This is a genomic window from Actinomadura syzygii, assembly GCF_008085905.1.
Classification (GTDB): domain Bacteria; phylum Actinomycetota; class Actinomycetes; order Streptosporangiales; family Streptosporangiaceae; genus Spirillospora; species Spirillospora syzygii.
Genome location: NZ_VSFF01000015.1, coordinates 169438 through 225412 on the forward strand (window position 1 = coordinate 169438; position 55975 = coordinate 225412).

At 72.3% G+C, this 55975-nt stretch carries 54 protein-coding genes (1 of these 54 cut by a window edge); 16 read left to right on the top strand and 38 right to left on the bottom strand.

All coding sequences use genetic code 11. The annotated features are described in order from the left end of the window. The first annotated feature begins 206 nt into the window (after positions 1-206). Positions 207-1568, top strand: a complete 1362-nt coding sequence (locus FXF65_RS36265) for a M28 family peptidase (protein ID WP_148354595.1) — start codon at positions 207-209, stop codon at positions 1566-1568. 64 nt (positions 1569-1632) lie between these two features. On the opposite strand, the gene FXF65_RS36270 is transcribed toward FXF65_RS36265, so the two are convergent. The 27 genes from FXF65_RS36270 to FXF65_RS36390 all read right to left on the bottom strand — a co-directional run bounded on the left by FXF65_RS36270 (position 1633) and on the right by FXF65_RS36390 (position 28799). Next, a complete protein-coding gene (locus tag FXF65_RS36270) occupies positions 1633-2388 on the bottom strand; it encodes an N-acyl homoserine lactonase family protein (protein WP_148354596.1) in 756 nt (251 codons plus the stop codon). Beyond that, complete coding sequence (locus FXF65_RS36275; protein WP_148354597.1) at positions 2385-3437, bottom strand: Ldh family oxidoreductase; 1053 nt, start codon at positions 3435-3437, stop codon at positions 2385-2387. The genes FXF65_RS36270 and FXF65_RS36275 overlap by 4 nt, the downstream gene beginning before the upstream one ends. Beyond that, positions 3434-4873 (bottom strand): aldehyde dehydrogenase family protein, encoded by a 1440-nt coding sequence (locus FXF65_RS36280; protein ID WP_148354598.1) that lies wholly within the window; start codon positions 4871-4873, stop codon positions 3434-3436. The genes FXF65_RS36275 and FXF65_RS36280 overlap by 4 nt, the downstream gene beginning before the upstream one ends. After that, positions 4870-6372, bottom strand: coding sequence for an amidase (locus FXF65_RS36285; RefSeq protein WP_222868921.1), 1503 nt, complete (start codon positions 6370-6372; stop codon positions 4870-4872). The genes FXF65_RS36280 and FXF65_RS36285 overlap by 4 nt, the downstream gene beginning before the upstream one ends. Then, positions 6353-7771, bottom strand: a complete 1419-nt coding sequence (locus tag FXF65_RS36290) for a 3-oxoacid CoA-transferase (protein ID WP_222868922.1) — start codon at positions 7769-7771, stop codon at positions 6353-6355. Before FXF65_RS36290 ends, FXF65_RS36285 begins: the two co-directional genes overlap by 20 nt. A gap of 37 nt (positions 7772-7808) precedes the next feature. Beyond that, entirely contained in the window at positions 7809-8249 is a 441-nt protein-coding gene (locus FXF65_RS36295; RefSeq protein ID WP_148354599.1) for a Zn-ribbon domain-containing OB-fold protein, read from the bottom strand. Beyond that, positions 8246-9421, bottom strand: coding sequence for a thiolase domain-containing protein (locus FXF65_RS36300; RefSeq protein ID WP_148354600.1), 1176 nt, complete (start codon positions 9419-9421; stop codon positions 8246-8248). The genes FXF65_RS36295 and FXF65_RS36300 overlap by 4 nt, the downstream gene beginning before the upstream one ends. After that, the gene (locus FXF65_RS36305) at positions 9418-11751 is read right to left on the bottom strand and encodes a CaiB/BaiF CoA-transferase family protein (RefSeq protein ID WP_148354601.1); all 2334 of its coding nucleotides are present in this window, start codon (positions 11749-11751) and stop codon (positions 9418-9420) included. Before FXF65_RS36305 ends, FXF65_RS36300 begins: the two co-directional genes overlap by 4 nt. Further along, on the bottom strand, positions 11748-12554 hold the full coding sequence (locus FXF65_RS36310; protein ID WP_148354602.1) for an enoyl-CoA hydratase/isomerase family protein: 807 nt from the start codon (positions 12552-12554) through the stop codon (positions 11748-11750). The genes FXF65_RS36305 and FXF65_RS36310 overlap by 4 nt, the downstream gene beginning before the upstream one ends. A gap of 61 nt (positions 12555-12615) precedes the next feature. Further along, a complete protein-coding gene (locus FXF65_RS44160) occupies positions 12616-13038 on the bottom strand; it encodes a Zn-ribbon domain-containing OB-fold protein (RefSeq protein WP_187412697.1) in 423 nt (140 codons plus the stop codon). A 32-nt stretch (positions 13039-13070) separates the two neighbouring features. Next, entirely contained in the window at positions 13071-14201 is a 1131-nt protein-coding gene (locus FXF65_RS44165) for a thiolase family protein (protein ID WP_187412698.1), read from the bottom strand. Between the two features lie 67 nt (positions 14202-14268). Next, positions 14269-14949 (bottom strand): GntR family transcriptional regulator, encoded by a 681-nt coding sequence (locus FXF65_RS36320; RefSeq protein WP_148354604.1) that lies wholly within the window; start codon positions 14947-14949, stop codon positions 14269-14271. Between the two features lie 73 nt (positions 14950-15022). Further along, positions 15023-16078 (bottom strand): ABC transporter ATP-binding protein, encoded by a 1056-nt coding sequence (locus FXF65_RS36325; protein ID WP_148354605.1) that lies wholly within the window; start codon positions 16076-16078, stop codon positions 15023-15025. Then, positions 16075-17073 (bottom strand): ABC transporter ATP-binding protein, encoded by a 999-nt coding sequence (locus FXF65_RS36330; protein WP_148354606.1) that lies wholly within the window; start codon positions 17071-17073, stop codon positions 16075-16077. The genes FXF65_RS36325 and FXF65_RS36330 overlap by 4 nt, the downstream gene beginning before the upstream one ends. 73 nt (positions 17074-17146) lie before the next feature. Then, the gene (locus FXF65_RS36335; protein ID WP_222868923.1) at positions 17147-18076 is read right to left on the bottom strand and encodes an ABC transporter permease; all 930 of its coding nucleotides are present in this window, start codon (positions 18074-18076) and stop codon (positions 17147-17149) included. A 14-nt stretch (positions 18077-18090) separates the two neighbouring features. After that, the gene (locus FXF65_RS36340; protein WP_222868924.1) at positions 18091-19035 is read right to left on the bottom strand and encodes an ABC transporter permease; all 945 of its coding nucleotides are present in this window, start codon (positions 19033-19035) and stop codon (positions 18091-18093) included. A gap of 82 nt (positions 19036-19117) precedes the next feature. Continuing rightward, positions 19118-20704, bottom strand: a complete 1587-nt coding sequence (locus tag FXF65_RS36345; RefSeq protein WP_148354608.1) for an ABC transporter substrate-binding protein — start codon at positions 20702-20704, stop codon at positions 19118-19120. Positions 20705-21077: 373 nt separating this feature from the next. Then, entirely contained in the window at positions 21078-21443 is a 366-nt protein-coding gene (gene crcB / locus FXF65_RS36350; protein WP_148354609.1) for a fluoride efflux transporter CrcB, read from the bottom strand. Beyond that, positions 21440-21799, bottom strand: a complete 360-nt coding sequence (locus FXF65_RS36355) for a DUF190 domain-containing protein (RefSeq protein ID WP_148354610.1) — start codon at positions 21797-21799, stop codon at positions 21440-21442. The genes crcB and FXF65_RS36355 overlap by 4 nt, the downstream gene beginning before the upstream one ends. Next, entirely contained in the window at positions 21796-22344 is a 549-nt protein-coding gene (locus FXF65_RS36360; protein ID WP_148354611.1) for a fluoride efflux transporter FluC, read from the bottom strand. The genes FXF65_RS36355 and FXF65_RS36360 overlap by 4 nt, the downstream gene beginning before the upstream one ends. Before the next feature lie 186 nt (positions 22345-22530). Further along, the gene (locus FXF65_RS36365; RefSeq protein WP_187412699.1) at positions 22531-23037 is read right to left on the bottom strand and encodes a carbohydrate-binding protein; all 507 of its coding nucleotides are present in this window, start codon (positions 23035-23037) and stop codon (positions 22531-22533) included. A 309-nt stretch (positions 23038-23346) separates the two neighbouring features. Beyond that, positions 23347-24540 (bottom strand): acyl-CoA dehydrogenase family protein, encoded by a 1194-nt coding sequence (locus tag FXF65_RS36370; RefSeq protein WP_148354613.1) that lies wholly within the window; start codon positions 24538-24540, stop codon positions 23347-23349. A gap of 3 nt (positions 24541-24543) precedes the next feature. Next, complete coding sequence (locus tag FXF65_RS36375) at positions 24544-25662, bottom strand: acyl-CoA dehydrogenase family protein (protein WP_187412700.1); 1119 nt, start codon at positions 25660-25662, stop codon at positions 24544-24546. Between the two features lie 32 nt (positions 25663-25694). After that, positions 25695-26156, bottom strand: a complete 462-nt coding sequence (locus FXF65_RS36380; protein WP_148354615.1) for a nuclear transport factor 2 family protein — start codon at positions 26154-26156, stop codon at positions 25695-25697. Continuing rightward, positions 26156-26677: a Zn-ribbon domain-containing OB-fold protein gene (locus FXF65_RS44170; RefSeq protein ID WP_187412701.1), complete on the bottom strand. Its 522-nt coding sequence runs from the start codon at positions 26675-26677 to the stop codon at positions 26156-26158. The genes FXF65_RS36380 and FXF65_RS44170 overlap by 1 nt, the downstream gene beginning before the upstream one ends. Before the next feature lie 2 nt (positions 26678-26679). Next, the gene (locus FXF65_RS44175; protein ID WP_187412702.1) at positions 26680-27912 is read right to left on the bottom strand and encodes a thiolase C-terminal domain-containing protein; all 1233 of its coding nucleotides are present in this window, start codon (positions 27910-27912) and stop codon (positions 26680-26682) included. Beyond that, positions 27912-28799, bottom strand: coding sequence for an LLM class F420-dependent oxidoreductase (locus FXF65_RS36390; RefSeq protein ID WP_148354617.1), 888 nt, complete (start codon positions 28797-28799; stop codon positions 27912-27914). Before FXF65_RS36390 ends, FXF65_RS44175 begins: the two co-directional genes overlap by 1 nt. 137 nt (positions 28800-28936) lie before the next feature. Here FXF65_RS36390 and FXF65_RS36395 point away from each other — a divergent pair, with 137 nt between their 5' ends. Then, on the top strand, positions 28937-30661 hold the full coding sequence (locus FXF65_RS36395) for a thiamine pyrophosphate-binding protein (RefSeq protein WP_148354618.1): 1725 nt from the start codon (positions 28937-28939) through the stop codon (positions 30659-30661). 11 nt (positions 30662-30672) lie between these two features. After that, the gene (locus tag FXF65_RS36400; protein WP_148354619.1) at positions 30673-31014 is read left to right on the top strand and encodes a DUF6907 domain-containing protein; all 342 of its coding nucleotides are present in this window, start codon (positions 30673-30675) and stop codon (positions 31012-31014) included. A 73-nt stretch (positions 31015-31087) separates the two neighbouring features. Here FXF65_RS36400 and FXF65_RS36405 read toward each other — a convergent pair whose 3' ends face one another. Genes FXF65_RS36405 through FXF65_RS36415 form a run of 3 tightly spaced genes read right to left on the bottom strand, consistent with a single transcriptional unit; the run spans position 31088 to position 33862 of the window. Next, positions 31088-32023, bottom strand: a complete 936-nt coding sequence (locus tag FXF65_RS36405) for an enoyl-CoA hydratase (RefSeq protein ID WP_222868925.1) — start codon at positions 32021-32023, stop codon at positions 31088-31090. Next, the gene (locus tag FXF65_RS36410; protein WP_148354620.1) at positions 32020-33543 is read right to left on the bottom strand and encodes a class I adenylate-forming enzyme family protein; all 1524 of its coding nucleotides are present in this window, start codon (positions 33541-33543) and stop codon (positions 32020-32022) included. The genes FXF65_RS36405 and FXF65_RS36410 overlap by 4 nt, the downstream gene beginning before the upstream one ends. 10 nt (positions 33544-33553) lie before the next feature. Next, positions 33554-33862 carry a hypothetical protein gene (locus FXF65_RS36415; RefSeq protein ID WP_148354621.1) on the bottom strand — a complete coding sequence of 103 codons (309 nt, stop codon included), beginning with the start codon at positions 33860-33862 and terminating at the stop codon, positions 33554-33556. Positions 33863-34000: 138 nt separating this feature from the next. On the opposite strand from FXF65_RS36415, the gene FXF65_RS36420 reads away from it, so the two are divergent. Next, entirely contained in the window at positions 34001-34885 is an 885-nt protein-coding gene (locus FXF65_RS36420) for a VOC family protein (RefSeq protein WP_187412703.1), read from the top strand. 64 nt (positions 34886-34949) lie between these two features. Here FXF65_RS36420 and FXF65_RS36425 read toward each other — a convergent pair whose 3' ends face one another. The 5 genes from FXF65_RS36425 to FXF65_RS36445 all read right to left on the bottom strand — a co-directional run bounded on the left by FXF65_RS36425 (position 34950) and on the right by FXF65_RS36445 (position 40667). After that, positions 34950-35846 carry an SDR family oxidoreductase gene (locus tag FXF65_RS36425; protein WP_148354623.1) on the bottom strand — a complete coding sequence of 299 codons (897 nt, stop codon included), beginning with the start codon at positions 35844-35846 and terminating at the stop codon, positions 34950-34952. 153 nt (positions 35847-35999) lie between these two features. Continuing rightward, entirely contained in the window at positions 36000-36656 is a 657-nt protein-coding gene (locus tag FXF65_RS36430; protein WP_222868926.1) for a TetR/AcrR family transcriptional regulator, read from the bottom strand. A gap of 251 nt (positions 36657-36907) precedes the next feature. After that, positions 36908-38116 carry a CaiB/BaiF CoA transferase family protein gene (locus FXF65_RS36435; RefSeq protein WP_148354625.1) on the bottom strand — a complete coding sequence of 403 codons (1209 nt, stop codon included), beginning with the start codon at positions 38114-38116 and terminating at the stop codon, positions 36908-36910. A gap of 14 nt (positions 38117-38130) precedes the next feature. Next, a complete protein-coding gene (locus tag FXF65_RS36440) occupies positions 38131-39777 on the bottom strand; it encodes an AMP-binding protein (protein ID WP_148354626.1) in 1647 nt (548 codons plus the stop codon). 17 nt (positions 39778-39794) lie between these two features. Next, entirely contained in the window at positions 39795-40667 is an 873-nt protein-coding gene (locus tag FXF65_RS36445; protein ID WP_148354627.1) for an acyl-CoA thioesterase, read from the bottom strand. A gap of 149 nt (positions 40668-40816) precedes the next feature. Between FXF65_RS36445 and FXF65_RS36450 the strand changes: the two genes are divergently transcribed. Beyond that, positions 40817-42040 carry an amidohydrolase family protein gene (locus FXF65_RS36450; protein ID WP_148354628.1) on the top strand — a complete coding sequence of 408 codons (1224 nt, stop codon included), beginning with the start codon at positions 40817-40819 and terminating at the stop codon, positions 42038-42040. Between the two features lie 90 nt (positions 42041-42130). Next, positions 42131-42649 carry a DoxX family protein gene (locus FXF65_RS36455; protein ID WP_148354629.1) on the top strand — a complete coding sequence of 173 codons (519 nt, stop codon included), beginning with the start codon at positions 42131-42133 and terminating at the stop codon, positions 42647-42649. 22 nt (positions 42650-42671) lie between these two features. On the opposite strand, the gene FXF65_RS36460 is transcribed toward FXF65_RS36455, so the two are convergent. Genes FXF65_RS36460 through FXF65_RS36470 form a run of 3 tightly spaced genes read right to left on the bottom strand, consistent with a single transcriptional unit; the run spans position 42672 to position 45621 of the window. Beyond that, complete coding sequence (locus tag FXF65_RS36460; protein ID WP_187412705.1) at positions 42672-43379, bottom strand: TetR/AcrR family transcriptional regulator; 708 nt, start codon at positions 43377-43379, stop codon at positions 42672-42674. A 26-nt stretch (positions 43380-43405) separates the two neighbouring features. Continuing rightward, on the bottom strand, positions 43406-44557 hold the full coding sequence (locus tag FXF65_RS36465; RefSeq protein ID WP_148354631.1) for an acyl-CoA dehydrogenase family protein: 1152 nt from the start codon (positions 44555-44557) through the stop codon (positions 43406-43408). Positions 44558-44559: 2 nt separating this feature from the next. Then, positions 44560-45621 (bottom strand): acyl-CoA dehydrogenase family protein, encoded by a 1062-nt coding sequence (locus FXF65_RS36470; protein ID WP_148354632.1) that lies wholly within the window; start codon positions 45619-45621, stop codon positions 44560-44562. A 412-nt stretch (positions 45622-46033) separates the two neighbouring features. On the opposite strand from FXF65_RS36470, the gene FXF65_RS36475 reads away from it, so the two are divergent. The 10 genes in view from FXF65_RS36475 to FXF65_RS36520 are tightly spaced (at most 56 nt apart) and all read left to right on the top strand, a layout consistent with a single transcriptional unit that may run on beyond the window. After that, positions 46034-47140, top strand: a complete 1107-nt coding sequence (locus tag FXF65_RS36475; RefSeq protein WP_187412706.1) for an ABC transporter substrate-binding protein — start codon at positions 46034-46036, stop codon at positions 47138-47140. Between the two features lie 12 nt (positions 47141-47152). Then, positions 47153-48019: a branched-chain amino acid ABC transporter permease gene (locus tag FXF65_RS36480; RefSeq protein ID WP_148354634.1), complete on the top strand. Its 867-nt coding sequence runs from the start codon at positions 47153-47155 to the stop codon at positions 48017-48019. An 18-nt stretch (positions 48020-48037) separates the two neighbouring features. Further along, on the top strand, positions 48038-49915 hold the full coding sequence (locus tag FXF65_RS36485) for a branched-chain amino acid ABC transporter ATP-binding protein/permease (protein WP_148354635.1): 1878 nt from the start codon (positions 48038-48040) through the stop codon (positions 49913-49915). Then, on the top strand, positions 49915-50667 hold the full coding sequence (locus FXF65_RS36490; protein WP_148354636.1) for an ABC transporter ATP-binding protein: 753 nt from the start codon (positions 49915-49917) through the stop codon (positions 50665-50667). Before FXF65_RS36485 ends, FXF65_RS36490 begins: the two co-directional genes overlap by 1 nt. A gap of 23 nt (positions 50668-50690) precedes the next feature. Further along, the gene (locus tag FXF65_RS36495; RefSeq protein ID WP_187412707.1) at positions 50691-52817 is read left to right on the top strand and encodes an acetate--CoA ligase family protein; all 2127 of its coding nucleotides are present in this window, start codon (positions 50691-50693) and stop codon (positions 52815-52817) included. A 5-nt stretch (positions 52818-52822) separates the two neighbouring features. Further along, entirely contained in the window at positions 52823-53275 is a 453-nt protein-coding gene (locus FXF65_RS36500; protein WP_148354638.1) for an FAS1-like dehydratase domain-containing protein, read from the top strand. After that, a complete protein-coding gene (locus tag FXF65_RS36505) occupies positions 53272-53694 on the top strand; it encodes a MaoC/PaaZ C-terminal domain-containing protein (RefSeq protein WP_148354639.1) in 423 nt (140 codons plus the stop codon). The genes FXF65_RS36500 and FXF65_RS36505 overlap by 4 nt, the downstream gene beginning before the upstream one ends. Further along, a complete protein-coding gene (locus tag FXF65_RS36510) occupies positions 53691-54116 on the top strand; it encodes a Zn-ribbon domain-containing OB-fold protein (protein WP_148354640.1) in 426 nt (141 codons plus the stop codon). The genes FXF65_RS36505 and FXF65_RS36510 overlap by 4 nt, the downstream gene beginning before the upstream one ends. Continuing rightward, positions 54106-55269 carry an acetyl-CoA acetyltransferase gene (locus tag FXF65_RS36515; protein ID WP_067887991.1) on the top strand — a complete coding sequence of 388 codons (1164 nt, stop codon included), beginning with the start codon at positions 54106-54108 and terminating at the stop codon, positions 55267-55269. Before FXF65_RS36510 ends, FXF65_RS36515 begins: the two co-directional genes overlap by 11 nt. Before the next feature lie 56 nt (positions 55270-55325). Then, a protein-coding gene (locus FXF65_RS36520) for an enoyl-CoA hydratase/isomerase family protein (RefSeq protein WP_148354641.1) crosses the window boundary here: on the top strand, positions 55326-55975 show its 5' portion. Its footprint extends 109 nt past the window's final position; the window shows 650 of its 759 coding nt (coding positions 1-650); it begins with the start codon at positions 55326-55328; its stop codon lies off the right edge, out of view.

Genomic DNA, 55975 nt, shown 5'->3' on the forward strand with positions numbered 1-55975 from the left:
GGCGAGGTCATCCCGAATTGAGGGTCACTGTCTTGATCACGGTTTAGTTGCGGAGGAGTGCGCCATTCTTGTCGATATTGGGCCGACTACGTAGATTCTCCCGAAACGGGGGCCCTGTTCTTTCGCGGCGCCGTCGTCCGTTCGCGCGCGGCCCGGGGACCGGGCCCGGTCGGCGGGCGCGGCCCCTATCTCCTTGAGGAGACGCCATGTCCGAGGTCAACCGCCGCGACCTGCTGGCCGGCGCGGCCGCCTTCGCCGGCTTCGCGACCGTCGGCCTGCTCCCCGGCACCGCCGCCGCCGCGACCCGGCAGCGCCCCGGCGCCCTCCGCCCGCCCTCCCTCGGCGTCGGCGACAAGGCCGTCGTCGCCCGCGTCGACGCCCGCCGCGCGCTGCGGCACCTGAAAGTGCTGAGCGACGAGATCGGCTGGCGCGTCGCCGGGACGCGCGGCGAGCACCGCGCCGCCCGCTACATCGCCGAAGAACTGCGCGACCTCGGGTACGAGGTCGAGTTGCAGCCGTTCCCCGTCGCGGACAAGTACCTCGCGGAGATCGACGCGCGGGGCGAGCGGCCGTGGCAGAGCAGCGCGTCCCCGCAGGGCGCCGTCGGCTCGGTGGACGGCAGGGTCGTCGACCTCGGCCCGGTCACGGAGGTCACCGGCGACGTGCGCGGGAGGCTGGTGCTGTTCGACCGCGTGGCCGGGAAGGAGACCGACCAGGCGAAGGCCGCCGCGGGCGCGGGCGCCGCGGCCGCGCTCATCGCCAACGTGCGCTCGCCCACGTACCCGGAGCGCAAGGCCACCTCGTTCGTGCCCGTCCTGACGGAGCCGGTCGCGATCCCCGTGCTGGGCCTCGCCGAGTACCACGGCGAGCGGATCCGGGCGGGCGCGCGGCGGCTGTCGTTCGAGGTCACCGCCTACACGGGGCTGACGTCCCACAACGTGCTGGCAGAGCGGAAGGCGACGCTGCCGAACCCCGAGGGCAAGGCCGTCATCGTCAGCGCCCACTACGACACGGTGCCCGGGTCGCCGGGCGCCAACGACGACGGCAGCGGGACGGTCCTGTGCCTGGAACTGGCGCGCGTCCTGCGCAGGCTGCCGACGCAGCAGGCGGTCCGCATCTGCCTGTGGGGCGCGGAGGAGTACGGCCTGATCGGCGCCCGGCACTACGTCAAGCAGCTCGACGACGCGGGCGTCAAGCGGATCACCGGATGCTTCCAGAACGACATGGTCGCCACCAGCAGCCCGCCCGCGGGCACGTACTGGCTCCTGTCGGTGGACGGCGCGAACAACACCACCACCGCCGCGGTGAACGCCGCCGCCGTCCGGCTCGGCTACGTCGACCAGACCAAGGGCCCGACCGCGCGCGGCTCCAGCGACCACGAGGCGTTCCACGAGCGCGGCATCGCCGCGGGCAACTTCAGCTGGCGCGGCGGCGAGGCGCCGAGCCAGCTTGAGCCGGTCTACCACACGCCCGAGGACAGGATCGTCCAGAACCTCAGCCTTGAGCGGTTGCAGGTGTCGCTCGAACTGATCGGCTGCGCCGCCTACGACGTGGCCCGCCGCAAATAGCGGCCATGCATGAACGTGGGGACGGGCCGCGGCCCGTCCCCACTTTCGTCAGCTCGGACGGCCATCAGGTCTGAAACAGGCGGCTTTCGGCGATTCGGCCGTCGTGGCTCGGGACCACTTCGCAGTCCAGCCCGGCGACGTACTCGAACGTCTCGTAGCACTCGAACAGATTGGTGTGAATGGTGGGCGCGATGCCCTTTCGCCAATCGCTCGCGTCCCAGTTCTCGTAGACGCCGATCGCGTCGCCCGCGAGGAGATAGCGTCCGCTGTCGGTTTCGACCAGGACGCCCTGCGAGCCGGGCGTGTGCCCCGGCATCGGGACGACGGTCACTCCCGGGCAGATCTTCTGCTCCCCGGTGATCGCCTCCGTACGGTCCCATGCGGACATCCAGGGGGCCTGGAGTCCGGGCAGTTTCTCGTAGGCGCGCTCGTGTACCGGAAGCGGGTTGATGGCGTATTCGAGCTCCCGCCGGTTCACCAGGATCCGGGCGTTGCGGAACAGGGCGTTGTTAGAGCAGTGGTCCCAATGCAGATGGGTGTTGACCACGTAGTCGACGTCGTCCGGCTCGATCCCGTACTCGCGGAGGACTCCGGCGGGCGTCTCGTCCGAGTCGCGCACGAATTCGTAGGCGTGATGCTGCCGGACGTATTCGGGCGCGAGCGTTCCGGTGTCCACGACGATCCGCGTGCCCGCCGCCTCGATGACGAACATGAACATGATGATGTCGATCGTCTCGTCGCTCACCGACCCGTAGACGGCGGCGGGCAGCGGGACGTTCTTCGACCGTCCGACGCGCAGCGCGGTCACCTTCACGCTCATCGCTCCCCCAGCGCGTCGACTCCCAGGCTGTCGGCGACTTTCCGCAGGTCGGTAAGGGTGCGTTCGGGCAGCAGCAGCCCGTCGCGGGCGTTCCGCGCCTCGGCCAGGTCCTCGATCTCGCCGGGATAGCGCACTTCCTCCGCCCCTTCACGCGACCCAGACTTGAGCTCGGCCACCAGCGCCGTCATCCGTTCGCCGAATTCCTGCACGGGGCTGAACGCCGCGATGTCCAGAGCCAGATACAAATGCCCCGACCGCCCTGGATGCTCGGCTTGATAAGGCCCATGGACGGCCGAACCGAAACCGCTCCCGCTCAGGACTCCCGAAAGGACGTCCATCATCACCGAGATGCCGTAGCCCTTGTGCCCGGCCATCGGCAGGACCGTGCCGAGCAGCGCCTCCTCCGGGTTCCGCGTCGGCAGGCCCTCGGCGTTGACGGCCCACCCGTCCGGGATCTCGGTTCCGTGGTTCCGGGCGAGGTAGATCTTCCCCCGCGCGACCCCGGTGTTGGCGATGTCGAGGACCATCTGCCGGTCGGCGTCGACAGGAGCGGCGATCGACCACGGGTTGCTGCCGACGAGCTTCCCCCGCCCGCCCCACGGCGCCATCGCCGGGCTCGAATTCGTCGTCAGGATGCCGACGCAGCCGCGCGGCGGCGCCATTCTCGTGAAGTACGCGGCGGTGCCGAAATGGTTCGAGTTCCGCACCGCGACGACGCCGACGCCGTGCCGCTTCGCCCGTCCGATCGCCTCCTCCGCCGCGTGCGCGGCGACCACCTGGCCGATGCCGTCGTGCCCGTCCAGGGTCGCGACGGCGCCGGACCCGGCGACGATCTCGCATTTCGTCTCGGCGTTCATCACGCCCGCGCGGAGGCGGTCGACGTACCAGCCGACGCGCAGCACGCCGTGCGACTGGTGGCCCCACAGGTCGGCCTGGACGAGGCTGTCCGCGACGAGCCAGGCGTCGTCCGGCGGGACGCCGCACGCGGTGAAGATCCGCGTGCCGGCGTCCCGCAGCTCGTCGGCGGAGACCTGGACGGCCGTGCTCACTTCCGTCCGCCCGCGGGCTCGATCAGGATCAGCCGCTCCTCCGTCATGTCGCGGACGGCGTAGTGCGGGCCCTCCGTCCCGTAGCCGCTGTCCTTCACGCCGCCGTACGGCATCAGGTCCGCGCGCGTGCTGGACGTCGAGTTGATCACCACGCCGCCCATCCGGAGGCGGCGCGCCGCGACCAGCGCGGTGTCGAGGTCGCGCGTGAAGATGCCCGCCTGGAGCCCGTACGGGGTGTCGTTCACCGCCTCGATCACGGCGTCCACGTCGTCGAACGGGACGACCGACACGACCGGAGCGAACACCTCCTCGCAGAGCAGGCGCGCCTCCGGCGCGACGTCGACCAGGATCGTCGGGGGCATCATCGGGCCCGACCGCTTCCCGCCGGCGACGACGCGGGCGCCCTGGTCGACGGCGGCGTTCACCCACTCCTCGGCCCGCTTCGCGGCGTCCTCGCTGATCATCGGGCCGATGTCGGTCGCCGGGTCCTCCGGGTCGCCGAGGACGAGCGTGGACGCGGCGGCGGAGAGCTCGCCGAGGAACTCGTCCATGACGTCGGCGTGCACGTAGAGGCGCTGCACCGACGTGCACACCTGGCCCGACTTCCGGAACGCGCCCCGGCTGGACTGCTGCGCGGCAGACGCGATGTCGGCGTCCCGGCACACGATCGTCGCGGACACGTTGCCGCACTCCATCGTCGCCCGCCGCATGCCGAGCCGCGCGGAGATCGCCTTCCCGGCGGCGGTGCTGCCGGTGAACGTCACGAAGTCGACGCGCTCGTCGTCCACCAGCGCCCGGCCGACCGGGTCGCCGGGGCCGAGCACCAGTCCGATGAGCCCGGCGGGCAGGCCCGCCTCCAGCAGCATCCGGCACAGCGCCGCCGCCGCGATCGGGGTGAACGGCGACGGCTTGACCACCACCGCGTTCCCGGCCGCGAGCGCGGGCCCGACCTTGTGCGCGACGGTGTTCAGCGGCGAGTTGAACGGCGTGATCGCGCCGACCACGCCGACCGGCTGCCGGATCGTGAACGCCAGCCGGTGCTCGAAGCCGGGCGCGGCCTGGATCGGGACGACCGCGCCGTCGATCCGCTTGGCCTCCTCCGCCGACGTCAGCATCGTCTGCACCGCGCGGTCGGTGTCGCCGAGGCAGTCCTTCACGCTGAACCCCGACTCGCGCGCCACGTCGAGGGCGAGCTGCTCGCGGTTCTTCGCGATCGCGTCGGCCACCGCGCGGAGGATCTCGTAGCGCGCCGGAGGGTCGAGCGGGGTGCGGCTCGCTTCCCGCGCGACGGTCACGGCGTTCGCGACCATCTCCGGCGTCGCGTCGTAGGCCAGCGCGATCGGCTCGCCGGTGAACTTGTGGTGCACCGTCCGCTCGTGGTCGCTGCGCAGCCACTCGCCGTTGATCAGGTTCGCGACCGTGGGTAGCCCGGTCATGTCGGCTGTCCTTTCCTCGTCTTCGGCGTCGTCTCGCGCGTGCGCGTCGCCCGCGTCCGGGCGGCCTCCGCGACCGGCGACCAGCCGGTGTGCCGCTCGTAGGCGCGCCCGACCCGCAGGACGCGCGCGTCCGCGTGGCGGGGGCCGACGATCTGGAGTCCGGCCGGGAGACCGGCGCGGGTGAGGCCGCACGGCACGCTCAGCGCCGGCTGCCTGGTCATGTTGAAGGGGTAGGTGTAGGGCGTCCACGACGCCCAGACGCGCGAGCGCTCCGGAGTCGGCCCGTCGGCGCCCGCCTCGAACGCGACCGTCGGCACGGTCGGGGTGATCAGGACGTCGTACGTCTCGTGGAACCGCGCCATCCGGTGCCCGAGGTCGGCGCACACCGCGACCGCGTCCAGGTAGGCGACGGCGGTGATCCCGCGTCCCTTCTCGGCGTACTCCAGCATCGCGGGGTCGACGCGGGCGACGTCGTCCGGGCCGTAGGGGCGGAGCGTCCGGGCGAGCCCGGCGCACCACATCGTCTGGAACGCCTCGACGGGATCGTCGAAGATCGGCCCGACCTCGGTGACCCGCGCGCCCATCCCGGCGAGGACGTGCACCGCCTCCGCCACGAGCGCCTCGACCTCCGGGTCGTTGCGGCCGTAGCCGAGGTTCGGCGAGTAGCCGATCGACAGGCCCCGCACCCCCGCCTCGATGCCGGCGGCGAAGGAGCCCTCGCGCGGGGGCGGCGCCGCCCAGTCGCGGACGTCCGGACGCGAGATCACGTCCAGCAGCAGCGCCGCGTCCAGCACCGACAGCGTGATCGGCCCGCGGTGCGACAGCGGCCCGTTGCCGCCCGGCGGATACGCCGGGACGAGGTCGCCGGTCGGCTTGAACCCGACCGTCCCGGTGAACGCCGCCGGGACGCGGACCGACCCGCCGCCGTCCGTGCCGATCGACCAGGTGCCCATCCCGGCCGCGACCGCGGCGGCGGACCCGCCGCTGGACCCGCCGGGGGTCAGCGCCGGGTCCCACGGGCTCCGCGTGATCCCGAACCGGGGCGAGTCGGTGACGCCCTTCCACCCGAACTCCGGCGTCGTGGTCTTCCCGAGCAGGACGGCGCCCGCCTCCCGGAGCCGCGCCACGCCCGGGGAGTCCTCCCGCCAGGGGCCCGGGTCGTCCACCAGCCAGCTGCCGCGCAGCGTCGGCCACCCGCTCGTGCGGTCGAGGTCCTTGACCGTGGTGGGGACGCCGTCCGCCGGTCCGCGCTGCGTCCCGGCCGCCCAGCGGGCCTGCGACTCGGCCGCCGCGCGGACCGCGACGTCCTCGCCGACCAGGACGAACGCGTTCAGCTCCGGGTTGCGGGCCTCGATCGCGTCCAGCGCGGCGCGGGTCGCCTCGACCGGCGACAGCTCGCGCCGCTCGTAGGCGCGGGCCAGCTCCGCCGCCGTCATCCCGGTCGGCTCGGACCGTCCGGGCGGCGCGGCGTCCCGCCGGTCAGCCCGCGGCGCCGCCATCGGCCCGCGCACCTCCCGGGGCGAAGTCCGCGAAGTCGAACTCGAACTCGGTCAGCTCCGCGACCTCGGCGGCGGTGAACCCCGGCGCGACCTGTTCGAGCCGCCAGCCGTCTCCGGTGTGGCGCAGCACGCACAGGTCGGTGACGACGATGTCGACGCAGTTCCGCCCGGTCAGCGGGTACTCGCACTCCTTGACGAGCTTCGGACGCCCCTTCGAGTCGAGGTGCGTCGTCAGGACCACGACCGTGACGTCGCCGGCGACCAGGTCCATCGCGCCGCCGATGCCCCCGCCGATCATGTTCGGGGTGCTCCAGTTCGCGAGGTTGGCGACGGCGTCGACCTGGAACGCGCCGAGCGCGACGAAGTCGACCTTGCCGCCGCGCACCATCTCGAAGGACGTCACGCTCTCGAAGAACGACGCGCCCTTCTCCAGGTGGACGTACTGCCCGCCCGCGTTGTAGATCTCGGGGTCGTAGTCGTCGCGGGACGCGATCGTCCCGTAGCCGAGCACGCCGTTCTCCGAATGCAGGACGATGTCGCGCCCGGAGATGTAGTTCGAGATGAGCGTCGGAATCCCGAGGCCGAGGTTCATGTAGCTGCCGTTCGGCACGAGCCCGGCCGCGGTCTCCGCCATCTCCAGCCGGGTCAGCCCCTTCTTCCCGTTGTAGGTGCGGGCGCTGTCGGCGCCGCGCCCTTCGCGCGGGGCGGGGTGGTCGTGCGGGACGTCGACCGTCTTGCGCACCACCCGGCTGACGAAGATGCCGGGCAGGCCGATCCGCTCGGGGTCCAGCTCGCCGTCGACGATCTCGTCCACCTCGGCGATGGCGATCTTGGCGCCCTTCGCGAACGCGGGCATGAAGTTGCGTCCCACGCCGTCGAATTCGAGGTTGCCGAAACGGTCCGCGCGAGAGGCGCGGATGAACGCGTAGTCGACCTTCAATCCCATTTCCAGGACGTGCTCGACGCCGTCGATCACGCGAGTCTCCTTGCCGTCCGCCACGGCGGTGCCGACGGCGGTGCGGGTGAAGAACGCGCCGATCCCGGCGCCGCCCGCGCGCAGCCGCTCGACGAGCGTGCCCTGCGGGACGAGCTCCACCTCGATCTCGCCCGCGGCGATCTGCTTCTCGGCCGCCGACGTCGCCTCGCCCGCCCGCGCCGAGAACGACACGATCAACCGGTTGACCTGGTTGTTCTCGATGAGCGTGTTCGAGCGGTAGTCGCCCGTGCCGAGCGAGTTCGCCACGATGCAGAGCCGCCGCGCGCCCTGCTCGCGCAGGGCCACGGTGAGGCTCGTCGGGAAACTGTGCGTCATCCCGAACCCGGCGATCGACACGCTCGACCCGTCCGGGACGTCCGCGACCGCGGCCTGGGGGGACTCGTACACCTTGTTGATGGTCATGGCCTGACTTCCTCTGCGCTCACGGTCCTCGCCACCCTCAGTCCTCTTTGCTCGTGCTCACCGGGCGGAAGCGGGGCAGCGCGCTGCCGTGCCCGGTGTCGTCGAAGACCACCTCGACCGCGTCCCCGATGGCGACCCGCTCGACGTCGCAGTCGACGATGTTCGTCATCAGGCGGGGGCCTTCCTCCAGCTCCACGTACGCCAGGACGTACGGGGTGACGCCCTTCCAGTCGCCCCCCGCCCGCCGGACGACGCTGTGGGAGTAGACGACGCCGCGTCCGGTGAACTCCTCCCACCGCGTGTCCGTGCTGTGGCAGAACGGGCAGATGGGCCGGGGGTACCAGATCGCCTCACCGCACGCACCGCAGCGCCTGCCGAGGAACGTGCCCTCGGCCGCCGCCTTCCAGAACTCCTCGGTGTCCGGGGTGACCGGCGGCTTCGCGGTGGGAAGGGTCGGATTCCGCCTTACCTCACTCATGCGCTTTCCCTTCCGAGAATCATGGTCGCGGCGCGCATCCGGGTGCCGAGGTCGCCGCCGTTGCCGTGGACGAGGGCGATCTCGCAGTCGGGCACCTGCACGCCCGGGTTCGCCTCGCCGCGGAGCTGCCGCACCGCCTCGATGATCTTCGTGATGCCGCCGCGGTGCGCGGGATGGTTGTTGGCCAGCCCGCCGCCGTCGGTGTTGAACGGCAGGCGGCCGTGGGGGGCGACGAGCGCGCCGTCCATCACGAAGCGCCCGCCCTGGCCCTTCTCGCAGAAACCGAGGTCTTCCAGGATCTCCAGGACGGTGATGGTGAAGCTGTCGTAGACGGACACGTAGTCGACGTCCTGGACGCTCACCCCCGCCTGCTGGAACGCCCGCGGACCCGACCAGACGGCGGGCGTGTACGTCAGGTCGACCCGGCCGCCGTTGGTCAGCTTCCCGGCCTCGCCCTGGCCCATGATCCGCACCGGCTGCCGGTTCAGGGTGCGCGCGACCTCGCGGCTGACCACGACGACGGCGCCGCCGCCGTCCGTCACCACGCAGCAGTCGGCGCGGTGCAGCGGGTCCGCGACGAGCGGGGAGCTGACGACGTCCTCGACCGTCATCACCTTCTGCAGGAACGCGTTCGGGTTGTGGGACGCGTGGATCGACGCCGCGACCTTGATCTCGGCGAGCTGCTCGCTCGTCGTCCCGAACTCGTACATGTGCCGCTGCGCCGCCAGCGCGTAGGTGCTGACCAGCCCGGCGCCGGTGAACATCGCCATCTCGAAGGCGTCCTCGGGACGGGCCGGTCCGCCGCCGCCCGGCTGGACGCCCGTGCGCGGCTTGCCCGCGAGCGTGATCAGCGCGACGCTGCACTTCCCGGCCGCGATCGCCGCCGCCGCGTGCGACACGTGGTAGATCGGCGAGGCGCCGCCGCTCTCGGTCGAGTCCATGTAGGTGAGGTTCCGGAGGCCCATGTACTCGGCCATCGTGACCCAGCCGCCGCCGTACCCGGGCGCGTCGTGCCCGCAGAAGAAGCCGTCGACGTCGTCGAGCGTGAGGCCCGCGTCCGCGACCGCGCCGAGCGCGACCTCGGCGTGGATCTGCGCGAGCGACTTGTCCGGCAGCTCCCGGCCGGGATGCTCGTACGCTCCGATGATGACGGCGGCGTCGTTGGCGTTCATGTCGATCCTCCGGGACGCTGGGACGGCACTTCGGTGTGCTCCTTCTCGGGGTCGTGGCCGGGCAGGCGGCCGGCGCGGACGTCGGTGTCGTGCTGGCCGAGGCGGGGCGCAGGTCCGGGCGGCGGCGGCTCGTGCCCGGCCAGCCGCAGCGGGAACCCCTTCTGCCGGGGCGGCCCGTCGAGGAAGACGCGGCGGCGCGCGAAATGCGGGTCCTGGGCACGTTCCAATGCCGACAGGACAGACGCGGACGGTACCCCGGCCCTGTTCAGCTCGGTCACGCACTCCCCCTTCGAGCGCCGCCGCGTCCAGGCCGCGACGGCGGCGTCCACCTTCTCCTGGTGGTCCGCCCACCAGTGGGACGGCTTCTTCGCCATCCGGTCGGCGCCGACCAGCCCCGCCAGGGCGGCGCGCTCGGCGTCGGTGCGGCAGGCGATCGCGACCCACTGGTCGTCTCCGGCGCAGCGGTACACGTCGTGCGGCGTGCTGCCGGGACGCCGGTTGCCGGTCGGCGCGGGCACGGTGCCCGCGTCGAGGTACTCGGTGACGCGGTCGGCGAGCGTCCAGCTCACCAGCTCGCGCTGGGACACGTCCAGGTACGTCCCGCGCAGGTCCTGGACGACGCAGTAGGCGATCAGCCCCGCGCCGAACAGGGATACGAGCTGGTCAGGGTAGTTGATGTCGGCGGACGACCACATGGGGCCGTCCGTCCCGTAGCCCGTGACGGACGCCAGCCCGGAGAGCAGGTCGAGCGTCGAGCCGTAGGAGCGGGTGCCCGACTCGGGCCCGGACTGCCCCTGGCTGGACAGCGACAGGTAGATCAGCCGCGGGTTGACCTCGCGCAGCGTCGCCGGGTCGATGCCGAGCCGCTCGGTGACGCCGACCGTGAAGTTCTCGATCAGGACGTCGGCCCGCTCGACGAGCCTCCGCATCTCCGCCCGGCCCGCCTCGGACTTGAGGTCGAGCGTGATGGCCAGCTTGCCCGCGTTGTTCGACTGGAAGAGCGGGGACTCCTCCATGGCCTCGGCGTCCTCGGCGGCGGGCACCGGCCACACGCGGAAGGCGTCCGGCCGGTCCATCGACTCGATCTTGATGACGGTCGCGCCGTAGTCGGCGAGGAGCCGCCCGGTGGCGGCGCCCGCCGTGATCGTGCCGAGGTCGAGGACGACGACGCCCGCGAGCGGGGCCCGGTCCGCGCCGTCCGACCCGGGTTCGGGGTTCCGCGGGCTCGGCACGAGCGCCTCGGCTTCGAGGCTCGGCGGCGGGCCGAACCTCCAGGGCAGGCCCCGCACCGGCGCCAGCCGGACGCGGCCCTCGGCGTCGGTGACGAACGACCTCGCCCGGTACTGCGGGTCGGCCGCGAGGTCGGCGAGGTTCGCGCAGTACCCGAACGGCAGGCCGAGCCGCTGCGCGCGCTCGTAGATCTCCCGCTTGGGGAGCCGCGCGGCCCACCGCTCGACGACCGCCCACCAGGCGTCCCGCAGCTCCCAGCGCGCCTGGTCGGTGCTGAGCAGCGGGTCCTCCAGGGCCGGGTGGCCGACGAGTTCGACGACGGCGTCCCACTGCTCCGGCTGGAAGATGAACCCGAGCCAGCCGTCGGCGGCCCGGACGATGCGCCAGCGACCGCTGTTCGTGCCCGACCGGGTCTGGACCAGGCCGGTCTCGGCGTGGACGACGTCGCTCTTCCAGTCGATGTAGGCCGCCGCGTCGCAGAGCGCCACGTCCACGGCGTCGCCGCCGGGCCGCCGGAGCGCGAGCATCGCGCCGTAGAAGCCGACGAACGCGCCGGTGTGCGCGGCCTGCTCGCCGCCGAGGCTGAGCGGGGAGCGCTCCGGCTCGCCGACCATCGCGGCGAGACCGCCGTAGCTCTCGGCGAGCAGGCTGTCGCCGTGGACGTCCGAGCGCGGGTCGGACGCGCCGTAGAGCGTGATCGACACGACGGTCAGCCGCGGGTGCGCGGCGCGGAGGCGGTCCGGTGAGAGACCGGTCTCCGCCGCCCTCGTCGGGCCGAGATCGGTGATGACGATGTCGGCTGCGGCGAGCAGCCTGTCAAGCCTGTCCCGGTCCTTTTCAAGGTCGAGGATGACGCTCTTCTTGTCGGCGTTGTACGCGGCGAACGCGTAGCCCATGCCTTCGGAGTCGACCGGTTCCCGCGTGCGCATCGGGTCGCCGCCGGGCGGTTCGCATTTCGTCACCGAATGGCCGAGCCCGGCGAACAGCCTGCCGCAGATCTGCCCGGCCGCGCCCTCGGCGATCTCGACGACGCGCAGGAGCCGTCCCCGCCCTTCGGAGGCCCCGTTCTCGGACGTGCCGTTTTCGGCTGGACGGCTCATCGGACGCCTTCGCCGACGCGGCCGACCGCCGTACGGTGCGTCGCGTGCGGGTCGTCCAGGACGTCCGTCCGCGCCGTGATCTGCGCCCGGACGTCCTCGCCGTATTCGAGGGCCCGCGTCCAATCCGAGATGTACATGGGAACCTGGTGGAGGGCGCGTTTCGCCCAGGTCAGCGTGACTCCGTTGTGGCGCGCGATCCGCTCGGCGAGCGCCAGCGCGGCGGCGGGCAGTTCGGCCGCCGGGACGGCCTGGTTGACGAGGCCCCATTCGGCGGCCGTAGCGCCGGTGATGCGGTCGGCGGTCAACACCATCCACGCGGCGCGCTTCGCACCGAGCCGCAATTGCGTCGAGGGCCCGGCGAGCCCCGGATAAAGTCCGAAACCGACCTCGGGCATTCCGATGGGAGCGTCGTCGGCGGCGATGGCGAGGTCACTCGAATTGATGAGCGTCAACCCGCCGCCGAGCGCGAATCCGTTGACCGCGGCGATGACGATCGCGGAATGCTGCCGGATCCGCTCCTGGACGGCGAGCCAACTCGTGCGCCGTCCCGCGCCGCGGCGGTCGGCGTCCGTCTCCTCCTCCGCCGACTCCTTCAGGTCGACACCCGCGCAGAACGCCGGACCGGCGCCGGTCAGCACGATCACCCGGACGGCGCCGTCGCAGCGGTCGAGGACGTCGAGCAGCGCGGCCCGCGCGGCCCGGCTCATCGCGTTCCGCTTCTCGGGGCGGTTCAGGGTGATGCGCGCGACGCCGTCCGACAATTCCTCGTACCGGACGAGTTCAGGGTCAGCGATCGAATCCATGGGAAATACAACCTCACCTATTCGGAGCGGAACGCGGCGGGGGGCCGGGCCGATGGCGCGGTCATCGCGGGTCCGCCTCGGCGCTGAACCGGACGACGGCGCGACCGGCGCCGTCCGGCTGGAAGACCGCGCGGACGGGCTGGTCGAGGCGCGGCTCCGGCGACCCGTCGGTGAGCGTGCTGATCACGAGCGGGCCTTCGGCGAGGCGTACGTAGACGAGCTGGTAGGGGACCTCGTCGGCGAACGCGGCGAAATACTTCTGGTGCATCGTGCACCACGACCAAATGGTCCCGGTGCCGCTGACGGCCTCCCACGACGCCGCACCGGAAAGGCATTCGGGGCACACGGGCGAATCGGGGAAGCGGTGCCGCCCGCAATCGGCGCACTTCTGCAGCCGGAGCTCTCCGGCGGCGCAGCCGTCCCAGAACGGCTGGTTGGTCGGGGTTATCTCGGGGAGGAGTTCCGTGTAGGCCGCGACGTCCATCGGCTCGCCCTTTCCAATCGGCTCTGGTCGGCTCAGTCGGCAACGAGAACGTGCGATGTCACAATGGGCGAGACGCACATGTACTGCGCGGTCCTGCAGTTCTCGACCTGCCGTTCGCCGGCCTCGCCGCGCAGTTGCCTGACCGCCTCTACATGGAGCGCGAAACCCTGCATGTAGCTTTCGCTCGTATGCCCGCCGGACGTGTTGAGCGGGCGCTCGCCGCCGAGTTCGACACGGCCGTCCCGGACCCATTCCCAGGCACCGCCGCGCGGCGCGTGACCGAAGCCCTCAAGGGTGAAAAGGATCGTGGGCAGAAAATTGTCGTAAACCTGCATGCAGTCGATGTCGTCCGGGCCCATCCCGGCCTTCTTGTACAGTTCCTCGGCTACGGCGGCGCTCGTCGAGTAGTAGAAGTCCGGGCTGATGTAACTGCGGCTCAGTTCGGCGCGACCAGCCGTCGCCGCGACCCTCACGGGCTTCTTGCGCAGCCCCCGGGCGCGGTCGGCGGTCGTCACGATGAACGCGACCGCGCCGTCGTTGATGATGCAGTAGTCCAGCTTGCGGAGCGGCTCGGCGATGAACCGGGAATCCATGTACTCGTCGCGGCTGATCTCCTTCTGGAAGACCGCGATGGGATTGCGGGCGCCGTTCGCACGGTTGTTGACGGCGAGCGGGGCGAGCGCGTCCTCGGGAGCGCCGTAAAGGGTGCTGTACCGCTGGTACATCATCGACACATAGGCCCCGGTGGACGTCATCCCGTACATGGCGTCGTAGGCCCCGGCGGGGTCGGCGTCCCCGCCGCCGTATTTCAGCCCGGCCGTCCTGCCGTTCGTCGCGTAGACGCAGGCGACCATTTCGGCCGTGCCCGACCGGACGAGCGCGTACGCCTCCTGAAGGGCGACGCCGCTCATCCGCCCGGTGCCTTCCAGGTCGTGGACGAACGCCGGGCCGGTGAGGCCCGTCATCTCGCCGAACCTGCCGTATCCGATGTTGATGCAGAGGAGCCCGTCGATGTCGCGCTTGTCGGCGCCGCAGTCGTCCAGGGCGTCCCGGAACGCCTCCGCGGCGAGCTGATAAACGTCGTTCGGACGGCCCTTGTCCGCGTAGAGCCGCCGGAAGTCCGACGACCCGACGCCGACTATGGCCACGTCCTTTTCAGGCATGACGAACCCACCCTCGTACTCGTACCGGTGTGGCTCAGCGCCACGGTGTCGTGGTGTGTCGCTGCCCCTATTTGGAGGGCTGCTGCTTTTCGAGGATCTCGACGGCCTCCAGCGCGGCCTTGGCGGCGGCCCGGACGTGGCGGTGCGCGGCCTCCGCCGCCCGCTCCGGCGACCTCGACGCGATCGCCTCGGCGAGGTCGAGGTATTCCTGCCGGGACGCCTCATGCCGTCCCGGAATGGTCACCGAAAGACTGCGCAGCGCGTGGATCCGGGTGTGCAGCGGCTCCAGCATCGACTTCAGCAGCGAATTGCGGGCGCCCGCGAGGAGCAGCTCGTCGAATTCGTATATCGCCTGGAGGCGCGAATCCCCGGAGGGGCGCGGCTGCACCTTCTCCACGAGTTCGGCGACCTCCTCGTCGGTGGCGCGCAGCACGAACAGCTCGGCCGCGGCCGGCTCCAGCGCGTCCCGCACCTCGTAGATCTCGCGGACCTCGTCGCTGCCCAGCCGGGCGACGCGGACGCCGCGGCTCGGCGACGGCTCCACCAGGCCGAGCGTCTGCAGGTGCCGCATCGCCTCGCGCACGGACGTCCGGCTCACGCCGGTGAGTTCGACGAGCTCGCGCTCGGTGAGCTGGCGGCCCGGAGGCAGCAGGCCCGCGGCGATCGCCTGGCGGATGCGCCGGACGACCATCTCCGGGACGGACTCGGTCGGGCGGTCGATCAGCAGGTCGAGCTTCGGATCGGTCACGGCAGTCCTTACTACTTTGTCTGACGTACTACAGACTACGTGCGCCAGTATATGTCGGTCAATGTGGGGCGAGTCACGGCCGCGAATTGACGTCGAGTTCGTTGAGCGAGGCGCCCGACAGCGCCGGACCGCTCGTTTGCAAATGGCACGCCACCTCCCCGCCGCCGTCCACCGCGGTGTGCTCCGGCATTCGCTGCCTGCAGACTTCCATGACGAACCGGCAGCGGGTTTGGAACGGGCACCCGACCGGCGGATTGGCCGGATCCGGTAGATCGCCCTCAAGGACGATCCGCTCCGTTTTCCGGCGCGGATCCGGGATCGCCGACAGCAATGCCCGGGTGTACGGATGCGCGGGCGCGGAGTAGACCCGCTCCGCCGGACCGGTCTCCACGATCCGGCCGAGATACATCACCCCGACCCGGTGCGAGATATGCCGGACGACGGCGAGGTCGTGCGCGATGAACAGATAGGTCAGCCGGAACTCCGCGCGCAGCCGCTCCAGCAGATTGATGACCTGGTTCTGCGTGGAGACGTCCAGCGCGGAAACGGCCTCGTCGCACACGATGAAGCGCGGATTCAGCGCGATCGCCCGTGCGATGGCGAGGCGCTGCCGCTGCCCGCCGGAGAACTCGTGCGGATACCGGTCGGCGTAGCTCGCCCGGAGCCCGACCATCTCGATCAGCTCGTCCACCCGGGCGCGCGCCGCCTTCGCCGACATCTTCTCGTGGACGAGCAGCGGCTCCGCGATGCTCCCCGCCACCGTCGACGACGGGTCCAGCGACGAGTACGGGTCCTGGAACACCATCTGCATGCTCCGCCGCGCCCGCCGCAGGCTCCCGCCGCGCAGCGCCGTGACGTCCCGCCCGGCGACGGTGATCGTCCCGCCCGCCGTCGGGACGAGCCGCAGCAGCGCCCGCCCGGTCGTCGACTTGCCCGACCCCGACTCGCCGACCAGCCCGAACGTCTCGCCCTCGGCGATCTGGAAGGTGACGTCGTTGACCGCGCGCACCTGCCGCGCGGGGGCGAGCGTCCGCCGCTTCCGGAACACCACGCTGACGCCGCGGGCGTCGACGAGCGGTCCGTCCTCGGCCGCGGGCGGCGCGGCCCCGGTGAATTTCGTGAAGGTCATGGGGAACCTGCCAAGTGCAACTGCTCGATTCGGCAGCAGCGGCTGCTGCGGCCCGGTTCGACGGTCCGGAGCGCCGGCACGGCGGCGCACTCCTCGCCCGCGTGCCCGCACCGGGGGCCGAACCTGCACCCCTCCGGCATGCGCCACGGCTCGGGCGGACGGCCCGGGATCGTCGGCAGCTCCCTCCCGCGGACCCCGAGCTGGGGCATCGCGTTCAGCAGCCCCGCCGTGTACGGGTGCTTCGGCGCGTCGTACAGGTCGAGCGCGGGCGCCGTCTCGACGACCTCGCCCGCGTACATCACGACGACCCGGTCGGCCAGCTCGGCGACGAGCCCGAGGTCGTGGGTGATGAAGAGGATCCCGCAGCCCGTCTCGTCGCGGAGCCGGGCGAGCAGCGCGACGATCTGCGCCTGGACCGTCACGTCGAGGGCGGTGGCGGGCTCGTCCGCGATCAGCAGCTTCGGCTCGCAGGCCAGCGCCATCGCGATCATCGCGCGCTGCCGCATCCCGCCGGAGAACTCGTGCGGGTAGTCCCGGACGCGGCTGCCCGCGTCCGGGATGCCGACGAGGTCGAGCATCTCCGCGGCCCGCGCGAACGCGGCGCGGCGCGTCCCGCCCTTGTGCCGCCGGTACCCCTCGGCGATCTGGTCGCCGATCGTGAACGCCGGGTTCAGGCTGGTCATCGGCTCCTGGAAGATCATCGAGATCTCGTTGCCGCGGATGTCGCGCAGTTCCTTCGGCGGCATGCCGACGAGGTCGCGGCCCCGGTACCGGACGTGGCCCGCGGGCGTCCGGGCGTACCCGGACGGCAGCAGCCGCAGCACCGACAGGCTCGTGACGCTCTTGCCCGACCCGGACTCCCCGACCAGCCCGACGATCTCGCCCTCCCCGACGTCGAACGACACGCCGTTGACGACGTTCGTCCACCCCCGGTCGGTGAGGAAGTCGACGTGCAAATCCTCGATTTCCAGCAGGGTCTTCCCTTCCGCGGTCATGACGCCCTACCTTTCTGGGGGGCGCCCCCCAGACCCCCGAGGGGGAAACGCCGTGATCCTCGCTTCGCTGCGGTCATGACGCCTTCCTTGTCTCGCGACCGAAAGCGTCCCGGAGGCCGTCGCCGATCAGGTTGAAGCAGAGCGTCGCGATCGCGATGGCGATCCCGGGGTAGACGGCGAGGGACGGGTTGGTCCGCATCTCCAGGAACGCCTGGCCGAGCATGCTGCCCCAACTAGCGGTCGGCGGGAGGGCGCCGAGGCCCAGCAGGCTGACCGTCACCTCGGCCAGCAGCGCCGACGCGAGCAGGAACGACAGCTGGACGAGCGCCGCGGGCATGATGTTCGGCAGCACCCGCTTCCGCAGGATCGTCAGGTGCGGCGTCCCGATGCTGGTGGACGCCTCGATGTACACCTCGCGGCGGACTTCGAGGGTGCTCCCCCGCACCACCCGGTACATGCGGGGCGCGTACACGATGCCGAGCGACACCATCGCGGTCGTGAGTCCCGGCCCGACCATCGCGATGATCGCGATCGTCAGGATGATCGCGGGGAACGCCATCAGGATGTCGGCCGCGCGGTCCAGCAGCCAGTCCACGACGCCGCCGAAGTAACCGCTGATCAGGCCGAGCGGCAGCCCGATGCCGGTCGCGATCACGACGGCGAGGGCGGCGGCGGCGAGCGACACCCGGCCGCCGTGCATGAGGCGGGTCAGCGTGTCGCGGCCCAGGGTGTCGGTGCCGAGCCAGTGCTCGGCGGTCGGGCCGGACAGCCGGTCGCTGATGTCGACCTGCGCGGGCCCGTAGGGGGCGATGAGCGGGGCCGCCGCCGTCACGACGATGATCGCGAGCAGCAGCAGGGCGCCGATCACGGCCGACCGGTTCGACCGGAACCGGCGGACGACGGCGCGCGTCCTCGACACCGGCTCGATCGGGCCCGCTTCCTTGCCGGCGTCCTTGCCCGCGTCCTTGCCGGGCGGCGCGGCGGCCGGCTTCCGGATGTCCACGCTGTCACTTTGAGTCATGACATTTTGACCTTCGGATTGAAATAGCCGTACGACAGGTCGACCGCCAGGTTGACGAGCATGATCAGGACAGCGGTGATCAGCAGAATTCCCTGCACCATCGGGAAATCGCGGGAGAACACCGAGAAATAGGCGAGCTTCCCGACTCCGGGAAGGGCGAACAACTGCTCGATGACGACGGTCGCGCCGATCAGCCGGTTCGCCTCGACGCCGAACGCCGTGACGACCGGGACGGCCGCGTTCTTCAGCACGTGCTTGACCGCCACCCGCCGCGGGTGCAGCCCTTTCGCGACGGCCGTGCGGATGTAGTCCTCCTGCATGACCGAGGTCACCGCGGCCCTGGTCTGCCGGGCGACGACCGCCGTCGGGACGGTCGCGAGCGAGAAGGCGGGCAGGATGAGATGCCCGAGCCAGTCGAGCGGGCTGTCGGTGAAATTCACGTAGCCGACGGCCGGAAGCGTCCGCATCTGAATGGCGAAGACGAGCACGAGCATCATGCCGACCCAGAAATAGGGCAGCGCCATGAACGCGCTCGCGGTGACCGTGGACACCCGGTCCACCCAGCTTCCGGGACGCAGCCCGGCGGCGAGGCCGAGCGCGAGGCCGAGCACCGCCGCGATCAGCAGGGTCAGCCCGACCAGCGACAACGTCACCGGGAACCCGTGCGCGATCGCCGACCAGACGCTCTGGCTGTCGACGAACGACGTGCCGAGGTCGCCGTGCAGGACGTCGGTGAACCAATTCCAGTACTGGACGAGGAATGGCTCGTCCAGCCCGAGCTGCTCGCGGATCGCCGCGATCCGCTCGGGCGTCGGGTTGCTTCCGGCCAGGGCCACCTCGGGCCCGCCCGGCACCAACGCGATCAGGCTGTAGATCAGGAAGCTGACGATGACCAGCAGCGGGACCATCGCCAACAGCCGGACGCACAAGAACCGCAGCACGCCGGGAACCTCCGTTCGTTACGGGGTGGTCGTCCCCGGCCGGGCCCGCGCGGGGGCCCGGCCGGGGACCGCTAGCGGCGCGTCACTTCCTGATCGCGACGCCGCGGAACTGGCGGGACCCGTCGACGTAGACCTCGACGCCCATGACCTTGTTGTTCATCGCCAGCGGGGTGTTCAGGTGGCACAGCGTGACCGGCGAGGCCGCGTCGTCGTGGGCCGTCTTGAAGAGCTGCTTGTAGATGGCCGCGCTGCTCTCCCGGTCCTCCGCGCCCTTGGCCTTCGCGGCGAGGTCGTTGATCGTCGGGTTCGAGTAGCCGCCGGGGTTGCTGAATCCGTCGGGCAGGTAGTACGAGGCGACCTGGATGCTCGGGTCGGCGTCCGCCTTCTGCTGCACCATGATCGCGTCGACGGACTTGTTGACCGAGAAGCCCTCCATCAGCTTCGGCAGCTCGACCGGCCGGATCGTCATCTTGACGCCGATCTCCTGGAGGTTCGCCTGGATGAGCTCCGCGACCCGCTGGTAGGCGTCGAGGTTGTCGGTCTCCAGCGTGAACTCGAACCCGTCCTTGACCCCGGCCTTGGCGAGCAGTTCCTTGGCCTTTCCGGGGTCGTACTTGTAGGCGTCCGGGGTGAGGCTCGGGTCGGAGGCGTAGTAGGTCGACGGGAACATCTGCACGCCGGGCTGGCAGAAACCGCCCTGGAGTTCGTTGACCGCGTTGCGGTCGATGGCGTAGTTCAGCGCCTGCCGGACTTCCTTCTTGTCGAACGGCGGGCGCGCGACGTTCAGCGCGATGGTGAAGCTCGCGAGGCTCGGCTTCTGGCAGACGGCGAGTTTCCCGTCCTTCGCCGGCTGGTACATGGCGGACCGCAGGAATGTGGCGTCGGCAGATCCGGTGACGGTGGCGTTCAGCCGCGCATTGTCGTTACTGGAGATCAGGTACACCATTTTGGCGACGTTGACGGCCTTCGGGTCCCAGTAGTCCTTCACCGGGGTGTACTCGACCTTGGTGTTGGGCTCGTAGGCGCTGACCTTGAAGGCGCCCGATCCCCCGGTGGGCGTCCGGCCCTGGCCCGGGTCGTCGAAGACGGCGGGGCTCATCATCATGCCCGCCGAGCTGGACAGGATTCCGATCAGCGGCGCGGCGCCCGTCTTCGTGCGGACCTTCACCGTTGAGGCGTCCACGACGTCGACCCCCGTGACGTCGTTCAGCGCCTGCTTGTTGAAGCTCTTCGCACCCCGGTGCCGGTCGAGGTTCGCCTTGACGGACGCGGCGTCGAACGCCTTTCCGTCGTGGTACTTCCATTTGTCGATGAGGTGCAGCGTCAGGGTCTTGCCCTTGTCGCCGATCTCCCATTTCTTCGCCAGCATCGGCTGCGGCTCGCCGGCGGCGTCCATGCGGATCAGCGTGTCGTAGACCGGATAGAGGTACATCCAGCTGTTGCTGGTCGTGATCTTGTCCGGGTCGAAGCTCGTGTTGGCGACGCTGTACATCCAGGTGAACGTCGCGCCCTTGTCGATCGCCGCCGGGTCCACCGGCGGGCAGGCGACGTCCTGCTTCGGCTTGGCCGCACCCGTGCCGCCGCCTCCCTCGTCGCCTTGGTCGGCGCTACACGCGCTCGCGATCATCAGGAACGCCGCGGCGGCCGCGACGATGAGCTGTTTCCGCATCTTGGGGGGTCCTCCGAACCAGGAACGTGGTGATGGAAAACGCGGTGAAGCGGGGAAAACGCCGTCCGAGCAGAGCGGTGCCGGATATCCGAGTGGGGCCCGATCGCCCGCAGGGTCACTGCGTCCGGAGGTGACGGGCCGATCGCTCGCGGGGGGTCGGCCCCGCGGGGGGTGGGGGTGCCGCGGTCACTGCGTCGCGGTCGAGTTTGTACTTTGTCTGATGAATGAGAACATACGTAGACTCGTCCGTCAAGGAAACGGCGGAGGGCTCCCGAACGCATGCGGAAGGCCGCACCGGAGGCGTCACGGTGCGGTGATCGGCCCAGGCCGGGCCGCTACGGAGTGGCGTCGACGGCGAGCCGCCGCGGAGGGGTCAGGCGCCGACGACCGCCTGGGCCACGGCCATCCCGGCGTAGGCGGCGCCGAGCCCGGCGGCGAGCGACATCAGTGCGTTGAGCAGCGCGTAGGTTCCCGAGCCGTCCTCGATCAGCCGGACGGTCTCGTACCCGAACGTCGAGTACGTGGTGAGCGCGCCGCAGAAACCGGTGCCCGCGACGGCCATGACGCCGCTCCCCGGGGCCAGCTCGGTGAGCATGCCGAGCACCGCGCAGCCGACGATGTTGACGGTGAACGTCCCCCAGGGGAACACCGAGTCGTGGCGGGACTGGACCGCGCGGTCCGTCAGGTAGCGCAGCGGCGCGCCGAGCGCGGCGCCGAGGGCGACGAGCAGGACGGTCATTCCCCCGGCTCCTCCGGGTCGTCCGAGCGGCCCGCGTAGCGGACGACCTCGACCGGGTCGAGGACGACGAGGCCCTCCTCGATCAGCTCGTCCAGCTGGGGCAGGAACGCGCGGACCTTCTCCTCCGCGTCCACGATGACGATCGCGATCGGCAGGTCCTCGGTCAGCGACAGGATCCGGGACGTGTGCACGCGGCTGGACGTCCCGAACCCCTCGTAGCCGCGCAGGACGGTGGCCCCGGCGAGCCCCGCCTCGTGGGCCCGGTGCACGATCTCGTGGTAGAGCGGCCGGTGGCGCCACTGGTCGTCCTCGCCGATGAGGACCGTCAGCCGGAGGGCCGAGCCGTGCAGCTTCATGCGTTCTCCTTACCCTCGTCACCCGCGCCATCGGCTGCGGCCCGCGTGCGCGGGCGGGAGAGCAGCCGCGTCAGCCAGACCCCGGCCTGGACCGCGAGCAGCGCGCAGACCAGCGTCCCGAACAGGTAGAGCAGCGCGCTGCGGGCCATCTCGTCCTGGACGCCGCGCTGCACCTCGACGAGCGCGGTGGAGAACGTGGTGTACCCGCCGAGGATCCCGACGCCGAGGAACGGCCGCACCAGCCGGTGCGCCCGCCACACCTCGGTGATCAGCACCATCAGCACGCCGATCAGCAGGCAGCCGGACACGTTGATCACGAAGATCGCCCAGTCGAACGCGCCGGACCGGTGCGGGAGCGCGGTCGAGATCCCGTAGCGCGCGAGCGCGCCGCAGACTCCGCCCGCGGAGATCGCGGCGAGCGTGGACCAGTGCTCGCGGCCGAGGTCCCATCGCCGTCGCGGCGGCACGCGCAGATCGATGTCCGGAGCCTTGGAAGCGACCTCGGACGGGGACGCCTCCGGCCGGACGGGACGTGCATCGGACACAGGACTCCTCCTACCAGCGTGCGCGACAACCACTGGCAGGGACCGTTGGCGGCCGATGCCGCGGTTGCTCCGCTCGGGCGAGCTGGAAGCGGCGAGCCCCACCGCCGCGGTCCCCGGCGTGCGGGAACCGCGTATCAGCTTAGTCGCACCGCGCCGCGGAACCGGCGGGAGACGCCGGTCGGCGGCTCAGGTCGGCTGCCAGAGGTTGGGCGTGAGCTGGGGCTGCCAGTCGGCCTGCGACCTGTGCGCCTGGCGGCAGAGGTAGCGGACGCCGTGATAGCTCACCGCGTCGCCGGGACGGTAGGCGACGCCGACCGTCCACGCGGGCGTGCTCACCCTGCGTCCGGGCGGCGGCGTCTGCGGCGGCGGCCGCGTCCCGCTGGTCGGGACGGCGGACGGCGTCGCCGAAGGCGTCCGGGACGGAGTGGGCGTGCCGGACTTGCTGGGAGTCGCCGTGCCGGGCGGCACCCACGTCGACTCGGTGGGCGGGGCCGACTCCGGAATGGGCCCCTCGGACGCGGCGACGCCGGGCGCCGGGTCCGGGTCGGAGTGCGGCTGCAGTGCGGAGAACACGCCCACGAAGAGCACGATCGTCACGACGCCGCCGAGCACGGCGTACCCGAACCTGAACGTCCTCGGCGGGCGACCGTCGCCGCGATCGCCGCGCCCGCGCTCCGGCGCGCTCCTGTGCACTCGACCCCCCAGTTCCCGGCCGTGGAAGGACATGCCGCCGCGCCCGCCCGCCGAGCGCCGATCATAGTGACATATTCGCGCGGAGCATGTCACTCGCCCGTTCGCCCGCCCCGCGAGGCCGCGAGTTCCCGCCCGCGCGCCGCCGGAAGCCACGCGCGTCGTCCGCGTCCCAGCACACTAGAACGGGAACATCGACGGCGGGATGTCGAGACCGGATGCGGTCGATCTAGTCCGGGGTTGAACCTGCCGGGCGCCGACAGGGAACGCCGCGCTCCACATGCGCGCCGTTCCCCGAGCCGTCGCCGGGCCCTACTTTCCGGGGCGGTTGCGCGCGTATTTCGGCAGTCCCAAGACGCGCTCCGCGATGAGGTTGCGGTGCACTTCCGTGGTGCCCGCGTAGATGGCGGTGCCCTGGGCGAAGCGGTGCGCCCATTCGATGACGCCGTCCTCCAGGGCGCCGTCCGCGCCGCGCGCGACCAGCGCCTCCGGGCCGACGAGGTCGATGATCTCGGCCGAGTCGCGGATCAGCAGCTCGGACGCGAGCACCCGGCCCATCGGCGGCGGGGTGTTGCGGGACGCCTCCACGTCCAGCGCGACCTGCCCGAGCCTGGCGCGGACGAGCGGGTCGTCGATGGGGCGCCCGCCGTCCGGCCGTCGCGCGGTCGACGCCCAGCGCAGCGTGTGCTCCAGCAGCCGCTCCAGCGTGTGCAGGTAGGTCTGCCCGGACGGGTTGATCTCCGCCAGCCCGTGCGCGTCGTCGCGTCCGATGCCGTGCTCGGCGCGCAGCGGCTCGGACAGGACGGTCCAGCCCTGCCCGCGCTGCCCCAGCCGGTAGCGGTCGGGGACCTGGACGTCCCCGTAGTAGACGACGTTGGTCCGCTCACCGCCGAGCGTGTGGACGGGCCTGATCTCGACGCCCGGCGAGTCGAGCGGCACCAGGAACATCGTCAGGCCGCGGTGCTTCGGCGCGTCCGGGTCGCTGCGCGCGAGCAGGAAGCTGTACTGGCAGTTCTGCGCGCCGGTGGTGAACATCTTGGAGCCGGAGATCGTCCAGGTGCCGCCGTCCAGGACGGCCCTGGTGCGGGCCCCGGCCAGGTCGGAGCCGGTGTCGGGCTCGGTGTAGCCGAGGCAGACGCACACCTCTCCCGTGGCGATCCGCGGCAGCACGTCCGCCTTGAGGGCGTCGTTGGCGTACGCGCGGATGCCCGCGACGGACAGCCCGGTGGTGCCCTTGGTGATGCTGGGCGCCTCGCGGCGGCGCAGCTCCCGGTCCAGCAGGTGGACGCGCAGCGGGTCGAGCCCCGCGCCGCCCTCCTCGACCGGCCACGCGGGGAAGATCCAGCCCTTCGCGCCGAGCGCGCGGTGGAAGGCGCGGTTGTGGCCCGCGCCGGTCTCCCATTCCTCGTCGAGGACGTCCTGGGTGAGGTGCTCGTCGAGGAACGCCTCCACCTCCTTCACGAAGGCGGTGAGTTCCTCGTCCAGTTCGAGAGCGCCGAAGTCCATGGGTCAGCCCTTCACACGGTCAGCGAGCAGGTCGCCGATGGCCGACAGCTCGGCCCTCGGATCGCCGGCGAGGACGCTCCAGCCCTTCGCCCGGCGGAAGTAGAGCTGGACGTCCGACTCGACGGTGAAGCCGAACCCGCCCTGGACGTGCGTGGCGACGGTGACGGCCTTCGTCGCGGCCTGGGCGGCGTAGGCGAACGCCATCGGGACGAGCTCCGGCCGGGCGTCCGGCTCGCTGCCCGCGAACCAGGCGGCCTTGCGGGCGAGGTTGCGGGCGCCGACGACGCCGGTGTGCGCGTCGGCCAGCGCGTGCGAGATCGCCTGGAAGGCGCCGATGGGCGTGTCGAACGCCGTGCGGTCCTTGACGAAGTCGAGCCCGAGCGCGAGCGCGCCCTCGCCGATCCCGGACAGGGCGGCGGCGGTGAGCAGCTTCCACTCGCGCACGGCCGCCGCGTACAGCACGCGGGCCCGATCCCCTTCGGCGACGACGGTGCGCCCGCCGGACGACGGCTGCCACCACGCGACCGGGGCGCGTCCCTGGTTCTCGACCAAGGGCGCGGGCTCGCCGTCGTGCAATGCCAGCTCCTCGCCGGTCAGCGCGATGACCGCGCCCGTGACCGCCCCGGCCGGGACGAGCTGGCGGGCTCCGTCCGGCGCGACGGGATGGAGGGCGAGCGTTGGGAACCGGCCGTCCTCCAGGGCGCCGCCGATCCACGTCCGTGCGAGGTCGGGCGCGGCCACGGCGAGCAGCCGCAGTGCGACGGACGCCTCGATCAGCGGGACGGGCGCGACGTGCCGCCCTGCCGCCTCGGCCACGAGGGCGAGGTCCAGCGGCGACGCCCCGCCGCCGCCGAGCGCCTCGGGCAGCCCCATCGTGGCGGCTCCGGTCCGGACCAGCGACCGCCACAGTCCCTCGTCGTGGCCGAGCGGCTCGGCCTCCCTGACCCGGGAGGTCGGGCACTCCCGGGTGAAGAGCTCGGTGAAGGCGGCCTGCACGTCCGCCTGCTCCTCGCCGAGCGAGTAGTCGTTGCGTCTGAGCTCCGGGCGGTGCGCTGTGTTCACGTGCTGTGTGTTCACGTGCTCTGCGTTCACGTGCTGTGTCGGCACGGGTGCTGTCGTCACGGGCATCTCCCTTCCGGCGCGAACGCCGTGAATCAGCCGGTCGTCGTCTCGTGGTGCGCGGTCTCGCCGTCCGGGGCGCGGCCGTCCACCCGGACGCGGCGCCGCGCGAACCGCCAGCGCCCTCCGGCGAGGACGTACTCGTCCAGGTAGCGGCCCCAGTGGTCGAGGCCGTGCGCCATCAGGACCTGGAAGTAGGCGCGGCCCCGCGCCCGCTCCCGGTCGAGCAGATCGATCTGGTGGGTGCTGACGAAGTGCCGCACGTAGGGCGGGTCGCCGCGGTCGTCGGCGGTCGCGCGCCAGCGGTCCCGCGTGCCGGTGAAGATCGTGGCGATCTCGTCCCGGCCCCGGTACGCGCGGCCGTCGCCGATCTCCATCGCCGCGTCCGGCGCGAACAGCTCCATGAGGTCGTCGAAGCGTCCGGCGTCCCCGTACGCGTTGTACCGCGCGACGAGATCGCGGACGCCCTCCCGCGCGACGGCCTCCCACGGCTCCATCAGCGGTTCCGCTCGGCGGCCCGCCACGGGTCGTGCTCGGGCGGCTCGTCGGCGAGCCGGAACTGCGGCAGCGCGAGCCCGTCGCCGAGCTTCGCGAAGCACACGCGCACCCGCAGCCCGATCGCGACGTTCGCCTCGTCCTCCGGGCGGGACGGGTCGTCCCGCGCCACCAGGTTCGCGATCTTGCGCAGCGAGACGGCCTCGTCCTCGCGGCCGCCGCGCCACGGGACGCCGCGCTGCTCGTCCAGCTCGACGAGCACCACCGGATACGGCACCCAGTCGGCGAAGGCGGCGTTCACCGCCCGCGCGACGACCTGGTAGCTGTAGATCGCGCCGGTGCCGGCGACCGGCTCCCACGTCCAGTCCAGGCAGGTGCAGAACGGGCAGGCCGCGCCGATCTGCCCGCGCAGCAGGCCGCACTCCGCGCAGCGCTGCACGACCAGCTCGCCGCGCCCGGCCGCCTCGAAGTACCCGGCGTGCTCCGGGTCCGCCGCGATGTCGAACCCCTTGTAGACCGCCACCGCTACCTCCTCATGATCAGCGCGCTGGACACCGCCGGGGTCCCCCAGCCCATGTTCATCGCGAGCTCCACGTCCCTGACCTGGCGGCAGCCGCCCTCGGCGTGGTCGTAGGTGTGCTCGCCCTCGCGCCACCCCGGGCAGGAGTCGTCGGCCTGGTGGCGCAGTTGCCGGACGTTCTCGATCACCAGGTTCATGCCGTGCGTATAGCCCTCGCAGAGCTGCCCGCCGCTGGTGTTGCTCGGACGAGCGCCGCCCAGCTCGATCGTCCCGCCGGACACGTAGTCGCCGCCCTCGCCCTCCGCGCAGAACCCGTACCCCTCGAACAGCAGGACGGGCGTGAAGGTGAACGCGTCGTAGCACCCGGTGAGCTGGACGTCGGCGGGCTCGACGCCCGCGTTGCGGAACGCGATCCGGCCGCCGTAGTACCCGGCCTGCCGGGTGATCGGGTCGCACTGGTAGTGGGCGAGCGGGTCCTGGTACGGCTTGTTGGCCCGTCCCGTCACGGACATGATGTAGGCCGGGCGCTGCCGCAGGTCGCGCGCCCGGTCGGCGGACGTCACGATCACGCAGGTGGCGTTGTCGGTCTCGATGCAGCAGTCCAGCAGGTGGCACGCGGGTTTCACGATCCACCGCGAGTCGAGCACGTCGTCGACGGTCACGCGCTTGCGGTAGTACGCCCTCGGGTTGTTGGACGCGTGCTTGGCGTGCGCGACCTTCACGGCGGCGAGCTGCTCGTTCGTCGTCCCGTAGGTCTGCATGTGGCGCGCGAACGTGAACTGGAAGCGCTGCGCCGGGCTGCTGACGCCGTACGGCGTCGTGTCGAGCGCGTCGCCCACCAGCCGGGCCGGACCCGGGCCGGACGGCGCGGGACGCCCGCCCATCCGCAGCGACGAGTAGCCGTTCATCGACCGGAACACCGCGACCGTGCTGCACATCCCGGCCTCGATCGCGCCCATCGCCAGCCCGATGATCGTCTCGGTGCTGGAGCCGCCGCCGTAGGTGTCGGTGTAGAAGTTGAGCCGGATGCCGAGGTCCGTCGCGATCGTCTGCGACAGCGTCGAGTCGCCGACCTGGTAGCAGAGCATGCCGTCGACGTCCGTCGCGTCCAGCCCGGCGTCGGCCATCGCGGCGCGGACGGCCTCGACGCCCATGCTCCGCGTGCTGCGGCCGGAGCCGCGGACGTAGGCCGTCTCCCCCACGCCGACGATGCAGTACTTGTCCTTGAGCCCGCCCATCAGCCGTCTCCCGTCCGCGCGATCACCTCGTCGGCGAAGCGCTTGATGCCGTCCAGAACGTCCTCCTTGGTGGTCCGTCCCGCGTGATCGCGGACGGGCGCCGCGACGACCCGCGTCACGCCCAGTTCCGCCGCGCGGCGGACGGTGTCGAGGTCGGCGGGGACGCTGCACGTGACCTCGAACGGCTCGTCCTCCCGCCCCGCCTCGGCGCGGGCCGCGCGGACGACGGCGAGCATGCGGGCGACGTCGTCGAGGTCCCGCGCGCCGATCTCGATCCAGCCGTCGCCGAGCCGTCCGGCCCGGCGCAGCGCGGGCGGGGACGTCCCGCCGACCTCGATCGGGATGCCGCGTCCCGCGCCGTACCGCTGCACCGGCTTCGGCTCGAACGCGACCGGCCCGAACGCGTAGTGCCGCCCCTTGTGCTCGACCGTCTCCTCGCTCCACAGCCTGCGCAGCAGCGGGATGACCTCGTCCGTGCGGTCGCCCCGGTCGCGGAACGAGGCGCCGACGGCGCCGAACTCCTCCGCCAGCCAGCCGACCCCGACGCCGAGCGTGACCCGTCCGCCGGACACCCGGTCGAGCGTCACCACCGACCGCGCGGTGATCACCGGGTGCCGCAGCGGCAGGACGTACACGTTGGTGGCGAGCCGGATCCGCTCGGTGGACGCCGCGATCGCCGCGAGCACCACCCACGGGTCGTACATGGGGGTGCGCGGCTCGATCGGCGGCCGGCCGTCCGCGGTGTAGAGGTAGGTCGAGGGCAGCTCCGCGGGGAGCACCAGGTGCTCGGGGACCCACACCGACTCGTAGCCGTTCTCCTCCGCGACCCGCGCGGCCTCCGGCTGGTGCCGCGGGCTCAGCCCGTACATCGGCAGACCGAACTTCATGTCCCGTTCCTCCCGTGCGACGGCGCGCACCGCGATCATATATCTACCAGACGGTTGGTTGACTAGGGGCGGCGGGAAATGGCATCGTGAAGGCGAATCCGGCCCACCGTGACGCGAGTACGAGGCGAGGACGAGAGATGCCGACAGCACGCACCTTCCAGACCCCGACGCCGGTTCCGGAGGCCATCGCGACGGTGCTCGCCGAGGCGGGGATCGACATCGTCTTCGGCATCCCGGGCGGCGAGACCGGCAAGATCTTCAACGCGCTGGAGAAGTACCGCGACACGATCCGGACGGTCGTCGTCCGGCAGGAGTCGCTCGCCAGCGCCATGGCCGAGGTGTACGGGCGGCTGACCGGACGCCCCGGCGTCCTCATCGGGCAGGGCCCCTGGGTGCTCGGCCACGGGATCATCGGCACGCTGGAGGCGCACCTGTCGTCCAGCCCGATGCTGCTGCTCACCGACTTCTCCGACGGCGCCGGGCTCACCCAGCACGGCTCCTACCAGACCGGCACCGGCGAGTACGGCAACTGGGACGCCAGGCAGAGCTTCGCGGGCGTCACCAAGCAGGTCGTCGAGGCGCGCGGCCCGGCGGAGGCGGTGCACGGCACCCAGCTCGCGATCCGGCACGCGCTGAGCGGCGAGCCGGGGCCGGTGGCCGTCGTGTACTCGGGCGCGGCGCTCACCGGGACGGTCGGGCCCGACTCGCGTCCCCGCATCTACCCGACCGCCGGGTACGTGCCGCAGCCCTCGCCGCCCGCCCACGCGGAACGGGTCGAGGCGGCGGCGCGGGCGATCGCGGCGGCGCGCGCACCGGTGGTCATCGCCGGGAACGGCGTGCGGATCGGACGGGCCGAGGACGCGCTGCGCCGGTTCGCCGAGGCGCTGGACGCGCCCGTCGTGACGACGCCGTCCGGGAAGGGCTGCGTCGCCGAGACGCACGACCTCGCGCTCGGCGTGTTCGGCACCTTCGGCGTTCCGGCGGCGAACGCGGCCGCCGCTGGCGCCGACCTCGTCGTCGCGGTCGGCACGAAGCTCGGCTCCGGCGACACCGCCATGGAGAACCCGGCACTGCTCGACCCGGAGCGGCAGACGCTCGTCCACCTGGACGTCGAGCCGCTGAACGCGGGCCGCGCCTTCCCGAGCGAGCACGTCCTGCTCGGCGACGCCGCCGCGACCCTCGACGCGCTCACCGACGCGCTCACCGAAGCGCTCGGCGCCCAGGCGACGGGACGCGGCCGGGAGCGGGCGGCGGCGCTGCGCGAAGAGCACGGCCACTTCGACCATCCGGCCGCGACGTCCGACGCCGTGCCGATCATGCCGCAGCGGCTGATCGCCGAGCTGTCCCGGGCGATCGGCGACGACGGCATCGTGACCTGCGACGCGGGCGAGAACCGGATCTTCATGACGCACTACTACCGGACGCCGAACGCGGGCGGCCTCCTCCAGGCGGCCGGGGTCGGGCCGATGGGCTACGCGATCCCGTCCGCGCTCGGCGCGAAGCTCGTCCATCCGGGCCGCCGGGTCGCCGCGGTGACCGGCGACGGCGGCTTCGCGATGGCGATGAACGGCCTGATGACGGCGGTCGAGCACCGCATCCCCATCGTCACCGTGGTGTTCAACAACGCGGCGTTCGGCTGGGTGGTGCACGGCGGCTCGTCCGTCTCGCACTTCGACGACTTCGACCACGCGGCCATCGCGCGGGCGATGGGCTGCCAGGGGATCCGCGTGGAGGACCCGGCGGAGCTCGGCGCGGCGCTGCGCGCGGCGTTCGCCGAGGACGCGCGCCCGACCGTCGTGGACGTGCGGATCTCGATGGAGACGTCGTTCCGGGACGTGACGTCCCCCCTGGTGCGCGGTTGAGGAGGAACCCCATGCCCGTGGCCTCGAAGAACGCCTGCGCGCGCGACCAGCGCTGCCCCCGCTGGTGCGCCCTGGACCACTCCGGGACGCGGACGGCGCTGCTGCACGAGAGCGAGGCACAGGGGCTCCCGCTCTCTCACCGGCACGACGTCCGGCTGCCCGAGTCGGTGGACCTGCGGGTCGTCCAGTACGGGCCGGACGAGCCGGGCGAGAACGCGGCCCCGCCGTCGGTGGAGCTGACCTACCACGTCGGGTCCCGCTACCGGGTGATCGGTCTCTCGGCCGGTGAGGCGCGGCGCCTCGCCGGGATGCTGCTGGCCTGCGCCGCCCACGCGGAGGACGCCCCGGACTGATCCTCCCTCCCTCATCGAGCGACGGCCGCCGCCGGATCCCTCCGGCGGCGGCCGTCGCGTCGCGGCGCCGGGCCTAGGGGGCGGGGGCCTCGGCGACGTCCTTCAGGGCGGGCTTCACGGGCGGGGCCGTGCGCCAGTCCGGCACGCCGTGCTCGGGGGTCGCGACGATGCTCTGCCCCTTCGTCTCGTTCGACCAGTGCGCGTGGTTCAGCTCGTGCAGCGTGAAGCAGGCGTTCAGCGAGTTGTAGAAGCCCATGTTGTCGACGGTCTGGTTCACCGACTCCTTGATGAGCAGCGCGGCCATCGTGGGGAGCTGGGCGATGCGGCGGGCCAGCGCGAGCGTGTCGTCCGCGAGCCGGTCCGGCGCGAACACCTTGCTCACCATGCCGAGCCGGTGCGCCTCGTGGACGTCGATCGAGTCGCCGGTGAGCAGCAGCTCCTTCGCCTTGCGCGGGCCGAACTCCCAGGGGTGGCCGAAGTACTCGACGCCGCACATGCCGAGCCGGGTGCCGACCACGTCCGCGAACTTCACGTCCTCGTCGGCGACGATCAGGTCGCACGCCCACATCAGCATCAGGCCGGCCGCGTACACGGTGCCGTGCACCTGGGCGATCGTGATCTTGCGGAGGTTGCGCCAGCGGCGGGTGTTCTCGAAGAAGTAGTGCCACTCCTGGAGCATCATCTTCTCGATGCCCGTCCGCGAACCGCCGTTGATCTTCGTCGTCGGGTGCTGGTCGGGGCCCGGACCGTACTCCGCGCGGGACTCCGCGGAGCCGATGTCGTGGCCGGACGAGAACATCGGCCCCGCCCCGCCGAGGATCACCACGCGGACGTTGTCGTCCCGCTCGGCGCGCATGAACGCGTCGTCCAGCTCCACGAGCAGGCCCCGGCTCTGCGCGTTGCGGGTCTTCGGCCGGTTCAGCAGGATCCGGACGATCGTCCCGCCGTCGAGCTCCTCGTACGTGACGAACCTGTAGTCGGATGAGCCGTTCAGATGGGCTGCGGTCACGGCATGCTCTCTTCCTGTTCGCCGAGCAGCTCCGCGCGCAGCTCGCGGCGGAGCAGCTTGCCCGTGTCGGTGTAGGGCAGTCCGGTGCGGAATGCCACGTGTTCGGGGGTGCGGGACGAGCGCAGCCGCCCCCGCACCCAGTCCTGGAGTTCGGCGGCGTCGGGCGCGTGCCCGTCGCGGAGGACGACCGCCGCGACGACCCGCTCGCCCCACTCGGTGTCGGGGAGGCCGACCACGGCGGCGTCGGCGACCGCGGGATGCGCGGCGAGGACGTCCTCGATCTCGCCGGGCGAGATGTTCTCCCCGCCGCGGACGATCACGTCGTCCAGCCGTCCCTCGACGAACAGGTAGCCGGCGTCGTCGAGGCGGCCCTCGTCGCGGGTGGGGAACCAGCCGTCCGGTCGGATCGCGCGGCGGTCCAGGTACTCGCCCGCGACCTGCTCGCCGCGCACCCAGATCTCCCCGGCCTGCCCGGCGGGCAGCGGCCGCCCGGACGTGTCGCGGATCTCCACCTCGACCGACGGCACCGGCACGCCCACCGAGCCGAGCCGCCGCCGGACGTCCTGGTCGTCGCCGCCGAGCGCGGCGCGGTGGTCGTCCGGGCCGAGCACGGCGATCGTCGAGCTGGTCTCCGTCAGCCCGTAGGCGTTGACGAAGTCGACGTGCGGCAGCAGCCGCATCGCCCGCTCGATCACCGGGACCGGCATCCGCCCGCCGCCGTAGGACAGCGCGCGGAGCGCGGGCAGCGGACGGCCGCCCGCGGGCAGCGCGTCCAGGATCCGGCCGAGCATGGTCGGGACGACCATCGCGTGCGTGACCCGCTCCTCGGCCGCGAGCCGCACCCATTCGCGCGGGTCGAACGACGGGAGCTGGACGATCCGCCGTCCCGCGTACACCGAGGTCAGGACCGCCGAGACGCCCGCGATGTGGTACGGCGGGACGCTCACCAGCGTGGCCTCGTCCTCGTCCGCGCCCATGAACTCGACCGTGGACACCACGTACGACGCGAGGTGCCGGTGCCGCAGCACGGCGGCCTTCGGCTCGCCCGTGGTGCCGCTGGTGAACAGCAGCACCGCGATGCCCTCGGGGTCGGGCGCGTCCTCGTCGGCGGGCGCGGTTTCGGCGATCGCCTTGAGGAAGGTCTCGGTGTCGGCCTGGACGAGGCCGTCCGGCGACGTCCGGACGCGTTCGGCGAAGGCGGAGTCGGTCACCGCGACGCCGGGGACGACGCGGCGCAGCACGGCGGCGAGCCGCTCGTCCGCCAGCCGGTAGTTCAGCGGGACCATCGGCACCCGGGCGAACGCGGCGCCGAACAGCAGCAGCGGCACGGCCGGGGAGTTCACGCCGACCAGGACCGCGTGGCCCGCGTCGCGTCCGGCGAGCCAGCGCCCGGCGCGCCGGGACAGCTCGTACAGCCTCTCGTAGGTCAGCGCCTCGGCCGGTCCGCCGTGCCGGGGGCCGAGCGCGACGCGGCCGCCGAAGCCCTCGGCGGCCATCCGCAGCAGGAGTGCGACGTCCATCGGTCCCCGCTCAGTCGGAGGACGGGAGCGGCTTGGCGTCCTTGATCCCGAGCGGCTCGTCCGCCACGGCGAGCGACCCGGCGCCGGGCCTCGTGCACAGCAGCTCGAAGCCGCCGCCCGCGTCGACGTAGCGCTTGCCGAGCAGCACCCCGGCGGCGAAGCCGGAGTCGGGCGCGGCCCCCTCCGGCGCCGGGTCGTCGATCCCGAGCATCGGCCGCCCGCCGCACCGCAGGTCCACCTCCCCGCCGCTCGACCGGACCACCACGACCTCCGCTTCGCATACCGCGCTGCGCAGCCGCGAGCCGATTCTCAGAATCATGGAAGACCCTCCCCGACCGGCGCGAACCCGGTCTACGGCAGTACCTCTGACGCCCTGTAAACAACCAACCGTCTGGTAGATATGTTAGGGCCGGGCGAGCGGATTCGCCAGGGCCGGGCAAGGAGAGGGAGCGGAACGTTGTTCGAGATCGGCAGGTTCTACCACGCGATCCACATGGTGTCCGACCTGGACGCCGCCGACGACTGGTACGACCGGGTGTTCGGCGTCGAGCGCTTCTACAAGGGCCACCTGGCCGTGGAGAAGCGGGACGCCTCGCTCGTCGTCATCGCCGACTTCGTCATGGAGCCGATGATGTCCAGCCAGCTGCCGGGCGCCGAGGCGACGCCGGTCGGCCGGTTCTACGCGAGGTTCGGCCAGCACCTGCACTCGCTGGCCTGGTACGTGACGGACCTGCGCGGCCTGTACGAGCGGCTGCGGTCGGCGGGCGTCCGGGTCACCGGGCCGGGCGGCGGCGGCATGGAGTCGGGCGAGTTCCCCGGCTCCCTCTACACCCACCCGAGGGACAGCCACGGCGCCATCGAGTTCGTGGACGCCGACGCCGTGAGCGGACTGGTCGACCCCCGGTTCCGTCCCGGGTTCTCCACGAGGTTCTGGAGCGACGAGCATCCGCTGGGCGTCGAGCGCGTCTCGCATCTGACGGTCGTCGTCCGCGACCTGGAGCCCGCCGTCGCGTTCTACGCGGGCACCCTCGGCGGCGAGGTCCTCCGCCGGGGCCGCGGGACGGACGGCGCGGACAGCGCGTTCGTCCACGTCGGCGCGGACACGGTCATCGAACTGGCCCGTCCGGACGGTGAGAACGGACCGGCGGGCCGCGACCTCGCCCGCAACGGCGAGATCCTCCATTCGGTCACGTTCGAGGTCCGGTCGCTGGACGCCGCGCGCAAGCACCTGAGCGCGTGCGGGGTGCGGATCGCGGACGAGACCTCCGGCGAACTGCTGCTGGAGCCGGACGACTGCTTCGGCGCCGTCCTCCGGCTGACCGAGGACGCGGCCGGGAGCTGAGCCCGTCGCGGCCGTGCCGCCGCCCCCCTCCTGACGGCGGCACGGCGGCGCGGCGCCGATGCGGTCAGCGGAGGGAGACGTTCGCGGCGGCCTTCGCCACCAGGTGCGGCATGACGACGGCCAGCTCGGACGGCTCCCACCGCGCGCCCTTGTCGATGACGGGACCCTCGCGCCACCCTTCGAGGACGCTGATCCGGCCGCCGTGGACGTTGAAGACGCGCCCGGTGACGTCCTTGGCCTCGGGGCCGACGAGCCAGGTCACGAGCGGCGCGATGTTGTCGGGGGCGAAGGGGTCGAAGTTCTCGCGGGCGGCCATCCGCTCCTGCCCGCGCGGGGTGATCATCCGGGTGCGGGCGGACGGCGACACCGCGTTCACCGTGATCCCGTACCGGGCCAGCTCCAGCGACGCGATGATCGTGAACCCGGCGATGCCCGCCTTGGCAGCGCCGTAGTTGCTCTGCCCCGTGTTGCCGAACAGGCCGGACACTGACGAGGTGTTGACGATGCGGGCGTCCACCGGCGCACCCGCCTTGGAGCGTTCCCGCCAGTGCCGCCCGGCCTCCCGGGTGACGAGGAACGTGCCGCGCAGGTGGACGGCGAGGACGGAGTCCCACTCGTCCTCGGTCATGTTGAGGATGGTGCGGTCGCGGAGGATGCCCGCGTTGTTCACGACCGCGTGCAGTTCGCCGAAGGTGTCGAGGGCCAGCCGGACGAGCCCGGCGGCGCCGTCCGCGGTGGACACGTCGTGGCCGCTCGCCACGGCCTCGCCCCCGGCCGCGACGATCTCCTCGACGACCTCCTTCGCCGCGGCCGAGTCGGGGTTCGCGCCGTGCACGTCGCCGCCGAGGTCGTTGACCACGACCCGGGCGCCCTGGCGCGCGAGCTCCAGCGCGTGCCCCCGGCCGATTCCCCGTCCCGCGCCGGTGACCACCGCAACCCGGCCCTCGCAGATGCTCGCCACTGCCGTACTCCTCACTCGTCGCAGACCCGCCGAAGGCGGGTGGACGACCCGCCCCGGAGCCCGTCCGGGCCCTGCTAGACTACCAACCGTCTGGTGGATATCCAATTGCCGGGAAAGGTTTATCCCGGCGGGCGGGCGGAACGAGGAAGAGAATTACGCGGATTCGGACGACGCGGCGGCGACCAGCTCGTCGGAACCGCCGAGCCCGCGGATGAAAAACGTCGCGTACCAGTCGGCGAGTTCGACGTAGGAGAGCCGGCCGGAAGGCTTGAACCAGCGCGGCGTGGTGTTCATCAGCTCGAACAGCGTGCTGGTCACGACGCTCGGGTCGACGCCCGAGTCGAAGTCGCCGTCGCGCATTCCCTGCTCGATTATCTCCTTGGCGAAGGCGCTGAATTTGTCGCGCTCGGCGATGACCTCCTTCAGCCGCTTGCCGCGCAGCCGGCTGAACTCGCTCTCCGCGACGCCGCGCCAGAGCCGCTGCTTGCGGTTCAGCGCCATCCAGCGGCGGATGAAGGCGCGCAGGCGGACGGGGGCGGGAGCCGCGGCGACCTCGGGCTCCTCCACCAGCGAGGGCTGGTGGGCGGCGAGCGCCCGCTGCACCAATTCAAAGAGCAGGTCTTCCTTGTTCTTGAAATAGTAGTACATGCTGCCCTTGAGGATCCCCACCGTATTGGCGATGTCCTGCAGGCTGGTCGCCTCATAGCCCTTCTGCGAGAAGATCTTCGCCGCCGCCTCGACAATCTCTTCCCATCGCTGTTCTCCGGCGATGCGCGTTTTGGCGGCGCCGCGCTGGCGCCCCTGAGACACGCTCAAAACCATCATTCCCTTCATCGATTCGGCGTGCCGCACAGTCTACCAAGGGCATCGTTCCAAAACCGCCGGGACAACGATGTCCCGCGCCCTCGCGGCCGCCGCCCCAATTCGGCCGGACGCCGCGTCCACGGGGCGCGCGGGCGCAAATCGGACGCACGCTCAGGCGACCGCGGCGACGCGCCGGCGGCGCGAGGATCGCCTGAGCGCCCCTCGGGGTCTGGGGGGCGTCCCCCAGATGGACAGAGTTACGCGATGGCGCCGATCTCCTTGAGGCGTGCGATCTCGGGCCAGTCGCGGCCGAGTTCCAGCAGGACCTCCTCGGTGTGCGCGGCGGCCTCCGGCGCGGGACGCAGTTCGGGCTGCCGTCCGTCGAACCGGACCGGCGCCCGGACGAGGGTGATGTCCTGCCCGGTCGGGTGCTTCACGTCGGTGACGTAACCGTTCGCGGTGACCTGCGGGTCGTCCAGGACCTCGGGCAGCGTCTGCACCGGTTCCCACGGCCCCTTCAGCGGGCCGAGCCGCTCGCGCCACTCCGCGAGCGTCGCGGAGCCGAACGCGGCGGCCAGTTCGGCGACGCATTCGGCGCTGTTCCTCGTCCGGTCGGCGGCGGTGGCGAAGCGCGGGTCGGCGGCGAGGCCGTCCCGGCCGAGGTGTCGGCAGAGCGGCCCCCACCAGCGGTCCGACTCCAGCATGAGCAGCGCGATCCAGCGGTCGTCGGCGGTGCGGTAGACGTGCGAGATCGGGTTCGGGACCTTCACCTCGCGGCGGCTGAAGTCGCCGCCGATCGCCTTGGAGTAGACGACGTCGCTTGAGTTGACCCAGAGCGCGGTGGCGAGGAGCGACACGTCCACCTCGGACGGCGTGCCCGTGGTGGCGCGGCGGTAGAGCGCGGCGGCGACGCCGAAGGCGAGGTTCATCGCGCCGGTCTTGTCGCCGAATCCGGGCCGCTGCCGCGTCGGACGCTCCGCGCCCTCCTCGGTGAGCGCGTGCGCGATGCCGCTGCGCGCCCAGAACGCGCTCATGTCGTAGCCGGGCTTGCCCGCGTCCGGTCCGGCGGGGCCGACCGCGTCCGCGCGGACGTAGATGACGTCCGGGTTCACGGCGCGGATGTCGTCCAGCTCGATGCCGAGCTTGGCCCGGTTGCCGGGCAGGAAGCTCGTCATGAACACGTCGCAGCGCGCGGCCATCTCCAGCAGCAGCGCGCGGCCCTCGGGCCTGGCGATGTCGAGGCCGACGCTGCGCTTGCCCCGGTTGGTCTGCTCCATCGTGACGCTGACGCCGTCCAGCGTCGGGGTGATGCCGCCCGTGGAGAGGCCGCGCTGCGGGTCGCCCCGCAGCGGGTGCTCGACCTTCACCACGTCCGCGCCGAAGTCGGCGAGGACCGCGGCGGCCGCCGGGACGAACGTCCAGGTGGCCACCTCCAGCACCCGGACGCCCTCGAAGATCCCGTCCATCCCGTCCTCCGTCGTCAGGCCGCCGGGTCGGCGAGCGACTCCCGCAGCGCGTACTTCTTGATCTTCCCGGACGCGGTCCGGGGCAGGTCGTCCACGTACTTCCAGATCCGCGGGATCTTCTGCGGGGCGAGCCCGCCCTGCCGCAGGAACGCCGACAGGGCCTCCTCCGCCACCGTCACGCCCGGCCTGAGCAGGACGAACGCGGCGGGCTGCTCGCCGAGCCGCTCGTGCGGCGCCGGCACTACCGCCGCGTCCAGCACCTCGGCGTGCCGGACGAGCGCGTCCTCGATCTCGCGGACGGAGATCTTCTCCCCGCCGCGGTTGATGATCTCCTTCGTCCGCCCGGTGACCAGGCAGGAGTGGCGGGGGTCGCCCGCGCCGACGTCGTGCGCGGTGAGCCGCCCGAGGTCGCCGGTGCGGAACCAGCCGTCGTCGGTGAAGCCCTCGCGGGTGTGCTCGGGGTCGACGTAGCCGAGCGCGAGCTGCGGCCCCCGGACGAGGAACTCCCCCGCCTCCCCGGCGGGCAGCTCCGCGCCGTCCGGGCCGAGCACGCGGACTTCGCAGCCCGGCATGATCCAGCCGTCGGTCGCGAGCCTGATGTGCGGCGGGTCGAGCCGGGGGCTGGCGCCGCTCACGCCCGGGCACTCCGTCATCCCGAACGCGCGGGCCGGGGCGAGCCCCTTCGCCTCGCACGCCTCGGCGAGCGAGGTCGGGATCGACGAACCGCCGCACGGGTAGCCGCCGGACAGCGGGAGCCGGTCGATGCCGCGCCGGTCCAGCGCGTCCACCAGCTCCTTCATGAACACGGCGGCGCCCGCGGACGTCGTGACCCCGTGCTCGCGGATGTCGTCGATCGCCCGGTCGGCGTCCCACCGGTCGCGCAGCACGACCGACGCGCCCGTGTAGAGCGGGACGGCGATCGCCGACAGCAGCCCGGTGGCGTGCGCGACGGGCGCGGGCATGTAGGCGCGGTCTTTCCAGGTGGTGCCGGACGCGCGGGTCGACCGGACGGGCGAGGCGATGAGCCCGCGGGTGCTGTGCACGACCGCCTTCGCGCCGGACGTCGTCCCCGAGGTGAAGCCGATGAGCGCGGGCGCGTCCGGGTCGACGTCCACGCCGATCGCGCCGCGCCCGGTCACGGTCGTCTCGAACGGCGTCCACCCGGTGGCGGCGCCGCGCAGCACGACCCGGACGGACGGCTCCCACCCGGCCATGCGGCACGCCTCGTCCACCAGCTCGGGATGGCGGCACTTGCGGAACTCGGCGGCGGTCACCACGCAGGCCGGGCGGACCGTGGCCACGATCGCGGCGACCTCGGCCTCGCGGTAGATCGGCACGACCGGCGCGCTGATCGCGCCCGCCGCCCAGATCCCGTACGCGACGACCAGCGACTCCCACCAGTTCGGGACCTGCCAGGCGACGACGTCGCCGGGGCCCACTCCCTGCGAGGACAGGAACCCGGCGAAGCGCCCGGCCGTGTCGACCAGCTCCCGCCAGGTCAGCTCGACGCCGTCGTCGAAGACGGCGGGCAGCCCGCCGAACTCGACGCGGTTGCGGGTCATGAGCGCGCCGATCGAGACGGGCACCTGGTGGGCCCGCCGCTCGTACCGGGCGGTCAGCCCGTCCGGACGCGGCGCGGGCGCGAACTCGAACGATCCCATCGGGGCTTCCCTCCCGCTCAGAGGACGCTCGCCTTGTCCCGGCCGCCGTCGCGCGCCCCGGCCGGGGACGCGAACCTGCGGATGATGCTGTCCTGTGCGAACGAGGCGACGAGCCGTCCGTCGCGGGTGAAGGCGTGGCCGCGTCCGTAGGAGCGGCCGCGTCCCGCGTAGGGGCTCTCCTGCGCCAGCAGGATCCAGTCGCTCGGGTCGACCTCCTCGTGGAAGGTCACGCTGTGGCCGAGGATGCCGGTGGAGAACTTGTCGTGCGCGTCGGCGACGGAGAGGCCGGGGTGCGGGCGCATCGCGGCGCCGATGAGGAAGCTCGCGCTCGCGTGCGCGAGCATCCCCTGGAGGACGGCTTGCTCCCCGGACGCGCCGGGCGTCCGGGTCCAGACGGCCAGTTCGGTCGATCCCTCGTCGCCCATGGGCGCCGTGCCGTTGAGGTCGGCGCCGCCCGCGACGCGCAGCTCGCGTCCGGAGTAGGAGTCGGTGAGGGGTTCGAGCGCCTCGGGCGGCTCGACGTCCGGCATCCGCGCGGCGTGCCGGATCAGGTCCTCGTCGTCGGCGGTGAGGAGGACGTTGGCGCGGGCGCGGAGCCGTCCGTCCTGGGACGCGGTGACGGTCGCGCTCGCCATCGTCCGGCCCGAGTGCAGGGGCTCGACGTCGAAGTCGATCGGCTTCGCCTTGGACGCGACCCGCGCGAACAGCGCGTGCACCGTCTTCACCCGTTTGCCCGGCTCCCCGCGCGCCGCCGCGACGGCGAGCTGCGCGACGAGCTGGCCGCCGAACACCACGTCCCGTTCCGGGCTGTCCACGCTGTTCCCGCGGTGGCGGCCCGTGTCGAGCCGCTCCAGGTCGAGTGCGCTGGCGAGGTCGGCGACGATGCCCATCCGGCACCTCCAGGTTCCCGGGGCGATGCCTGCGATCCTAACCTCGGCGGTTCCCGGTGTCTACCAGTCGTCCGGTAGATAACCGCCGTTCGTTGACTACCGGACGACCGGTTGACAAACTGGCGAGAGGACCACGTGAGAGGACTGCCATGACCACCATGCGGACTCCCGATCTCAACTGGCTGATCTCGGTCGACGACCACGTCATCGAGCCCGGCCACGTGTGGACGGACCGCGTCCCCGCGAAGTACAAGGACGTCGCGCCCCGGCTCGTCGACGACGCCGAGCACGGCGAGGTCTGGGTGTACGAGGACCGCCGGGTGCCGTCGTCCGGGCTCGCCGCCTCCGCGGGACGCCGGAAGGAGGAGTTCACGCCGAACTCCATCCCCTACTCGGAGATGCGGGCGGGCTGCTACGACTCCGTCGCCCGGCTGGAGGACATGAACCGGGCCGGCATCCTCGCGTCCCTGTGCTTCCCGTCCGTGCCGCGCTTCTGCGGGCAGCTGTTCTGGGAGGCGGAGGACAAGGAGCTCGCGATGCTCTGCGTCCAGGCGTACAACGACTTCATGATCGACGAATGGTGCGGGTCGGCGCCCGGCCGGTACATCCCGCTCGTGATCGTCCCGCTGTGGGACCCGAAGGCCGCCGCCGCCGAGGTCGAGCGCACCGCCGCCAAGGGCGCGCGGGGCGTCGCCTTCTCCGAGAACCCGGCGCCGCTCGGGCTGCCCACCATCCACGACCCGAAGCGCTACTGGGACCCGCTGTTCGCCGCCGCGCAGGACGCCGAGCTGATCGTGTGCATGCACGTCGGGTCGTCGTCCACGATGCCGAAGATCAGCCCGAACTCGCCGTTCATGGCCAACATGACCTGGGGCGCGAACCGCACCTCCGGCGCGCTCCTCGAATGGCTGTTCAGCGGCGTCTTCCAGCGGTTCCCGTCGCTGAAGATCGCGCTTTCGGAGGGCAACATCGGCTGGATCCCGTACTTCCTGGAGCGTGCCGAGCAGGTCCTCGACCACCAGCGCGCGTGGATCCAGCGGGGCGAGGCGTTCGGCGGGTCGCTGGAGGGCAGGCACGCGGTCGGCTCGCTGGACCTCGACAACTTCGACCTGCGCCAGACCTACCACGACCACGTCTTCGGCTGCTTCATCGACGACATCCACGGCATCCGCAACCTGGACGTCATCGGCGAGGACAACGTCATGATCGAGACCGACTACCCGCACTCGGACTCCACCTGGCCGGACTGCATCAAGCTGGCCCAGGAGCGCCTCGCCGACGTCGACCCGCAGGTCGCCTACAAGGTGCTGCGCGGCAACGCCGAGCGCGTGTTCCGCTTCACCCCCGCCGATCCGCCCGCGGTGACCCCCTGACGCGGATCCGGCGCGCCGCGGCGCGCCGCCGTCATGGGGGTGCCATGGCGGCGGCGCGCCGCGCCTTCTGAGCGAGTGGAGGTTACGAGAATGGACGAGGTGTCGGCGGGGCTTCTGCTCGTCCGGGTCGTCGTCGGGCTGACGCTGGCGGCGCACGGCTACAACAAGTTCTTCGGCGGCGGACGCATCCCGGGCACGGCGCGCTGGTTCGAGAGCATCGGCATGCGGCCCGGACGGCTGCACGCGCTCGCCGCGGCGTCGACGGAGCTCGGCGCGGGCGTGCTGTTCGCCGCCGGGCTGCTGACGCCGCTCGCGGCGGCCGGGTTCGTCGGGCTCATGCTCGTCGCGGCGTGGACGGTCCACCGGGCCAACGGCTTCTTCAGCGCGGGGAACGGGTGGGAGTACAACCTGGTGCTCGCCGTCGCCGCCGCCGGGGTGGCGACCACCGGGCCGGGCGACTGGTCGCTCGACGCGGCGGCCGGGCTCGACATCGGCGGCTGGGGCCTGCTCGTCGCCGCGGGCGGCGGGCTCGCGGCGGGGGCCGGGCTGCTCGCCGCCTGCTATCGCCCCGCGCCCCGGACGGACGGCGCTCCGGCGGAGGCCGCCTGAGCGCCGGAGCCCGCCCAGCCGGTCAACGCGGGCCGTCGCCGTCGGCGACGGCCCGCGAAGCGTCGACCGGCTCCGCGTCCACGGGCTCTGCGGCCACCGGCTCCGCGTTCACGGGCTCAGAGGCGAAGAGGCCGTTGGACGGGACGGGACGCAGCCCGAGCAGCGTCCCGTAGATCTCGATCGTCTTGGCGATCAGCGCCTCCGCGTCCTCCGCCGTCTCGCAGTCGGCGACCTCGCGGGCGACGCCGCCGATGGAGCCGGTGACGATCGAGGACAGCGCCCGGTCCGCCAGCGGGTCGCTCACCTGGAGGAGCTTGGTGTTCTGCCGCGCCCACTGCTGGCTGAACCGGCGGGCGACGCCCGCGAACCCGGCGGGCGCGTCCCCGTCCGACACCATCCGGACGAGCCCGCTGTGCTGCCACGCGCTCGTCAGGTACGCTCGGGTGCCCGCGAGGAACAGGCGGCGGCCGTCCGAGACGCCCGCGTCCCGGAGAAGGGCCACCGCCTCGCGCGTCCGGGCGGACTGCGCGTCCATGTAGCGGGACCACAGCGCGTGGTAGACGCCGTTCTTGCTGGCGAAGTGGTAGTAGAGCGCGCCGACGCTGGTGCCGGCGCGCTCGGTGATGTCGGAGACGCTCGTCCCGTAGAAGCCCCGCTCGGTGAAGAGCTCCTCGGCCGCGTTCAGCAGGGCGTGGGCCTGACCGTTCTCACCGACCTCGGACTTGCGCATGGACCCCATTCTCCCGCCGCCGTGCCTCAACGCGATGAGGGTTTGCGCGGCATCGAGAGAATGTGCCAGGCGAGCAGGTTCCGCTGGATCTGGGACGATCCGCCGTAGACGCTGATCGGACGGGAGCGGAAGTAGCCCGCGAGCACGTCGGGCGCCGCGCCGGTGACGGCGTCCGCGCCGACGAGGTCCAGCGCGAGGTGGTAGAGCGACTGCTCGGCCCGCGACCACAGCAGTTTCCCGACCGACCCCTCGGGGCCGGGCTCCCGGCCGGACACGCGGAGCGAGAGCTGCTGCGCGACGTTCAGCCGGAGCGCCTCGCCCAGCACGTACGCGCGGGCCAGCCGCTCGCGGACCTCGGGCCGCGCGGTGAGGCCGCGCGCGGCTGCCGTCTCCTCGATGGCGCGCAGCGTCTTGCGGTAGTTGGAGATCATGCCGACGTCGGCGGGGCCGCGCTCGTAGGTGACCGTCGTCATCGCGATGTGCCAGCCCTGGCCGGGGCGTCCGAGCATCTGGTCGGCGGGGATCACGACGTCGTCCCAGAAGACCTCGCTGGTCTCCGGCTCGCCGTCGGCGAGGACGATCGGCCGCGGCGTGATTCCCGGCGACTTCATGTCGACGAGGAACGCGGAGATGCCCTTGTGCTTCGGGGCGTCCGGGTCGGTGCGGGCGAGCAGCAGGCACCAGTCGGAGTACTGTCCGCCGCTCGTCCACATCTTCTGCCCGTTGACGACGTAGTCGCCGGACGCGTTGCGCTCGGCGCGGGTCTGGAGCGCGGCGAGGTCGGAGCCCGCGCCGGGCTCGGAGAAGCCCTGGCACCACTGGATCTCGCCGCTCAGCAGCGACGGCAGGAAGCGGCGCTTGTGCTCCTCGCTCCCGTACGTGTAGATCGCGCGGCCGAGATAGTTGACCTGGCCCGGCACCGGCGGCCCGTCGGACGCGCCGACCTCCTCGTTCAGGATCGCGTCGTACACGGGGCTGAGGTCCTGGCCGCCGTACTCGCGCGGCCACGCCATCCCCATGTAACCGGCGTCGTAGAGACCGCGGTGCCAGCGGCGGCGGATGGCGGCCTTCGCGTCGTGGTCGGCGGCGGCGTCGTAGTCGGCGGGCGCGTTCGCGGCGAGCCAGTCGCGCAGCCGGGCGCGGAACGCGGCCTCCTCGGGGGTGTCCCGGAAATCCATGATCAACCCTCTTCCGGCCCGGGGCCCTCGCCCAGGCGCAGGTCGGCGACGCGGCGCAGGCTGTGCCCGGCGTCGCCGAGCACCTGGCGGTCGAGCAGGACGCGGCGCGCGTACAGGTGGGCGACGTGCTCCCAGGTGTGCCCGATGCCGCCGTACACCTGCATGACCGTCTCGGCCACGTCGAGCGCGGCGGACGCCGTGTACGCCTTCGCGGTGTGCGCGGCGAGCAGCGCGTCGGCGGGCTCGGCCTCGTCGGCGGCCCAGGCGGCGTAGCTGACGCAGGCGGACGCGGCCTCGCAGTGGACGAGGGCGTCCGCGCACATGTGCTGGATCGCCTGGAACGACCCGATCTGCTGGCCGTAGGCGACGCGCTCCTTGGAGTAGGCGACGACGCCGTCGAGCGCCGCGCGCATCGCGCCGACCGCGTCGGCGGCGACCACGGTTAGCCCGAGCGCCCGCCAGCAGTCGAGGTCGGCGGGGTCGAGCGGGCGTCCGATCTCCTCGGCGTCCGCCGGGGCCGGTCCGGTGAAGCGGGCCAGCTCGCGGGTGAGGTCGGCGCCCGGACGGCGCTTCGCGGCGCCGTCCAGCGGGACGCGCACGAGCCGCCGCCCGTCAGCCAGCGCGAGGCCGTGGGCGGCGCCCCACGAGTCGAACGCGATCGCGCCGCCGAGGTCGTCGGCGGCGGCGATGCCGGACAGGTCGCGGGTGAGCAGGACGGCGTGCCGCTCGGCCCCGTCCGCGGCGCGCTGGAGCAGGTCGGCGGGCGCCCCGGCGAGCGCGAGCAGCTCGGTGGCGAGCACCGCCGAGCCGAGGTAGGGCAGCGGCGCGAGCGCGCCGCCGAGCGCCTCGGCGACGATCATCGCGTCCACCCCGGAGCCGGTCGGCGCGCCGGACCCGTCGCGCACCCGGAGGCCGAGCATGCCCGCCTCCGCGAGCGCGGCCCAGCCCTTTCCCCGATCGCTCTCCGCGATGTCCCGCGGATTGCCCGCGCCCACCGAACCGGCCAGCGAACCCATCATTTCCCGAAGCATCTGCTGTTCATCGTTCAGCAGCGCAAGAACCATTATCGGCTCCTTGTGAGCAAGCGAGGATCGCGGCGTTGCCCCGGTCGTCGAATTGCTCCGCCCAAGCGGTGTGCGACTACCAGACGACCGGTAGGCAACTGAACCTTGTTCAGAGATACCTCGGGAGCCTCCGCCCTGTCAACCCTTGGCCTCTGAGCTGCCTCGTTAGGAGGGATCAGCGATATGTGAACTCGTGCCCGCCGGACCGTTGACGCCCCGCAGGCCGGATGTTACACAAGACTGAACCACATTCACCTGACAGAATCCTTTTAGAGCGGAGGACGTCATGCTTGCTCTGAAACGGGGCAGGAGAATTCTCGGCACAATGGTGCTGGGAACAATTGTCGGCACCGCCGCGGCGTGTGGAGGCGGCTCCGCGGATTCTGCGGGGAGCGGTCCCTTCGTCTTCTACGTGTCGATCGACACCTCGGGCCCGACCGCCGTCCTCGGCGGCGGTCTGCTGGCCGGCGCGCGCACGGCGATCAAGGACATCAACGCCAAGGGCGGCATCGGCGGGCGCCAGATCAAGCTGGAGGTCGCCAACGACCAGAACAACCCGACGAAGGCCGTCAGCGAGCTGCAGCGGCGGCTCGCCAAGGGCAAGCCGGACCTCGTCTACCCCGGCGGGTCCAGCGCGGTGTCGATGTCGATGCTGCCGATCCTCACCCGCGACAAGGTGCTGTCGGTCGGCGCCACCAGCAGCATCCAGCTCAACGACCCGAAGAAGTTCCCCTACCACTTCGGCGTCACCCCGCCGAGCTCGGCGTACGTGCCCACGTTCGTCCAGCTCGCGAAGGAGAAGGGCTACAAGAAGGTCGCGATGATCTACTCGGACGACGCGACCGGGCAGAGCTCGTTCAAGCAGTACGAGGGGCCGGTCAAGCAGGCCGGGATCGAGCTGGTCAGCGCGAGCTACGACACCACCGCGCTCGACATGACGCCGCAGCTCCAGCAGTTGCGCGCGCAGAAGCCGGACGCGCTCATCGTCAACGGCTACGGCACGGCGGTGCTCTACGTGCTCCGCGGCCGGGCGCAGATCGGCTGGACGCTGCCGTCCTACGGCGACCAGCTCGCCAGCCCGTCCCCGATCGCGGGCAAGGTGACGGCGGCGCAGATCAAGAACTACCAGGTCATCATGCAGACGTCCTCGCTCGTCGGGGACCGCCAGCACCCCGGTCTCGCCCCGGTGATCAAGGAGTTCCAGACCTCGGACGGGGCGAAGTTCCTGACCCAGACGGGCGTCGCGGTGTTCACCACGACCTACGACCTGCTCCAGTTCGTCGCCTACGAGGCCGGGCAGGAGAAGACCACGGACGGGCAGAAGCTCGCGAAGGCGTTCGAGAAGTTCAAGACGCCCGCGAACCCTCCGTGGGTCGGCAAGGGGCCGAACGGCGAGGTCACGAAGTACGAGTACACGCCGTCCAACCACTTCCCGATGACGAGCGCGACGTCGTTCAAGTACGTCCAGCCCGGCACGTACGACGCCGACGGGTTCTACGTCCCCGGCAAGGGCTACTGAGGCGGCGGTCCGATGACGACCATCTGGGCGGGCCTCGCCACCGGGGCCCTCTACAGCCTCGTGGCGATCGGCTACAACGTCGTGCTGCTGGCCTCGGGCGTGGTGAACTTCGCGAACGCCTACCTCATCATGATCGGAACGTTCCTCGCCTACGTCTGCCTGGTCGACTGGGGGCTGCCCGTCGCGGCGGCGATCCCGCTGACCGGCCTCGCCGTCGCGGTGATCGCGGTCGTCGAGGAGCGGATCGCGATCCGGCCGCTGCTGAACCGGCAGGGCGGGCACGCCGCGCTGATCACCACGGTCGGGGTCGGCACGCTGCTCGGCGGGATCGCGGCGAAGGTCTGGGGGACGGAGCCGGTCAGGGTCCCCTCCCCGTTCTCCGCCGAACCGCTGACGCTGCTCGGCGGGACGATCCAGCGCAACGACCTGGTGCTGATCCTGCTCGTCCTCGCGCTCGGCGTCGGCCTGCACCTCTGGTCGCGCCGGACGCTGCTCGGCCTCGCCTCGCTCGCCACCGCGGAGAACCGGCAGGCGGCGCAGGCCCGCGGGCTGAACGTGCGGGCACTCGGCCTCGGCGCGTTCGCGCTGGCCGGACTGATCGCCGGGCTGTTCGCGGTGTTCGTCGCCGGGCGCACCTACGCGCACTTCCACCTCGGCGAGACGCTCGCGCTGTTCGGGTTCGTCGCGATCGCGATCGGCGGGTCGGGCAGCCAGCTCGGCGGGCTGATCGGCGGGTTCGCGATCGGGCTGCTGTACGCGGTCACCGCCCGCTACGTGGGCGACTCCTATCCGCAGATCGTGGTGTTCGCGGTCTTCCTGCTCATCCTGCTGACCCGGCCCCGGGGCCTGTTCGGCGGCGCGGCGGAACGGCAGGTGTGAGATGACGGCAGGTGTGAGATGACGACGCTGTCCGCGTCCCGCGAGAACCCTCCGGGCGGGAACCCCCGCGCCGGGAACACGGCCGTGCCCGCGCTGCTGCGCGGCGGCAGGCCGCTCGCCGGGGCACTGCTGACCATCCTGGTGCTGGTCGCGCCGCTGCTCGGCCTGAACGACTACTGGGCCCGCACCGTGCTGCTGGTGGCGATCCTGTCACTGCAGGTCAGCGGGCTGAACATCGTCCTCGGCCACGCGGGCGAGCTGGCCGTCGGCCAGGTCTTCCTGTACGCCGTCGGCGCCTACGTCACCGGCTACCTCGGGGTGTCGCACGGGATCACCGACGCCGGGGTGATCGTCGTCTGCGCGATCGCCTGCGCCGTCGTGGTCGGGCTGATCACCGGCATCCCCGGGCTGCGGCTCGGCGGCTGGTCGCTGGCGATGCTGACGTTCTTCCTCGTCCTGATCATCCCGAACCTCGTGAAGGTGCTGGAGTCGTTCACCGGCGGCGCCAACGGGCTCGCGCCGCCCGTCCCGACCCTGTTCGGGACGCCGCTCGGCCGCGACGCCCTCTACATGCTGATCGTCGCGGTGACGGCTGTGTGGTTCCTCGTCGCGCGGAACCTGATCCTGTCGCGGCACGGCAACGCTTTCCTGGTGCTCAAGCAGAGCCCGGTGCTCGCCGGGTCGCTCGGCGTCTCGGTGTTCCGGCTGAAGCTGCTCGTGTACGTGACCGGCGCGATCCCGGCGTGCCTCGCGGGCGTGATGTTCGCCTGGCTGGACGGCTTCATCGCGCCGGAGACGTTCACGTTCACGATGGCGCTGAGCATCCTCGCGGCGTCCATCGTCGGCGGGTCCACGTCGATCTACGGGGCGCTCGCCGGGGCGGCGATCGTCCAGCTCGGGCAGCAGTCGTTCAGCTCGTTCCAGGACTGGCAGCTCCTCATCTACGGCGCGTTCCTGCTGGTCGCCGGGATCCTGCTGGCGGACGGGCTGACCGGGCTCGTCCGCGGCCGGGCCCGGCGGATCGTCCGGCGGTTCGGCGTCGCCGCCCCCGCCGGACGATCCGCCGCGCCCGCCGACGCGGGGCCCGCCGACCTCGGCGCGCTGCCCGGCGCGCGGCTGCGGACGAAGGCCCTGTGCAAGTCGTTCGGCGGCAACCAGGCGCTCCGCGAGGTGACCGTCGAGGCCGAGCCCGGCCAGGTCACCGCGCTGATCGGGCCGAACGCGTCCGGGAAGACGACGCTGCTCAACCTCGTCTGCGGCTTCTACCGGCCGACGTCGGGGACGGTCGAGCTCGGCGGCCGCGAACTCGGCGGGCAGCGGCCGTACCGGATCGCCCGCGCCGGGATCGCCCGGACGTTCCAGACCCCGCTGATCCCGAGCGGCATGACGACGAAGGCGTTCGTCGCGACCGGCCGCTACGTCTCGCACCGCGTCCGGGTCCCGGCGGCGGTGCTGCGGCTGCCCGCGTTCCGCCGCGGGTTCGCCGCCGACGACGCCGAGGCCGTCCGGCTGCTCGGGCTGCTCGGCATCGCGGACGTCGCCGACCGGGAGGTCGACTCGCTGCCGCTCGGCACGCGGCGGCTCGTGGAGGTCGCGCGGGCGCTCGCGGCGCGTCCGGCGGTGTTCCTGTTCGACGAGGTCGGCTCAGGGCTGGACGAGGGCGACCTCGCCGGACTGGAACGCGCCATCCGGATGATCCGCGACGCGGGCGGCACGGTCGTCCTCGTCGAGCACAACTTCCCGCTGGTGCTCGGGCTCGCGGACCGGATCCACGTGCTCAGCCAGGGCGGGCTGCTGGTGTCCGGCACCCCCGCCGAGATCCAGGCCGACCCGCGCGTGCTCGCCGAGTACACCGGCTCGAACGCGGCCGGGAAGACCATCGGAAGTGAGGGCTGATGCTCCAGGTCAGCGGGCTCAGCGGAGGCTACGGCGACATCCGCGTGCTGTGGGACGTGGACCTGCGCGTCCGGCCCGGACGGGTCACCGCCGTGCTCGGCCGCAACGGCGCGGGCAAGACGTCCCTGCTGAACGCGGTCGCCGGGTTCCCGCCCGGGGTGACCGGCGGGACGATCACCTTCGACGGCCGCGACGTCACCGGGATGGCGCCGCACCGCCGTGTCCGCGCCGGACTCGGGTACGTCCAGGAGGGGAAGCAGGTCTTCCGGCAGCGCACGGTCGAGGACAACCTGCTGCTCGGCGGCTTCACGCTCGCCCGCTCCGGGCTCGGCCGCTGGACGGGCGGCCGCAAGCGGAGCCCGGCGCGGCGCGAGGCGCTCGACCGCCAGTACGAGCGCTTCCCGATGCTGGCCGAGCGGCGGCACACGGTGGCGGGCAGCCTGTCCGGCGGGCAGCAGCAGATGCTCGCGATCGCGCAGGCGCTGATGCCGGCGCCCCGGCTGCTGATGCTGGACGAGCCGTCCGCCGGCCTCGCCCCGGTGATCGCCGCCGAGGTCTTCGAGATGATCACCGTGCTGCGCGCGGACGGCCTGTCGATCCTGCTGGTCGAGCAGGTCGTCGAGTACGCGATGCGGGTCGCCGACGACGTCGCGGTGGTGGACAACGGGCGGATCGCGGCGGCGGGCGACGCGCGGTCCTTCGACGACACCGCCGTGATCAACGAGATCTATCTGGGTGCGGGGAGCCGATGACGGCCGACACGGAGGCAGGCGCAGTGGGAGAAGCGAAGCGGACGGGCATCGAGCGGCTGCTCGCGCCGAGCTCGATAGCCATGGTGGGGGCGTCCAACCAGGAGATGCGGATCGGCGGGCAGGTGTACGGGAACCTGGCGCTGAACTTCAAGGGCGCGCTGTACCCGGTGCATCCGCGCGACCAGGCGGTCCAGGGCGACCGGGCGTACCGGTCGGTCGCCGACCTGCCCGGACCGGTGGACCTCGCGGTGATCGCGGTGCCCGCCGAACACGTGGCCGGGGTGATCGAGCAGTGCGGCGAGCGCGGCGTCGGCGGCGCGGTCGTGCTGACCGCCGGGTTCGCCGAGGCGGGGCCGGACGGCGCTGAGCTCCAGCGCGAACTGGCCGAAGCCGCCGCGCGGACCGGCGTCCGGGTCGTCGGCCCGAACTGCATCGGCTACCTCAGCTCGGCGGGCGGGGTCGCGGCCAGCTTCGCGATGCCGCCCGGCACGCCGCTGCCGCCGGTCGGGCCGGTCGCGCTCGTCTCGCAGAGCGGCGGGTTCGGCTCCTACATCGCGGAGAAGGCGCAGCTCGCCGGGCTGCGGCTCGGCTGGTTCGTCAGCACCGGCAACGAGGTGGACGTCAACATCGCCCAGGTGCTGCGGTTCCTCGTCGAGCGGGACGAGACGCGCGTGCTGCTCGCGTTCAGCGAGACGCTCCGCGACCCGGACGTGTTCGTCGAGACCGCGCGGCGGGCCGCCGAACTCGACAAGCCGCTGGTCCTGCTGAAGGCCGGGCGGTCGGAGGAGGCGGCGCGGGCGGCGCTCAGCCACACCGCGTCCGTGGTCGGCTCGGCGGAGGTGTTCGACGCGGTGTGCCGCCAGCACGGCGTCGTCGTCGCGGACACGATGGAGGAGATGCTCGACCTCGGAATGATCTTCCAGGACGGGCGCCGCCCGCGCGGCGACCGGATCGGCATCATGACGACGTCCGGCGGCGCCGGGGTGCTGCTGGCGGACGGCGCGGGCATGGCGGGGCTGTCGGTCCCGGAGTTCCCGCCGGACGAGCGGGACGCGATCGCCGCGAAGATGCCGCAGCCGTTCTACGGCTCGGCGTCCAACCCGGTGGACACGACCGCGCAGATCACCGCCGCGCCCGACCTGTTCCAGACGGTGCTCGGCGAGGTCGTCGGCGGGTCGGTGGTGGACATGGCGGCGACCGTGACGTGGGCGCGTCCCGGCGCCGCCAACGACGCGATCATCGAGACGTACCGGTCGACGGACAAGCCGTTCGCGGTGCTCTGCACGACCTGGCTGGACGACTTCCAGAAGGCCGGGGTGCCGACGTTCACCGACCCTCGGCGGGTCGTCCACGCGCTGGCGGCGCTGGCCCGGCACACGCTGCGCCGCCCGCCCGCGACGCCGGAGTTCGTCCCGGACGAGGACCGCGCCCGCCGCGTCCGCTCGATGCTGGTCGAGGCGCGCAACCTGGGCGAGGGCGTCCTGCTGGAGTCGACGGCGAAGCGGGTGATGGCCGAGTACGGGATCCCGGTGACGCGGGAGATCTACGTGCGGGGCGTCCGCGACTCGGGCCCGGACGAGGTCGCCGCGGCGGCCGGGAAGCTCGGCGGCCCGGTCGCGCTCAAGGTCATGTCGTACCAGTTGCCGCACAAGTCGGACGTCGGCGGGCTGCGGCTCGGGGTGTCCGGCGCGGACGCGGTGAAGGACGCCTACCGCGACATGCTCGCCGAGGTCGCGCGCCGCGCCCCGGACGCGATGATCTCCGGGGTGCTGGTGCAGGAGATGGCCCCGGCCCGGCTGGAGATCGGCTGCGGGATGCGGCACGACCCGGTGTTCGGCCCGATGGTCGCGCTCGGCCCCGGCGGGATCATGATCGAGATGCTGGCGGAGACGGCGCTGCTGCGGCCGCCGTTCGACGCCGCCGCCGCGAAGGACGCGATCGGCGGGCTGCTCGGCGGACGGCTCGTCGGCGGTTCGCGCGGCCTGTCCCCCGGTGAGCTGGACCTGCTCGCCGCGACGATGACCGGGCTCGGCGCGCTGGCGCTGGAGGTCCCGGAGATCGCCGAGGTGGACGTGAACCCGGTGCGGGTGGCCGGCGGCGACGCCGTGGCGGCGGACGCGCTGATCGTGCTCGCCGACGAGGAGGGCTGAGGGCGATGGCCGACTTCGGCAAGATCGGCTTCGAGTGGCCGCCGTACACCATCGAGGTGGAGCGCGGGAAGATCGCCGAGTTCGCGCTGGCGGTGCGGGCGTCCGACCCGGTGTACACCGACCGGGCCGCGGCCCGCGCGGCCGGGTACGCGGACGTCCCCGTCCCGCCGACGTTCAGCGCGGTCGGGCAGCACTGGGCGCCGAAGACCTCCGTCGAGGACGACCTCGGCGTCGACCTGAAACGGGTGCTCGCGGGCGGCGCCGACTGGGAGTACCTGGGCGACATCGTCGCCGGGGACGTGCTGACCGTCCGCGGCCGCGTCGTGGACATGGTCGAGAAGCGGGGCGGCCGCGGCCCGATGACGCTGATCATCAGGGAGAACACGTTCGTCAACCAGCGCGGCGAGACCGTGCTGCGGCTGCGCGGCACGATGATCGAGCTCGGAGCCGCCTCATGACGACGGCGACGAAAGCGGCCGAGGTCAGAGTGGGCCCGCTGACCAGGACGGACTTCGTCCGCTACGCGGGCGCGGGCGGCGACTTCAACCCGATCCACCACGACGACGGCTTCGCCGCGTCCGCCGGGTACCCGTCGGTGTTCGGGCACGGGCTGCTGACCGCCGGGATCCTGTCCGGCTTCGCCTGCGACTGGCTCGGCCGCCGCAACCTGCGCAGCTACGGCGTCCGGTACGTCGCGCAGGTGTGGCCGGGCGACACGCTGATCCTGTCCGGCGAGATCACCGGCACCACCGAGGACGGCCTCGCGCGGGCGGAGCTGCGGGTGGAGCGCGAGTCCCCGGACGGCGAGCGCGCGGTCGTGCTGCGCGGCACCGCGACCGCCACCGCGACCGCCGTCCATCCCGAGGAGGAGAAGTGAGCGAACCGGTGGAAGCGGCCCCGCACAAGGGCTATGTCGAGCGGCTCGACAAGGGGGTCCTCGCCTACCAGCGGTGCGACGACTGCCGGGCCGCGGTGTTCCATCCCCGGGTGACCTGCCCCGGCTGCGGGAGCGGGCGGCTCGCCTGGCGGGAGAGCGCCGGGCTCGGCACGGTGTACGCGACGAGCGCCCTCGCCCGCCGCGACGCCGACTCGTACTCCGTCGCGCTGGTCGATCTCGACGAGGGCTTCCGCATGATGAGCTCCGTCGTCGGCGTCCCGGCGGACGCCGTCCGCATCGGCATGCGGGTGCGGGCCCGCGTCGAGCCGCGCGACGGGGACCGCGAGCCGCGCCCGGTGTTCGTCCCGGCGGAGTTCGTCCCCGAGGAGTTCGTCCCGGAGGAGGCGCGTGATGGCTCCTGACCTGCGCGGCAAGGCCGCGATCGCCGGGGTGGCCGAGTCGGACCTCGGCGAGGTGGGCCCCGGCCGCTACGCCATCGACCTCGCCGCCCAGGCCGCCGCGCGGGCCCTGGACGACGCGGGCCTGGCGAAGAACGACGTCGACGGCCTGTTCACCGCGATCGCCGGACGCGGCATGGCCCCGCTCGACGTCGGCGAGTACCTCGGGATCAGGCCCCGCTACAGCGACGGCACGATGGTCGGCGGCAGCGCGTTCGTGTCGTTCCTGCACCACGCCGCGCTCGCGATCGCGTCCGGCGCGTGCGAGGTCGCGCTGCTCGTGTACGGAAGCACGCCGCGCGCCGACTCCGGCCGGGCCCGGCTCGGCATGGGGCCGCCGGAGCTGCCGTCCTACGAGGCCGCGTTCAGGCCGCGCCAGCCGATCACCGGGTACGCGCTGGCCACGTCCCGGCACATGCACCAGTACGGGACGACCCGCGAGCAGCTCGCGGAGGTCGCGGTCGCGGCACGGAAATGGGCGCAGCTCAACCCGGTGGCGTTCGAGCGCGGCCCGCTGACCGTCGAGGACGTCCTGAACAGCCGCGTCATCTCCAGCCCGCTGTCCAAGCTGGACTGCTGCCTCGTCACCGACGGCGGCGGCGCGGTCGTCGTCACCACGCCGGAGCGGGCGCGGGCCGCCCGCAAGCCGCCCGTCTACCTGCTCGGCGCCGGGGAGGCGCACTGGCACCGGACGATCTCCGAGATGCCGGACCTGACCGTCACCGCCGCGACCGAGTCGTCGGCGCGGGCGTACGCGATGGCGGGGCTCGGGCCGTCCGACGTGGACGTCGTGCAGGTGTACGACGCGTTCACCGTCAACACCGTCCTGTTCCTGGAGGACCTCGGCTTCTGCGCGAAGGGCGAGGGCGGCGCGTTCGTCTCCGGCGGGCGGATCGCGCCCGGCGGCGAGCTGCCGGTCAACACGAGCGGCGGCGGCCTGTCGTACTGCCATCCCGGCATGTTCGGCATCTTCACGATCATCGAGGCGGTGCGGCAGCTCCGCGGCGAGTGCGGCGAGCGGCAGCGCGACGGCGCCGAGGTGGCGCTCGCGCACGGCAACGGCGGCCAGCTCTCGTCCCAGGTGACCGCCCTGCTCGGAACGGAGGCGACGCTGTGACCGTCGAGCTGGTCTCGGTGCGCGGCGCCTCCCCCACACGAAGGAGGACGCGCCGCATGACGGCCGTGCTGACCGAGCGCTACGGCAGCGTGCTGCTGGTGACGCTGAACCGTCCCGAGGTGCTGAACGCCGTCGACGACTCGGTCGTCGAGGGCATGGCGCTGGCCTGGCGGGAGGCCGCGGACTCGGCGGTCCGCGCGGTCGTCCTCACCGGCGCCGGGCGCGGCTTCTGCGCGGGCGCCGACCTCAAGGCGGGGCGGCGTCCGGATGCCAGCCGTCCGGCGGGCGGCCTGCGCGCCACCTTCAATGCCGACATGCTGGCGATGGCCGCGCTGGAGAAGCCGGTGATCGCGGCGGTGAACGGCCCGGCGGCCGGGTTCGGGCTGTCCCTCGCCTGCGCCGCCGACCTGCGGATCGCCTCGCACGCGGCGCGGTTCGTCCCGGCGTTCGCCGACATCGGGCTCGTCCCGGACGGCGGCGGCTCCTACTACCTGGCCCGGCTGCTCGGCTACGCGCGCGCGTTCGAGCTGCTCACCACCGGACGCCGCCTCACCGCGGCGGAGGCCCTCGGCTGGGGGCTCGTCACCGAGGTCGTCGAGCCGGTGGCGCTGGTGCCGCGGACGCTCGACCTCGCCGCCCGGCTCGCCGGCCGTCCGGGGCTCGCCGTCCCGCTGACGAAGCGGCTGCTCGCGGGCGCCGCGCGGGC

Coding starts and splice junctions, on each gene's coding strand:
- FXF65_RS36265 (WP_148354595.1), top strand. CDS start 207: ATGTCCGAGGTCAACCGCCGCGACCTGCTGGCCGGCGCGGCCGCCTTC.
- FXF65_RS36270 (WP_148354596.1), bottom strand. CDS start 2,388: ATGAGCGTGAAGGTGACCGCGCTGCGCGTCGGACGGTCGAAGAACGTC.
- FXF65_RS36280 (WP_148354598.1), bottom strand. CDS start 4,873: ATGACCGGGCTACCCACGGTCGCGAACCTGATCAACGGCGAGTGGCTG.
- FXF65_RS36285 (WP_222868921.1), bottom strand. CDS start 6,372: ATGGCGGCGCCGCGGGCTGACCGGCGGGACGCCGCGCCGCCCGGACGG.
- FXF65_RS36290 (WP_222868922.1), bottom strand. CDS start 7,771: ATGACCATCAACAAGGTGTACGAGTCCCCCCAGGCCGCGGTCGCGGAC.
- FXF65_RS36295 (WP_148354599.1), bottom strand. CDS start 8,249: ATGAGTGAGGTAAGGCGGAATCCGACCCTTCCCACCGCGAAGCCGCCG.
- FXF65_RS36300 (WP_148354600.1), bottom strand. CDS start 9,421: ATGAACGCCAACGACGCCGCCGTCATCATCGGAGCGTACGAGCATCCC.
- FXF65_RS36305 (WP_148354601.1), bottom strand. CDS start 11,751: ATGAGCCGTCCAGCCGAAAACGGCACGTCCGAGAACGGGGCCTCCGAA.
- FXF65_RS36310 (WP_148354602.1), bottom strand. CDS start 12,554: ATGGATTCGATCGCTGACCCTGAACTCGTCCGGTACGAGGAATTGTCG.
- FXF65_RS44160 (WP_187412697.1), bottom strand. CDS start 13,038: ATGGACGTCGCGGCCTACACGGAACTCCTCCCCGAGATAACCCCGACC.
- FXF65_RS44165 (WP_187412698.1), bottom strand. CDS start 14,201: ATGCCTGAAAAGGACGTGGCCATAGTCGGCGTCGGGTCGTCGGACTTC.
- FXF65_RS36325 (WP_148354605.1), bottom strand. CDS start 16,078: ATGACCTTCACGAAATTCACCGGGGCCGCGCCGCCCGCGGCCGAGGAC.
- FXF65_RS36330 (WP_148354606.1), bottom strand. CDS start 17,073: ATGACCGCGGAAGGGAAGACCCTGCTGGAAATCGAGGATTTGCACGTC.
- FXF65_RS36345 (WP_148354608.1), bottom strand. CDS start 20,704: ATGCGGAAACAGCTCATCGTCGCGGCCGCCGCGGCGTTCCTGATGATC.
- crcB (WP_148354609.1), bottom strand. CDS start 21,443: ATGACCGTCCTGCTCGTCGCCCTCGGCGCCGCGCTCGGCGCGCCGCTG.
- FXF65_RS36355 (WP_148354610.1), bottom strand. CDS start 21,799: ATGAAGCTGCACGGCTCGGCCCTCCGGCTGACGGTCCTCATCGGCGAG.
- FXF65_RS36370 (WP_148354613.1), bottom strand. CDS start 24,540: ATGGACTTCGGCGCTCTCGAACTGGACGAGGAACTCACCGCCTTCGTG.
- FXF65_RS36380 (WP_148354615.1), bottom strand. CDS start 26,156: ATGGAGCCGTGGGAGGCCGTCGCGCGGGAGGGCGTCCGCGATCTCGTC.
- FXF65_RS44175 (WP_187412702.1), bottom strand. CDS start 27,912: ATGGGCGGGCTCAAGGACAAGTACTGCATCGTCGGCGTGGGGGAGACG.
- FXF65_RS36390 (WP_148354617.1), bottom strand. CDS start 28,799: ATGAAGTTCGGTCTGCCGATGTACGGGCTGAGCCCGCGGCACCAGCCG.
- FXF65_RS36395 (WP_148354618.1), top strand. CDS start 28,937: ATGCCGACAGCACGCACCTTCCAGACCCCGACGCCGGTTCCGGAGGCC.
- FXF65_RS36400 (WP_148354619.1), top strand. CDS start 30,673: ATGCCCGTGGCCTCGAAGAACGCCTGCGCGCGCGACCAGCGCTGCCCC.
- FXF65_RS36410 (WP_148354620.1), bottom strand. CDS start 33,543: ATGGACGTCGCACTCCTGCTGCGGATGGCCGCCGAGGGCTTCGGCGGC.
- FXF65_RS36415 (WP_148354621.1), bottom strand. CDS start 33,862: ATGATTCTGAGAATCGGCTCGCGGCTGCGCAGCGCGGTATGCGAAGCG.
- FXF65_RS36435 (WP_148354625.1), bottom strand. CDS start 38,116: ATGGACGGGATCTTCGAGGGCGTCCGGGTGCTGGAGGTGGCCACCTGG.
- FXF65_RS36440 (WP_148354626.1), bottom strand. CDS start 39,777: ATGGGATCGTTCGAGTTCGCGCCCGCGCCGCGTCCGGACGGGCTGACC.
- FXF65_RS36445 (WP_148354627.1), bottom strand. CDS start 40,667: ATGGGCATCGTCGCCGACCTCGCCAGCGCACTCGACCTGGAGCGGCTC.
- FXF65_RS36450 (WP_148354628.1), top strand. CDS start 40,817: ATGACCACCATGCGGACTCCCGATCTCAACTGGCTGATCTCGGTCGAC.
- FXF65_RS36455 (WP_148354629.1), top strand. CDS start 42,131: ATGGACGAGGTGTCGGCGGGGCTTCTGCTCGTCCGGGTCGTCGTCGGG.
- FXF65_RS36460 (WP_187412705.1), bottom strand. CDS start 43,379: ATGCGCAAGTCCGAGGTCGGTGAGAACGGTCAGGCCCACGCCCTGCTG.
- FXF65_RS36465 (WP_148354631.1), bottom strand. CDS start 44,557: ATGGATTTCCGGGACACCCCCGAGGAGGCCGCGTTCCGCGCCCGGCTG.
- FXF65_RS36470 (WP_148354632.1), bottom strand. CDS start 45,621: ATGGTTCTTGCGCTGCTGAACGATGAACAGCAGATGCTTCGGGAAATG.
- FXF65_RS36480 (WP_148354634.1), top strand. CDS start 47,153: ATGACGACCATCTGGGCGGGCCTCGCCACCGGGGCCCTCTACAGCCTC.
- FXF65_RS36485 (WP_148354635.1), top strand. CDS start 48,038: ATGACGACGCTGTCCGCGTCCCGCGAGAACCCTCCGGGCGGGAACCCC.
- FXF65_RS36490 (WP_148354636.1), top strand. CDS start 49,915: ATGCTCCAGGTCAGCGGGCTCAGCGGAGGCTACGGCGACATCCGCGTG.
- FXF65_RS36500 (WP_148354638.1), top strand. CDS start 52,823: ATGGCCGACTTCGGCAAGATCGGCTTCGAGTGGCCGCCGTACACCATC.
- FXF65_RS36505 (WP_148354639.1), top strand. CDS start 53,272: ATGACGACGGCGACGAAAGCGGCCGAGGTCAGAGTGGGCCCGCTGACC.
- FXF65_RS36515 (WP_067887991.1), top strand. CDS start 54,106: ATGGCTCCTGACCTGCGCGGCAAGGCCGCGATCGCCGGGGTGGCCGAG.